This is a genomic window from Pseudomonas sp. Irchel 3E13 (assembly GCF_900187455.1).
In the GTDB taxonomy this organism is placed as follows: domain Bacteria; phylum Pseudomonadota; class Gammaproteobacteria; order Pseudomonadales; family Pseudomonadaceae; genus Aquipseudomonas.
In genome coordinates this window covers 111,524-169,194 of the sequence record NZ_FYDX01000009.1, presented here as the reverse complement: position 1 = coordinate 169,194, position 57,671 = coordinate 111,524, and the positions used below count along the sequence as shown (strand labels likewise).

General features: G+C 63.8%; 52 protein-coding genes (2 of these 52 running past the window's edge). 14 read left to right on the top strand and 38 right to left on the bottom strand.

The genetic code is table 11. The annotated features are described in order from the left end of the window. From CKW37_RS17365 to flgB, 20 genes are all read right to left on the bottom strand, one after another. Nucleotides 1–303: the beginning of a cephalosporin hydroxylase family protein gene (locus CKW37_RS17365; RefSeq protein WP_095156941.1), read on the bottom strand. It extends 429 nt beyond the left edge of the window; only the first 303 of its 732 coding nucleotides appear in the window; it begins with the start codon at nt 301–303; the stop codon falls past the left edge of the window. A gap of 20 nt (nt 304–323) precedes the next feature. Next, nucleotides 324–1,397, bottom strand: coding sequence for a class I SAM-dependent methyltransferase (locus CKW37_RS17360; RefSeq protein WP_095156940.1), 1,074 nt, complete (start codon nt 1,395–1,397; stop codon nt 324–326). After that, entirely contained in the window at nt 1,387–2,253 is an 867-nt protein-coding gene (locus CKW37_RS17355; RefSeq protein WP_095156939.1) for an NAD(P)-dependent oxidoreductase, read from the bottom strand. Before CKW37_RS17355 ends, CKW37_RS17360 begins: the two co-directional genes overlap by 11 nt. Continuing rightward, entirely contained in the window at nt 2,250–3,473 is a 1,224-nt protein-coding gene (locus CKW37_RS17350; RefSeq protein ID WP_095156938.1) for a class I SAM-dependent methyltransferase, read from the bottom strand. The genes CKW37_RS17355 and CKW37_RS17350 overlap by 4 nt, the downstream gene beginning before the upstream one ends. Then, nucleotides 3,470–4,030, bottom strand: a complete 561-nt coding sequence (locus tag CKW37_RS17345; RefSeq protein WP_095156937.1) for a dTDP-4-dehydrorhamnose 3,5-epimerase family protein — start codon at nt 4,028–4,030, stop codon at nt 3,470–3,472. Before CKW37_RS17345 ends, CKW37_RS17350 begins: the two co-directional genes overlap by 4 nt. Next, complete coding sequence (gene rfbG / locus CKW37_RS17340) at nt 4,027–5,109, bottom strand: CDP-glucose 4,6-dehydratase (RefSeq protein ID WP_095156936.1); 1,083 nt, start codon at nt 5,107–5,109, stop codon at nt 4,027–4,029. Before rfbG ends, CKW37_RS17345 begins: the two co-directional genes overlap by 4 nt. Beyond that, entirely contained in the window at nt 5,091–5,864 is a 774-nt protein-coding gene (rfbF, locus tag CKW37_RS17335; protein WP_095156935.1) for a glucose-1-phosphate cytidylyltransferase, read from the bottom strand. Before rfbF ends, rfbG begins: the two co-directional genes overlap by 19 nt. 277 nt (nt 5,865–6,141) lie before the next feature. Beyond that, complete coding sequence (locus CKW37_RS17330; RefSeq protein WP_095156934.1) at nt 6,142–9,729, bottom strand: glycosyltransferase; 3,588 nt, start codon at nt 9,727–9,729, stop codon at nt 6,142–6,144. A gap of 115 nt (nt 9,730–9,844) precedes the next feature. After that, nucleotides 9,845–11,413, bottom strand: coding sequence for a flagellar hook-associated protein 3 (locus CKW37_RS17325; protein ID WP_095156933.1), 1,569 nt, complete (start codon nt 11,411–11,413; stop codon nt 9,845–9,847). Nucleotides 11,414–11,426: 13 nt separating this feature from the next. After that, a complete protein-coding gene (gene flgK / locus CKW37_RS17320; protein ID WP_095156932.1) occupies nt 11,427–13,484 on the bottom strand; it encodes a flagellar hook-associated protein FlgK in 2,058 nt (685 codons plus the stop codon). A 10-nt stretch (nt 13,485–13,494) separates the two neighbouring features. Next, the gene (flgJ, locus tag CKW37_RS17315; RefSeq protein WP_095156931.1) at nt 13,495–14,697 is read right to left on the bottom strand and encodes a flagellar assembly peptidoglycan hydrolase FlgJ; all 1,203 of its coding nucleotides are present in this window, start codon (nt 14,695–14,697) and stop codon (nt 13,495–13,497) included. A 12-nt stretch (nt 14,698–14,709) separates the two neighbouring features. After that, nucleotides 14,710–15,819: a flagellar basal body P-ring protein FlgI gene (locus tag CKW37_RS17310; protein ID WP_095156930.1), complete on the bottom strand. Its 1,110-nt coding sequence runs from the start codon at nt 15,817–15,819 to the stop codon at nt 14,710–14,712. A 12-nt stretch (nt 15,820–15,831) separates the two neighbouring features. Continuing rightward, nucleotides 15,832–16,527 carry a flagellar basal body L-ring protein FlgH gene (flgH, locus tag CKW37_RS17305; protein ID WP_095156929.1) on the bottom strand — a complete coding sequence of 232 codons (696 nt, stop codon included), beginning with the start codon at nt 16,525–16,527 and terminating at the stop codon, nt 15,832–15,834. Nucleotides 16,528–16,560: 33 nt separating this feature from the next. After that, complete coding sequence (gene flgG / locus CKW37_RS17300) at nt 16,561–17,346, bottom strand: flagellar basal-body rod protein FlgG (RefSeq protein WP_095156928.1); 786 nt, start codon at nt 17,344–17,346, stop codon at nt 16,561–16,563. Between the two features lie 45 nt (nt 17,347–17,391). Further along, complete coding sequence (locus tag CKW37_RS17295) at nt 17,392–18,132, bottom strand: flagellar basal body rod protein FlgF (RefSeq protein ID WP_095156927.1); 741 nt, start codon at nt 18,130–18,132, stop codon at nt 17,392–17,394. 204 nt (nt 18,133–18,336) lie between these two features. After that, nucleotides 18,337–18,516 carry a hypothetical protein gene (locus tag CKW37_RS33265; RefSeq protein WP_095156926.1) on the bottom strand — a complete coding sequence of 60 codons (180 nt, stop codon included), beginning with the start codon at nt 18,514–18,516 and terminating at the stop codon, nt 18,337–18,339. Nucleotides 18,517–18,606: 90 nt separating this feature from the next. Next, nucleotides 18,607–19,938: a flagellar hook protein FlgE gene (gene flgE / locus CKW37_RS17285; RefSeq protein WP_095156925.1), complete on the bottom strand. Its 1,332-nt coding sequence runs from the start codon at nt 19,936–19,938 to the stop codon at nt 18,607–18,609. A gap of 30 nt (nt 19,939–19,968) precedes the next feature. Beyond that, nucleotides 19,969–20,691 (bottom strand): flagellar hook assembly protein FlgD, encoded by a 723-nt coding sequence (gene flgD, locus CKW37_RS17280; protein WP_095156924.1) that lies wholly within the window; start codon nt 20,689–20,691, stop codon nt 19,969–19,971. Nucleotides 20,692–20,706: 15 nt separating this feature from the next. Beyond that, nucleotides 20,707–21,147: a flagellar basal body rod protein FlgC gene (flgC, locus tag CKW37_RS17275; protein ID WP_009402938.1), complete on the bottom strand. Its 441-nt coding sequence runs from the start codon at nt 21,145–21,147 to the stop codon at nt 20,707–20,709. A 3-nt stretch (nt 21,148–21,150) separates the two neighbouring features. Next, entirely contained in the window at nt 21,151–21,558 is a 408-nt protein-coding gene (gene flgB / locus CKW37_RS17270) for a flagellar basal body rod protein FlgB (RefSeq protein WP_095156923.1), read from the bottom strand. A 382-nt stretch (nt 21,559–21,940) separates the two neighbouring features. Here flgB and CKW37_RS17265 point away from each other — a divergent pair, with 382 nt between their 5' ends. Next, on the top strand, nt 21,941–24,568 hold the full coding sequence (locus tag CKW37_RS17265) for an autotransporter outer membrane beta-barrel domain-containing protein (RefSeq protein ID WP_256587793.1): 2,628 nt from the start codon (nt 21,941–21,943) through the stop codon (nt 24,566–24,568). Nucleotides 24,569–24,663: 95 nt separating this feature from the next. Here the strand turns inward: CKW37_RS17265 and cheR are convergent, their stop codons facing one another. Next, entirely contained in the window at nt 24,664–25,491 is an 828-nt protein-coding gene (cheR, locus tag CKW37_RS17260; RefSeq protein ID WP_095156922.1) for a protein-glutamate O-methyltransferase CheR, read from the bottom strand. 55 nt (nt 25,492–25,546) lie between these two features. Then, complete coding sequence (locus CKW37_RS17255; protein WP_095156921.1) at nt 25,547–26,476, bottom strand: chemotaxis protein CheV; 930 nt, start codon at nt 26,474–26,476, stop codon at nt 25,547–25,549. A 67-nt stretch (nt 26,477–26,543) separates the two neighbouring features. On the opposite strand from CKW37_RS17255, the gene flgA reads away from it, so the two are divergent. The 4 genes from flgA (at nt 26,544) to CKW37_RS17235 (ending at nt 29,129) form a co-directional block, all read left to right on the top strand. Then, nucleotides 26,544–27,296 carry a flagellar basal body P-ring formation chaperone FlgA gene (gene flgA / locus CKW37_RS17250; protein WP_095156920.1) on the top strand — a complete coding sequence of 251 codons (753 nt, stop codon included), beginning with the start codon at nt 26,544–26,546 and terminating at the stop codon, nt 27,294–27,296. Between the two features lie 180 nt (nt 27,297–27,476). Continuing rightward, nucleotides 27,477–27,794, top strand: coding sequence for a flagellar biosynthesis anti-sigma factor FlgM (flgM, locus tag CKW37_RS17245; RefSeq protein ID WP_095156919.1), 318 nt, complete (start codon nt 27,477–27,479; stop codon nt 27,792–27,794). A gap of 48 nt (nt 27,795–27,842) precedes the next feature. Beyond that, nucleotides 27,843–28,310, top strand: coding sequence for a flagella synthesis protein FlgN (locus CKW37_RS17240; protein WP_095156918.1), 468 nt, complete (start codon nt 27,843–27,845; stop codon nt 28,308–28,310). Between the two features lie 75 nt (nt 28,311–28,385). Then, nucleotides 28,386–29,129, top strand: coding sequence for a flagellar brake protein (locus CKW37_RS17235; protein WP_095156917.1), 744 nt, complete (start codon nt 28,386–28,388; stop codon nt 29,127–29,129). Nucleotides 29,130–29,169: 40 nt separating this feature from the next. On the opposite strand, the gene CKW37_RS17230 is transcribed toward CKW37_RS17235, so the two are convergent. The 3 genes from CKW37_RS17230 to bkdR all read right to left on the bottom strand — a co-directional run bounded on the left by CKW37_RS17230 (nt 29,170) and on the right by bkdR (nt 32,644). Next, nucleotides 29,170–30,498 carry an MFS transporter gene (locus tag CKW37_RS17230; protein WP_095156916.1) on the bottom strand — a complete coding sequence of 443 codons (1,329 nt, stop codon included), beginning with the start codon at nt 30,496–30,498 and terminating at the stop codon, nt 29,170–29,172. 160 nt (nt 30,499–30,658) lie between these two features. Then, on the bottom strand, nt 30,659–31,900 hold the full coding sequence (locus CKW37_RS17225) for a glutamine synthetase family protein (protein WP_177454444.1): 1,242 nt from the start codon (nt 31,898–31,900) through the stop codon (nt 30,659–30,661). A gap of 252 nt (nt 31,901–32,152) precedes the next feature. After that, complete coding sequence (gene bkdR, locus CKW37_RS17220) at nt 32,153–32,644, bottom strand: Bkd operon transcriptional regulator BkdR (protein WP_095156914.1); 492 nt, start codon at nt 32,642–32,644, stop codon at nt 32,153–32,155. 199 nt (nt 32,645–32,843) lie between these two features. Between bkdR and CKW37_RS17215 the strand changes: the two genes are divergently transcribed. From CKW37_RS17215 to lpdA, 4 genes are read left to right on the top strand one after another with little or no spacing between them, the layout of a single operon-like run. Further along, nucleotides 32,844–34,076 (top strand): 3-methyl-2-oxobutanoate dehydrogenase (2-methylpropanoyl-transferring) subunit alpha, encoded by a 1,233-nt coding sequence (locus CKW37_RS17215; RefSeq protein ID WP_095156913.1) that lies wholly within the window; start codon nt 32,844–32,846, stop codon nt 34,074–34,076. 1 nt (nt 34,077) lies between these two features. Next, nucleotides 34,078–35,136 carry an alpha-ketoacid dehydrogenase subunit beta gene (locus tag CKW37_RS17210; RefSeq protein WP_095156912.1) on the top strand — a complete coding sequence of 353 codons (1,059 nt, stop codon included), beginning with the start codon at nt 34,078–34,080 and terminating at the stop codon, nt 35,134–35,136. Then, a complete protein-coding gene (locus CKW37_RS17205; protein WP_095156911.1) occupies nt 35,137–36,420 on the top strand; it encodes a dihydrolipoamide acetyltransferase family protein in 1,284 nt (427 codons plus the stop codon). A gap of 2 nt (nt 36,421–36,422) precedes the next feature. Continuing rightward, nucleotides 36,423–37,811 carry a dihydrolipoyl dehydrogenase gene (gene lpdA, locus CKW37_RS17200; protein ID WP_095156910.1) on the top strand — a complete coding sequence of 463 codons (1,389 nt, stop codon included), beginning with the start codon at nt 36,423–36,425 and terminating at the stop codon, nt 37,809–37,811. Nucleotides 37,812–37,945: 134 nt separating this feature from the next. Here the strand turns inward: lpdA and CKW37_RS17195 are convergent, their stop codons facing one another. Next, a complete protein-coding gene (locus CKW37_RS17195) occupies nt 37,946–38,668 on the bottom strand; it encodes a TylF/MycF/NovP-related O-methyltransferase (RefSeq protein WP_095156909.1) in 723 nt (240 codons plus the stop codon). Continuing rightward, on the bottom strand, nt 38,665–39,531 hold the full coding sequence (locus CKW37_RS17190; protein ID WP_095156908.1) for a hypothetical protein: 867 nt from the start codon (nt 39,529–39,531) through the stop codon (nt 38,665–38,667). Before CKW37_RS17190 ends, CKW37_RS17195 begins: the two co-directional genes overlap by 4 nt. 334 nt (nt 39,532–39,865) lie before the next feature. On the opposite strand from CKW37_RS17190, the gene CKW37_RS17185 reads away from it, so the two are divergent. Continuing rightward, nucleotides 39,866–40,489 carry a hypothetical protein gene (locus tag CKW37_RS17185; RefSeq protein ID WP_095156907.1) on the top strand — a complete coding sequence of 208 codons (624 nt, stop codon included), beginning with the start codon at nt 39,866–39,868 and terminating at the stop codon, nt 40,487–40,489. 49 nt (nt 40,490–40,538) lie between these two features. Here the strand turns inward: CKW37_RS17185 and CKW37_RS17180 are convergent, their stop codons facing one another. Beyond that, complete coding sequence (locus CKW37_RS17180) at nt 40,539–41,741, bottom strand: NAD(P)/FAD-dependent oxidoreductase (RefSeq protein ID WP_095156906.1); 1,203 nt, start codon at nt 41,739–41,741, stop codon at nt 40,539–40,541. Between the two features lie 246 nt (nt 41,742–41,987). Between CKW37_RS17180 and CKW37_RS17175 the strand changes: the two genes are divergently transcribed. The 4 genes from CKW37_RS17175 (at nt 41,988) to CKW37_RS17160 (ending at nt 47,055) form a co-directional block, all read left to right on the top strand. Further along, a complete protein-coding gene (locus CKW37_RS17175; protein ID WP_095156905.1) occupies nt 41,988–42,542 on the top strand; it encodes an Rrf2 family transcriptional regulator in 555 nt (184 codons plus the stop codon). 296 nt (nt 42,543–42,838) lie between these two features. Continuing rightward, a complete protein-coding gene (kdgD, locus tag CKW37_RS17170) occupies nt 42,839–43,750 on the top strand; it encodes a 5-dehydro-4-deoxyglucarate dehydratase (protein ID WP_095156904.1) in 912 nt (303 codons plus the stop codon). A 131-nt stretch (nt 43,751–43,881) separates the two neighbouring features. Next, the gene (garD, locus tag CKW37_RS17165) at nt 43,882–45,435 is read left to right on the top strand and encodes a galactarate dehydratase (RefSeq protein WP_095156903.1); all 1,554 of its coding nucleotides are present in this window, start codon (nt 43,882–43,884) and stop codon (nt 45,433–45,435) included. Nucleotides 45,436–45,471: 36 nt separating this feature from the next. After that, a complete protein-coding gene (locus CKW37_RS17160) occupies nt 45,472–47,055 on the top strand; it encodes an aldehyde dehydrogenase (NADP(+)) (RefSeq protein WP_095156902.1) in 1,584 nt (527 codons plus the stop codon). Nucleotides 47,056–47,287: 232 nt separating this feature from the next. On the opposite strand, the gene CKW37_RS17155 is transcribed toward CKW37_RS17160, so the two are convergent. The 10 genes from CKW37_RS17155 to CKW37_RS17110 all read right to left on the bottom strand — a co-directional run. Further along, complete coding sequence (locus tag CKW37_RS17155) at nt 47,288–48,025, bottom strand: FadR/GntR family transcriptional regulator (protein WP_177454438.1); 738 nt, start codon at nt 48,023–48,025, stop codon at nt 47,288–47,290. A gap of 185 nt (nt 48,026–48,210) precedes the next feature. Next, entirely contained in the window at nt 48,211–50,010 is a 1,800-nt protein-coding gene (locus CKW37_RS17150) for a glycosyl hydrolase family 28 protein (RefSeq protein WP_095156901.1), read from the bottom strand. 35 nt (nt 50,011–50,045) lie between these two features. Continuing rightward, nucleotides 50,046–50,414 carry a 5-carboxymethyl-2-hydroxymuconate Delta-isomerase gene (locus CKW37_RS17145; RefSeq protein WP_095156900.1) on the bottom strand — a complete coding sequence of 123 codons (369 nt, stop codon included), beginning with the start codon at nt 50,412–50,414 and terminating at the stop codon, nt 50,046–50,048. Between the two features lie 24 nt (nt 50,415–50,438). Continuing rightward, a complete protein-coding gene (locus CKW37_RS17140) occupies nt 50,439–51,215 on the bottom strand; it encodes an ABC transporter ATP-binding protein (RefSeq protein WP_095156899.1) in 777 nt (258 codons plus the stop codon). 10 nt (nt 51,216–51,225) lie between these two features. Then, complete coding sequence (locus tag CKW37_RS17135) at nt 51,226–52,065, bottom strand: ABC transporter ATP-binding protein (protein ID WP_095156898.1); 840 nt, start codon at nt 52,063–52,065, stop codon at nt 51,226–51,228. Nucleotides 52,066–52,077: 12 nt separating this feature from the next. Then, nucleotides 52,078–52,992, bottom strand: coding sequence for an ABC transporter permease (locus CKW37_RS17130; RefSeq protein WP_095156897.1), 915 nt, complete (start codon nt 52,990–52,992; stop codon nt 52,078–52,080). 34 nt (nt 52,993–53,026) lie between these two features. After that, the gene (locus CKW37_RS17125; RefSeq protein ID WP_095156896.1) at nt 53,027–54,637 is read right to left on the bottom strand and encodes an ABC transporter substrate-binding protein; all 1,611 of its coding nucleotides are present in this window, start codon (nt 54,635–54,637) and stop codon (nt 53,027–53,029) included. 44 nt (nt 54,638–54,681) lie between these two features. Next, complete coding sequence (locus tag CKW37_RS17120) at nt 54,682–55,719, bottom strand: ABC transporter permease (RefSeq protein ID WP_095156895.1); 1,038 nt, start codon at nt 55,717–55,719, stop codon at nt 54,682–54,684. Nucleotides 55,720–55,778: 59 nt separating this feature from the next. Beyond that, nucleotides 55,779–57,389 carry an ABC transporter substrate-binding protein gene (locus CKW37_RS17115; RefSeq protein ID WP_095156894.1) on the bottom strand — a complete coding sequence of 537 codons (1,611 nt, stop codon included), beginning with the start codon at nt 57,387–57,389 and terminating at the stop codon, nt 55,779–55,781. Between the two features lie 71 nt (nt 57,390–57,460). Continuing rightward, nucleotides 57,461–57,671, bottom strand: the end of a protein-coding gene (locus CKW37_RS17110; protein WP_095156893.1) for a mandelate racemase family protein. 944 nt of this gene lie beyond the right edge of the window; 211 of the gene's 1,155 nt are visible here — the last part of the coding sequence; its start codon lies beyond the right edge, outside the window — the gene reads right to left on this strand; its stop codon occupies nt 57,461–57,463.

Below are 57,671 nucleotides of genomic sequence, written 5' to 3'. Positions count from 1 at the left end.
CAGCACTTCGCCGTGGCCCTGCAGTTCCAGCAGCGAGGCGTAGTAAATGATCGAGCCGCCGTGGGCGATGCCGCACTCGACGATCAGGTCCGGCTTGACCCGCCAGATGATCTCCTGCATCGCCAGCATGTCCTGCGGCAACTGGATGATCGGGCGGCCCATCCACGAGAAGTGGTAGCTGTACTTGTGCTTTGCCGACTCGTTGAAGAAGTCGCGGGCCAGGCCCTTGAGGTTTTCATCCTGGCCCTGGGCGGCGATTTCGGCCTGGCACTCGGCTTCGAAGGCTTTGTTAACGTCGGTCATGGTGCTGTCTCTTCGGATAGTCATTGAAATGCGGCGCTGTCGACGGCGTGATAGACAAAACGGCCATCGGTCATGCGGCGGATTTCCTCGAGGTAGTTGGAATTCATCACGAACAGGTGGGCGCCGTCGGGCAAGGCGGCCATGGCCTCTTGCGGCGAGGACACCCGCGCGCCGCTGAGCGGCAGGTAGCGGCCCTGCTTGGCCGGGTTGATATCGACCACTTGATCGACCGCAACCCCGGCACGCTGAAGGAACAGCGAATAAATAACGCCCTTGGAGGATGCGCCCCAGATCGCCGAGCCGCGCTCGCCGTCACGGCGCACGATGTCCACCGCGCGGGCCAGGCTGGCGCTGAAATCGTCCGGCAGGCGCAGCGGCTCGACGCTGCTGGCGTCCAGCTCACGCAAGCTGGCGAGGTCGGCGACGATGTACAGGTACTGCCCGCCGAACAGCCGCCCGGCTTCCAGCACACGGCCGAAGGCACGCTGCAGGTCGGCGAGACGGAAGTAATTGACGTGCTCGTAGAACAGGTCGAACCAGGCCTTGTGCTCGATGATCCAGTCCAGGCAGGGCACTTCGATGTAGATCAGGCCGCTGCCACCGTTGGCCTTGGCGATCTCGCCGAGGAAGCTCATCGGATCCTCGATGTGCTCCAGCACATGGCGCAGCACGATGGCTTCGGCGCGCAGGTCCAGTTCAGCGGTGAACGGCGCCTTGATCACATCCGGGTTGGCGCCTTCGTAGGCCGGGTCGATGCCGGTCACCGCATAGCCGCGCTCGCGCAGCAATTCGAGGAACCAGCCCTTGCCGCAACCCACTTCGATCAGGCTGCGCCCGCTGAAGTGACGGGCGACCACCGCCTCGACGTCGTCGAGATGGCGCTGGAACTGCCCGGAATGGGCCTGTTCGTTCTGGTAGTCGCTGTCGTAGCTGAGCTTGTCGGCATCGAAGGCGTCATTGAAGACCAGGCCGGTGCGGCTGTCCTGCACCAGGCGCATGTCGGCGCCGGCACTGGCGCGGGCGCTGGCGGCATCGGCGAAGGTGCGGTTCTGCAACACCGGCAGGTCGGTGGCGCGGTACAACTCATGCTTCATGTTCTGCTCCCAACAGGTCGCGCAGGCGTCGGGCATCACCCCAGAACGCCATCGGCTCGTGCGCCGGATAAGGGTAGTGACCGAGGTTCAGGGCGATGCGCGCCCCGCGTGCGGCGCAGTGGCGTTCCACCAGGTTGCGCACGGAGACGGGCTGGCCGCTGCACACATTGACCACACCGCTGAAATCGCGCCGTTGCAACAGCGCCGCCAGATGGGCAGCGACGGTTTCGATGGGCAGGAAATCGCGCAATTGCTCGCCACCGGACATGTCGAAACGCTCGGCACCGCCGTCGATGGCGCGGTCGAGCGCCGCCAACAGGCTGTTGGGGTTCTGCCCCGGCCCGTACAGGTAGAACAGCCGCGCCCACTGCAAGGTGAACGGCACCTGCTGGCGCAAGGTGTCCAGGAACAAGCGCAAGCTGTGCTTGGCCAGGCCGTAGGCATTGGCAGGCCGGCATTCCACGGTTTCGTCCAGCGGCCCGCTTTGCAGGCCGTATTCGAAGCAGGTGCCGGTGACCTGCACCTGCCCTACCCCGCTCTCAACCGCACGCTTGATGAAGGCGTAGTCGGCCATCAGGTTGTGCTCGAGGTGGAACAGCCCTTGGTAGTTGGGCAACCCCGGCCAGGCCAGGTGGACCAGCGCGTCGACACCCTCGCACAGCGCGGCGACGTCCAGCAGCGGATCATGGATATCGGCGGCGACGAATTCGACCTGGTCGAACCACGCCAGGCGCTTCGCCGGCTCCACCTGTCGCGCCACCGCCCGCACCTGGAAACCCCGCGCCAGCAGCGCCGCAACCAGGTGCTGGCCAACGAAGCCGCTGGCACCGGTCACCAGTACCGTCGGCGCACTCACAGGACCGTCAACTCCGGCACGGCAATCACGAAGCGGCCGCCCCACTCGCGCACCAGCGCTTGTTGCTCGCTGACTTCGCTGAGCAGGTTCCACGGCAGCACCAGCACGTAGTCAGGTTGCTCGATGGCCAGGCGCTCCGGTGCGACCACCGGAATGCGGCTGCCCGGCAGGAACTTGCCCTGCTTGTGCGGGTTGGCATCGGCCACCCAGGCCAGCAGATCAGCACGCACGCCGGCGTAGTTGAGCAGCGTGTTGCCCTTGGCCGCAGCGCCGTAACCGACCACCCGCTTGCCCTCGGCGCGGGCCTGCAGCAGGAAGCGCAGCAACTGGTGCTTGATGCGTTCGGCGGCCGGGGCGAGGGTCGCGTAGAAGTCCGCGGTGGTCACGCCGACCTTGTCTTCGATTTCCAGCAAGCGCTGCACCGCTGGCAGAGTCGCCTGGGGTCCACCGGCACGCTGGACGAAGACCCGCAGCGAGCCGCCATGGGTCGGCAATTCCTGCACGTCGAAGATCGCCAGGCCGTTGCGTGCGCAAAGGGTCTGCACGGCGGTCAGCGACAGGTAGGAATAGTGCTCGTGGTAGAGCGTGTCGAACTGGTGCTCGGCCATCAGGCTGAGCAGGTGCGGGAATTCGAAGGTGGCGACGCCGGCCGGCTTGAGCAAGGTGGCGAAGCCGCGCAGGAAGTCGTTGATGTCCGGGACATGCGCCAGCACGTTGTTGGCCGCCATCAGGTCGGCTGCCCAACCCTCCTCCAGCAGTTGCCGGGCGCTGTCCTCACCGAAGAACAGCTCGCGGATTTCCAGACCCTTTTCCCGCGCCGCCTGGGCGGTGCTGCGGGTCGGCTCGACGCCGAGGCAGGCAATCCCGCGAGCGGCGACGTATTGCAACAGGTAACCGTCGTTGGCGGCAATCTCCACCACCCGGCTGTCCGCGCCGAGGGCGAAGCGCGCGGCCATGTCCTCGACGTACTGCCGGGCATGGGCCAGCCACGAACTGGAGTAGGAACTGAAATACGCGTAGTCGGCATCGAACAGGGTGTCGGCGCGGGTGTAGTCCTCGGTCTGTACCAGCCAGCACTGCTGGCACACACCGACTTTCAACGGCACCCAGGCCTCGGCCTGCGCCAGTTGCTCGGCGCGCAGGTAGGCGTTGGACGGCGGCGCGGTGCCCAGGTCGATCAACGGCAGGCTCAGCGCTGTGCCACAGCCACGGCAGTTCATGCATGCACTCCGGTGAAATGGTGATCCAGCCAGGGATGGGCGGCATCCCGGGCCGACAGATTCTTGACAGGTAGCGGCCAGTCGATCGCCAGCCGCGGGTCATGCACCGACAGCCCGCCTTCGCGGCCCGGCGCGTAGTCGGCGCTGTGCAGGTAGAGCAACTCGGCTTCCTCACTGAGCACCTGGAAGCCGTGGGCGAAACCGGCCGGGATCAGCAGGCTGCGGCCGTCGCCGGCGCTCAGGTATTCGGCATGCCAGTGCAGGAAGGTCGGCGAGCCGCTGCGCAGGTCCACCGCCACGTCCCACACCTCGCCGCGCAGGCAGGTAATGAGCTTGGCTTCCGGGGTGTCGCCCTGCTGGTAATGCAGGCCGCGCACGGAGCCGGCGCCGAGGGTCTGCGAATGGTTGATCTGGCGCACATGGAACGGCGCGCCCAATTCGCTCAGACCGCCTTCGCAGAACAGCCGGGCGAACTGGCCACGGGCATCGCCGTGGCGCTTGTGCTGCACGCTGAACAGCCCCGCCAGTGGCAGGGATTGCAACAGCAGGTCGCTCACGACAGCTCCGCGTACAGGTTCAGTTGGTCGAGGGTGACGGCCCTCAAGTCATCGCCGCGCTTCCACGCCAGGTGCCACTCCAGGGTGTGCTCCAGGCATTCGCGCAGCGACCAGCGGGTGCGCCAGCCGAGCAGTTGCCGGGCACGGCCACTGTCCAGGCGCAGGACGCCGGCTTCGTGCAGCTCGCTCGGCTCGACCCGCATACCCGGCGCGTCCGGCCATTGCCGGGACAAGTGGGTGACGACATCGCCGACGCTGCACATATCGCCTTCGTTCGGGCCGAAGTTCCAGGCGCCGGAAAACTCCGGGCCGTTGCTGTACAGCCGGTGCGCCAGTAGCAGGTAGCCGGCCAGCGGCTCCAGGGCGTGCTGCCACGGACGGACCGCCTGTGGATAACGCAGGATCACCGGCTCGCCGGCAGACCACGCCTTGAGCACATCGGGAATCAGCCGCTCGGCGGCGAAGTCGCCGCCACCGAGCACGTTGCCGGCCCGCGCCGTGGCCAGGGCCAGGCCGTGCTCGGCGTGGCTTGCCGGCGGGAAGAAGGACGCGGTGTACGACTGCGCCAACAGTTCGCAACAGGCCTTGCTGCTGCTGTAGGGATCATGCCCGCCCAGCGCTTCGTTCTCGCGGTACGGCCACGGCCATTCCTGGTTGGCGTAGACCTTGTCGGTAGTGACCAGCACCACCGAGCGCACGCCGCCGATCTGGCGGATCGCTTCGAGCAGGTTGAGGGTGCCGATGACGTTGCTGGAATAGGTGCCCAGCGGATCGCGGTACGCCTCGCGCACCAGCGGTTGTGCGGCCAGGTGCAGGACGATTTCCGGCTTGGCCTCGGCCACCACTTCCAGCAGCGCGCCGAGGTCACGCAGGTCACCGCGGACGTCCTTGATGTCGCGGCCGACGTTGGCCAGTTCGAACAGGCTAGGCTCGGTGGCGGGGTCGAGGGCGAAGCCGGTGACCTCCGCCCCCAGCTCACGCAGCCACAGCGCCAGCCAACTGCCCTTGAAGCCGGTGTGGCCAGTCAGCAGGACGCGCTTGCCTTCCCAGAATTCACGACTCACGCCCACTGTTTCCATGGTGCCTCCCCGCTCTGCCAGAGTTGTTCCAAGTGATTCTTGTCGCGCAGGGTGTCCATCGGATGCCAGAAGCCGTCGTGCTGGAACGCCTGCAACTGGTCTTCTGCGGCCAGTTGGATCAGCGGCTCGGATTCCCAGGAGGTCTGGTCGTCGGCGATATACGGCAGCACCTTCGGCGAAAGCACGAAGAAGCCGCCGTTGATCCAGCCGCCATCACCGCGTGGTTTTTCGATGAAGCCGCTGACCTTGTCGCCGTCACGCTCCAGCGCGCCGTAGCGTCCGGGCGGTTGCACCGCGGTGACGGTGGCGAGCTTGCCGTGCTCCAGATGGAAATCCACCAGCGCGCCGATATTGATGTCTGATACGCCATCGCCGTAGGTGAAGCAGAACGCCTGTTCGCCTTCCAGGTAACGCGAGGCGCGGCGCAGACGGCCGCCGGTCATGGTTTCCTCGCCGGTATCGACCAGGGTGACGCGCCAGGGCTCGCTGTAGTTCTGATGGACGTCCATGCGGTTGTTGCACATGTCGAACGTGACGTCGGAGGTATGCAGGAAGTAGTTGGCGAAGAAGTCCTTGATCGCGTAACCCTTGTAGCCGAGGCAGATCACGAAGTCGTGGATCCCGTGGGCCGAGTACTGCTTCATGATGTGCCAGAGAATTGGCTTCCCGCCGATCTCGATCATCGGCTTGGGTTTGAGGTGCGACTCTTCGCTGATGCGCGTGCCCAGTCCACCGGCCAGTATTACCGCCTTCATGTCATCCCCTCTCGTTCGTCACCGGCCCGCGCGCGGCGGGCCGTCCTTATAAATCCCGCATGGCGTGGCAGCGCGGGATTTATGGCGATATCAGAGGGGACTTGCAGGAAACGCGCCAGCTTGGATGGCTGACTTGGCGCGGCAAGGGTGGTGCGTTTGGGGCATGCCTGGGGATTTTTGGCGCTGCTGAGATTGAGCGCCGCCCGCGCGGCGCTCGATCGCAAGACCCCAACCGAGCCATCGGCGAACCTATGTCAGCCCTGACTGATCCGCCCCCTCAGCTCGGCATCCACCCGTCATACCAGACCTGAATATTCTCCGGCCGCAACACGTAGTTGCGCATTACCTCGTCATGCAACTGGTCGCCCATCCGGTAGCTGGCATCGGGGTCGGCCAGGTGCATGCGGATCGCCTCCAGCCATTCCTCGGTGGAGTTGCTCTTGACCCGGGTGCACGGCAGATAACCGCGATAGGCCGCCGTGTCGGTGACGATCACCGGGTAACCGCAGGCGCCGTACTCAAGCAGGCGCAGGTTGCTCTTGCAGTCGTTGAAGATGTGGAATTCCAGCGGTGCCAGCGCCAGGTCGAGGTTGAGGCTGGTCAGCTTGGCCGGATAGGCCGACAGGCCCACCGGTGGATGGAACTCATGGATGTACGGCCGCAGATCCGGCGGGCACATGCCGAAGAATACCCACTCGACCTCGTTGGCCAGGGTCTTGACCACGTCGGCGATGACTTCCAGGTCGCCGGTGTGGCTGGTGCCGCCACCCCAGCCAACCCGCGGCTTTTTCGAGGTGCGGCGCTGGCCACGGCGACCGACCCACAGTTCTTCGGCGAGCAGGTTGGGCAGCACGCGAATGTCGTGGTGGGTGTCGCGCAGGGCATCGGCCAGCGGTTCGGTGGAAACCACCAGGCGGTCGCAGCGGGCGATGCCACGGCGCAGCGAGCCTTCGAGGTCGCGCGGGGTGTGTTTCAGGTGACCGTTCTTCTTCGGCACCTTGATCACGTAGTCATCCAGTTCGTAGATGACGAAGCCCTTGGAGTAGGTCTTCAGCCGCTCGATTTCCTTGATGAAACCTTCGGTGTAGCGCCCCTGGAGAATCACCACATCCGGCGAACTGCGCTCCAGCTCGACGCTGGTGGGAATCTCGAAATACTGCTGCTGGGTGACCCAGCCCGCCGCTTCCAGTTCGGTCAGCGGCTTGGTCACCCGGTAATGGCCGACCGCGGTCTTGTTCATCGGCAAGGCCAGCACGTGAGGCAGCGAGCGACCGAGGAACGGCAGCCAGCCTTCCTTGAGCCCGGGCTCCAGGCGGAAGGCCGAGCCCTTGAGGGTCAGGTTGATGTTGTAGGCCGGGTCGCGGGCGATGATCGGCATCCAGTCGCGCTGGAACGCCTCATGCTGTTCAGCCAGGACCACCTGCCGCGCCGCTTCTTTCTGCGGATCCGGTGCCGGCCCCGGCGGGGTGTCCAGCACCAGCCGCGCACGCGGCGTCCAGACACTGAGGTAACCGGCCTGGCGCATGCGCAGGCTGAGGTCGACATCGCTGAACGCGGCGTTGAAGCGGGCATCGTTCAAGCCGCCCAGCTCCAGGAACAGGTGCTTGCGCAGCAGCACGCACTCGGCGCTGAGCACCGTGTAGTTCTGCGCCACTTGCAGGCGCTGCATGTAGCCGCCCGCCTGAACCATTTCACCCACGAACGGCGAATACACCGAGCCACGCAGGCCCAGTACGCCACCCGCGTTGACCACCAGGCCCTCGGCGTTGCACAGCTCGGCGCCGACCATCCCCACTTCCGGCCGCTGGCCGTGGGCGAGCAACACGTCGAGCCAGTCGCCGTCGGTGACAACGGTGAACGGGTTGAGCATCAGCAAATAATCGCCACGGGCATGCTGCGCAGCCAGGTTCTGCTGCGCGGCGAACGAGGTTTCCTCGTCCAGCGACAACACCCGCAGGCGCTCGCCGCCCATCTGCGCCATGGCTGCCAGCCAGACGCGGGAGTCTTCGCGCTCACTGGCGTTGTCCAGCACCAGCACTTCGTAGTGAGGGTACGTGGTCTTGCCCAGCACGCTTTCAAGGCAGCGCTCGAGCGCGGCCACCTGGTCGCGGAAGCTGATGATCAGGGTCACCAGTGGCTGCGCGGCGTGCAGGTAGCGAATCTGGTTGATCGCACCGCCCGCTTCGTTTTCCAGGCGGTAGTCCAGGCCCAGGCGCTGCAGGTGAGCCTGTAGCACGCGCGGGTTTTCCGCGACCACCGGCGCCGAGGACAGCCACGCGGCGTAGCCGAACGCGCACTCCACCAGCACTTCGGGAATGTGCTCGATGGTTTGCGGGCCGTGGTTTTCGACCAGACGCCACAGCAGGTCATGGGGCGCCAGTTCGCGATAGCCCGCGGCAAAGCCGCCGGCCGCGAGGAATTGCGTGCGGGAGAACGCCAGCACTCGCCCGGTGAAGGGATAGGCACGCTGCAGGTCGAGGTTGAAGTCAGGCTTGAACACCGGATCCTGCGACTCGCCCTCCAGCAGCCCGCCCTCGTCGCCATAGCAACAGGCGATCTGCGGCAAGCGCACCGCGCGCTCGGCCAGCAGCATCAGGCTGAATTCGCTCAGGCGGTCACCCGCGCGCAGCAGATAGAACCAATCGACGCCTTCCAGCTCGGGCAGCAGCTCATTGAGTTGCTGCCCCCAGGCCGCTTGCAGCGGGCGGCCGATCAGGGTGTCGTCGAGGCTGGACGCCACGCGAGCGCTGGACAGCACCAGCGTGCTGGCGGCGCCGTAGCATTGACGGTTGATGCTCTCCACGGTGCGCTGCAGCGCCGGGCTGTCGCCTTCGGCATCGATCACCACCACGGCGATGCGAGGGCGCCAGTCCCAGTGTTCGCTCAGGCGCATCAACCGGCGCAGGACCAGGGGATCCTGGCGGCAGCCCAGCCACTTGCCATAGAGGTCGGCAAAGGTGTCGCTGTCGAAACCCACCTGCGATTCCTGGATCGCCTGCAAGCCGCGCAGTACGTGAACCAGGAACAGGTTTTCCCATGTCCGCGGCACCACCCGGCCATCCACCGGCAACACATGAATCCGCGCCCAGCCAGTAAAGCTCTCGGTGGCCGGCGGACGGGCAGCGAGCATGCTGCGCAGCCACTGCAGCTCGGCGACGCGTGCCGCCACCATCTGCGGTTGCTGGCGCAACTGGTCGGGGTGGATGCGCTCGATGCAGTGCATCTGCGCCGTCACCACCAGATTGCCCCGACGCAGCAGGCAGATGAACAGCGCGAAGTCGAGCAGCGCGACGAAGCCCGCCTGCACCAGTGCCGGCAGCAGTTCATTGAGGTCGCTGGTGCGCATCAGGGTATTGCTGAAGCCGCCGATGAAGTTCAGCGGATTGCTGTCGAAGAAATCCAGCAGGTCGTCGCCGTTGTAAACCGTGGCACCCCAACTGAACCAGCTGTTTTCCAGGCGCTGGGACAGCGCGAAGTCTTGACCGTCGGCGAGGTTGCGGCGAGTGGTGACCAGGCTGACGTCATCGTTGGCGAGGAACAGGCGCATCTCGCTGCTGATGCAATCGGCCATCAGCCGATCGTCGTCACAGAGGAACTGCACGTACTCGCCCCGCGCCAGTTCCAACCCGGCCAGCAAGTTAGCGCCCAAGCCTAGCGGCTGCGGGTTGCGCTGGTAGTAAAGTGGGCAGCGGGCGAGCGGGTCCAGTTCATCGACCAGCGCCTTGATTTCGTCGCCGTGGCTATCGTCGCAGACGATGACTTCGAGGTTTTCGTAGTTCTGGGCCAGGGCACTGACCAGCGCCGCACGGAAGAAACGGGGATTGCAGGCGGGAATGACGAGACTGACAAGAGGCGCTGGGTTCACGACGAAGACTCTCGACCGGTGACTGCCCTCGGAGGAAATTCAGAACAGTCTGGACCGTGGGGATAAGGGAAGCGACCCGCCGCCCCGAACGAACGGGACGGCGGGCATGCAGCAGTTACAGAACCTTGAACAGGCTCAACTGGCTAACGCGGCTGAAGGCCATTTGCGAGGCTTCAAGCATAGTCTTTTGCAGGGTCAGGCGGGTCATCACTTCGGCCGGATCGGAATCACGAATCGACGACTGGGTGCTGGAGTTGGCGATGCTCAGGCTCTCGTTGGCCAGCTCCTGCAGGTCCAGCGCCTTGCCCCGTGCACCGATCGAGGTGACGGTGTAGGCCAACTGGTTCTGTCCGCTACTGACGTTGGCGATGGCCGAGTCGAGTGCGGCGCGCAGTTGTTGCGAGGCCTTTTCGCTGCCGTCGATGGGTTTTTCCAGCGCTTGGCGCAACTGGCTGACGGTGTCGAGAATGTTCTGCGTATGGTGCTTGTTGACCGTCACGCTGTACTGCTCACCGTCGACCGGCGTAGCGCTAAAATCGAACTTGACCCCGGCAGCGGTGATGGAGGTAGCACCCGCCGCCACCGTACCGTTGGCGACCGGACGGCTGCCGGCGGACAGCGGCTGGGCATAAAGCTCATAGTTGCCGCCAGTGGTGAACTTGATCACCGCGCCTTCCGGGAAGGACTTGGCATAGAGGTCCGCGTCGACCACCGAGGTACCGGTCATCTGTACGCCGGAGCCGTTGCCTGGGCTTGCGGTGCCGGTGATGGTATCCGGCTTGGACTGCAGGGTGAACTGGTGACCCGTGATCAACGCATCGCTCTCGCCGCTCTGCAGGTTGAAGTTCAACTTCAGGTCAACACCGCGGAAGCTCACCGCGACCCCGCCGGGGGTGGTCGAGTCGAACACGCCGTTGCCGCTGGCCTCGGAGGTGTAGTCGTTGCCCGCCTGGTCCTTGATCGAGAATTGGGTCGGGCTGACCATGGTGATGACGTAAGGTTCGTTGGCACGGAACGCATCGTTGTAGTTGATATCAGCGGACACCTGGCCATTGGACAGCGCCACCCGTACATCCGCAGGGTTGGTCGGCGAGGTGACGGTGGTCTGCGTGCGGCTGGTGTTCAGCGCCTGCTGGAAAGTCGCCCAGCCGCTGTCGTTGCCGGCCATGGTCAGCATGTCGCCGACCTGCAGTTGCAGTTGAGTCTGGTCGCCCTGATAGGTATAGGTGCCATCGGCGTTGCGCACGAACGGCTGGGTATCACCCTTGGAACCGGAGAACAGGTACTGACCGTTCTCATCGCGGGTGTTCATCAGGCTCAGCAGCTGGTCTTCGAGCTTGCCCAGTTCGGTGGCCGTGGCTTTACGCTCGGTGTCAGTGAAGCCTGCGTTACCCGCGCCCAGCGCCAGTTCATTGACCCGCTGCAGGATGGTGTTGATCGAGTTGAGCGTGGTCTCGGACTGACTCAAGCTGTTGCGAATCATGCCGGTGTTGGTGTCGTACTGGGCCAGCATCGAACTCTGGTGATCGAGTTGCAGCAGACGGGCCGCGCCCACCGGATCATCGGCGGCGGTACGCACGCGGATCAGGTCGCTGGCCTCTTCGCCGGTCTTCACCACGTTGGAGTAGTTCCGCTGATAGTTGGAAGCGCTGGTTTCGTAATACTGGGAAGTAGAGATACGCACGGTCTACGACTCCTTAAAGAGCACTGATCAGCGTGGAGAACATTTCCTGCGCCGCTTTGATGATCTGCGACGAGGCGGTGTAGTACTGCTGGTACTTGACCAGGTTGCCGGCTTCTTCATCCAGTTGCACGCCAGACAGCGAGTCGCGGGAAGCCTTGGCCTGGGTCAGGATGGCGGTGGTCGCCGAACTGTCCATCTGCGCCTGCTTGGTCTTGGCGCCAACGCTCTCCACCAGCTTGCCGTAGGCATCGGTCAGGCTCACGCCCTTGGTGGCGCTGCCGACATCGACGGTCTGGGCTTTTTGCAGTTCGAGCAGCGACAGGCCGTTACGGTTGTCCGAGGAACCTGCGCCGGTCAGGGCAACGCTGTAGCTGTCGTTTTTCTTCGGCGAGCCGGCGACATCGATCTGGAAGCTGAAGGTCTTCTGAACGTTGTTGCCATCGACGATTGCCGCGCCGTTGGCATCGACCATCGGTACGTTGATCTGCAGGGTGTTGTTCTGGCCAGGCACGAACGTGCCGCTGCCAATCGGGTCGCCCTTGGAGTCGACCACCGAGTAGGTCTGCGGGCTGACGGATTCATCACCGAACACCAGGCGCACCGGCGTCGAGTACTTGATGCCGTTCTGCAATTCCAGGCGCTGGGCCGGGTCGGCGATATCCAGCACCGATTTCAGCACCGGCTGGGTGATCACGCCGGTACCAGTGTTGCTGCCACCGGTCGTCGCCGTCAGCGGCGCGGCCACGGCCAGGCGCTTGGAGTCGGTCATCACCACTTCGAGGGACGCGGCAGCGTTGCGGGTCGGGGTGATCTTGAAGCTGTCGCCGGCTTTGACCGTACCGCCGTTCAGGTCGAGGCTGAAGCCGTCGATCACTGCGGGCGGATCGTCATTGATGTTGAAGGTGCCCATGTTGGTGTTATCGGGCAGCTTGCGAACGATGAAACTGCCCGCGGTCGGCTGGTCGGTGATGGTCACCTGGTAGTCGCTGGTGGTCAGCCGGCCAGTGTCCTTGATCACCACGTTGAGGTTGGTCGAGGTGGCATCGTTGCCGGTCATGGCAATGCTGCGCCCGACCATCGCCGCCGCGCTGTTGATGTCGCTGAACAAGGCCGCGCCGAACTCGCCGTTCTTGTCGATGCCCTGGGCCAGCTGCGAGTTCATCTTCTCGGCCATGACCAGCGCGATACGACCAATCTCGTTCTGCGCAGGCACCAGGGTCTCGGTGCGATAGCGCAGCAGACCGCCGATTTCGCCACCGGTCAGGGAGTTGGTCACATCGACGAAGGAGTTGTTGTAGCTGAGCTTGATCGACACCTGGCTCGGGTCGGTGGTGCTGGTCACGGTGCTGAGGGTGTTGACTGAAGTGCCCAGTACCAGCGACTGGCCGTTGGCCAGGGTGATGTCGATATTGCCGTTGCGCTGGCTGGTCTGCACGCCTACCAGCTCGGACAGTTGGCGAACGGTCTCGTCGCGCTGGTCCATCAGGTCGTTGGGCTGGCCATTGAGGGCCGCCACCTTGGCGATCTGGTCGTTGAGCGAAGCAACGGTCTTGGCCAGGTTGTTGACCTGTTCGGTCATCGACTTCAGGTTGCCGTTGATGTTGCTGTTCTGTTCCTTGAACTGCGCGGCGATGGTGTTGAAGCGGTTGGTCAGGTTCTGCGCGTTGGTCAGCAGCAACTGCCGCGAAGCATCGTCGTTGGGCTTGGCGGAAAGGCCCTGCAGCGACGTGAAGAAGTTAGTCAACGCGCCGGTGACACCGGTGTTGGCGTCGGACAGCAGGTTGTCCACCGAGGTGATCTGGCTCAGGTACGACGCGGCATCGCTGTTGAGCGAGGTGCTGGTCTGCAACTGGTTGTCGAGGAAGGCGTTGTACACCCGGCGCACGTCAGCCAGGGTGGTACCGGTACCGATGAACACCTGGCCATAGCGGACCGAGCCGTTAGTGGTCTGGACGTTCTGCTGGCGCGAATAGCCCGCCACATCGGCATTGGCGATGTTGTTACCCGTGGTATGCAGCCCCGATTGAGCGGCCCCAAGCCCCGACATCCCGATACTGATCAAACTCGCCATGGTTCAAACCTTATAGTTTCGTAGTTGCGCCAATCGCCGCGTAGCTATCGTACGACTTCATCTGTTTTGCGATCTGCGAGATCTTGCTGGCGTAGGCCGGGTCGGTTGCATACCCGGCTTTTTGCAGCTCTCGCACAAACTGTTCTGGGTTATCGGCCGACTTCACCGCTTCTTGATAGCGGCTGTTGTTCTGCAACAGGCTGACCAGATCGTGGAAGCTGTCCTGATAGGAATCGTAGGAACGGAACGCCGCCGTTTCCTTGACGAACTGGCCGTCGCGGAATTCGCTGGTGATCGCCCGCGCCGAATCGCCCTGCCAGTTACCGGTGGCCTTGATGCCGAACAGGTTGTGGCTGCTGCTGCCATCGGAGGAGCGCATGACCGACTTGCCCCAGCCGGTTTCCAGCGCAGCCTGAGCCACCAGGTAACGCGGATCGATACCGATGCGCTTGGCGGCCTGCTCGGCCATCGGCAGCATGGTGCTGACGAATTCGTCGCTGGACGAGAACGCTTTCTGCGCCGGCGCCAGCGGTGGCTGGGCCACGGCACGGCCATAGATGCGCATCGCGCCGGGTGCGGCGAACGTCTGCGCCGGCTCCCAGTCGCCCTTGATCACGGCATCGGTCATCGCCGTGGTGCGCTGCGGCAATGCCGCGGTATTGGTGGTTGCCGCGGCGGCATCGGCCGACGGCACGATACCGGCCAGCAGGCGGTCGGTAAGCTTGCCCGGCAACGCCAGGCGCCGGGAGTTGAGCGCGGCCACATCGTTGCGGGTGGTGCCGGTTTCTTCGGCATTGCGCACCGGCTCGGCCACTTTGCTCGCCCACAGCGCACGCTGCTGCACATCGACCCGCGGGAACGGGCTGGTGTTGACGCTCACACCCTTCTGCTTGGACAACTGGCGCATCAGCACATCCTGCAGACCAATGCCGCCGCCCTCGCGGGACAGGCTGACCGACAGTTGCTGGTCGTACATCTGCTGGTACTGCTTGGTGGTCTCGGTGTTGAGCGGGTTGTCCTTGGCCAGCACATCGGTGGCCGAACGCACGGACTTGAGCATTTCGTTGAGGAACAACGACTCGAATTCCTGCGCCACCTTGCGCAGGTTGCCTTCGCTGTCGCGGTCGCCGACCTTCATCGAGTTGAGGCGATTGAGGTCGGTGTAGGCACCGCTGTCGGTGGCGCTGTAGTTGGTGCTTTTTGGCATGTCCATACGCGCGAGGCCTCAGATCACGATCAGGTCGGCCTGCAAGGCGCCGGCCTGTTTCAGGGCTTCGAGGATTGCCATCAGGTCGCTCGGCGCGGCGCCGACCTGGTTGACGGCACGGACGATCTCGTCAAGCGTGGTGCCCGGACCGAACTTGAACATCGGCTTGGCTTCCTGCTCGGCATTGACCCGCGAGCGCGGCACCACGGCAGTCTGGCCGTTGGAGAACGCGCCCGGTTGGCTGACGATCGGGTCTTCGGTGATGGTCACGGTCAGGCTGCCGTGGGTCACTGCGGCCGGCGACACCTTGACGTTCTGCCCGATGACGATGGTGCCGGTACGCGAGTTGATGATGACCTTGGCCACCGCCTGACCCGGATCGATCTCCAGGTTCTCAAGGATCGACAGGTAATCGACCCGCTGCCCCGGATCCAGCGGCGCGGTGACCCGCACCGAACCGCCATCCACCGCCTGGGCAACACCCGGGCCGAGCAGCTCGTTGACCTTGTCGACGATACGCTTGGCCGTGGTGAAGTCCGGACGGTTGAGGTTCAGGGTCAGGCTGTTGCCCTGGTTGAAACCGCTCGGCACGGCCCGCTCCACCGAGGCACCGCCGGGAATGCGACCGGCCGACGGCACGTTGACGGTGATCTTCGAGCCGTCGCGACCTTCGGCGTCAAAACCGCCCACCACCAGGTTGCCCTGGGCGATGGCGTAGACGTTGCCGTCGATACCCTTGAGCGGCGTCATCAGCAGGCTGCCGCCGCGCAGGCTCTTGGAGTTACCGATGGAGGACACGGTGATGTCGACCACCTGACCGGGCTTGGCGAAGGGCGGCAGGTCGGCATGAATCGACACCGCAGCGACGTTTTTCAACTGCACGTTGCCCGAGCCGGCCGGCACCTTGATGCCGAACTGCGAGAGCATGTTGTTGAAGGTCTGCAGGGTGAACGGGGTCTGAGTGGTCTGGTCACCCGTACCGTTCAGGCCCACGACCAGGCCGTAACCAATCAACTGGTTGGAGCGCACGCCGGAAATGCTGGCGATGTCCTTCAGGCGCTCGGCGTGGGCGCTGAACGCCGCACTGAGCAGAAGGGTCGCGGCAAGCAGTTGCTTGAAGTTGAACATGGGCATCCGGACCTAGAACGGGAAAAGCGGGCTGAGGAAGAAGCGGTCGAACCATCCCGGCTGGCTGGCGTCGGCGAAGGAACCGGTTCCCGAATAGGTGATGCGCGCATCGGCGACCCGGGTCGACGGCACGGTGTTGTCAGTGGCGATGTCGTCGGCGCGAACCATGCCGGCGATGCGTACCAGTTCGTCACCGGTATTGAGCGTCATCCACTTCTCGCCGCGCACGGCAATGATGCCGTTGGGCAGCACGTCGGCCACGGTGACAGTGATCGAGCCGGTCAGGGTGTTGCCCTGGGCCGCCTTGCTGTCGCCCTTGGTGGTGCGGTCGCCGCTGTAGCCGGCGCTGAGGCTCAGGTCGTTGCTGCCGATCGGGTTGTTGGTGGTCAGGCTCGAACCGAACAGCGAGGTCAGGCCCAGCTCGGCATTGCTGTTCTTGGCGATCTGCGAGTTGGCGTTCTTGCTGGCCTGGGTGCGCTCGTTCAGGGTGATGGTGATGATGTCACCGACCCGGAACGCCTTGCGGTCGCTGTACAGGTTCTGCTCGAAACCGGCCTGGTAGATCGAACCGTTGTTGGCCGCCGCCGGCAGGGGCGTACGCGGCAATACCGGCGCGTAGTACGGATCGTTGGGCTTGGGCGTCGGCGCGACGCAACCAGCCAGCAACACCGCCCCCCCCAGGGCGAATACGGATAGCAAACGGCTCATGACTCTGACCTCACGGTGTAACAGCTACTTCAATTACAGGTTCTGGGTAACGTACGAGAGCATCTGGTCAGCGGTGGAAATGACCTTGGAGTTCATCTCGTAGGCACGCTGGGTGGTGATCATGTTGACCAACTCTTCCACAGTGCTGACGTTGGAGTTTTCCAGGGTCTGCTGCAGGGTGGTGCCGAAGCCGTTGAGGCCCGGGGTACCGATCTGCGGCGCGCCGCTGGCGGCGGTTTCCAGGAACAGGTTGCCACCCATGGCCTGCAGGCCGGCCGGGTTGATGAAGTCGGCGGTCTGGATGTTGCCAATGACCTGTGCGGCAGGGCTGCCGGCGGTGGTGATCGACACAGTGCCGTCCTGGCCAACGGTGAAGGTCTGCGCATCTGGCGGCACGACAACAGCCGGCTCCAGGGCGAAGCCGTTGGCAGTAACGACCTGACCATCGGAGTTCAGGTGGAAGGTGCCGTCACGGGTGTAGGAAACGGTGCCATCCGGCTGCAGAACCTGGAAGAAACCACGGCCGTTGACCGCGAGGTCCAGCGGGTTCTCGGTGGTTTGCAGGCTGCCGGTCATGAAGTTTTTCTGGGTGCCGACGATGCGCACACCGGTACCGACCTGCAGACCCGACGGCAGTTCGCTGTCTTGGGTCGACTGGGCACCTGGCTGGCGCTTGACCTGATAGAGCAGGTCCTGGAACTCGGCGCGATCACGTTTGAAACCGGTGGTCGAGACGTTCGCCAGGTTGTTGGAGATGACGGTGAGGTTGGTGTCCTGAGCGGACAGACCGGTTTTACTGACCCAAAGAGCCGGAAGCATGCTGTTCTCCTCGTACGCCTGTTTTACGGCGCTACGCCTGTGTAATTAGCTGATTTGCAAAACCCGAGCCATGGCTTCGTCGCCTTCCTTGGCCGTGTTCATCATCTTGACGTGCAGTTCGAACTGCCGGGCCAGGGCGAGGACCGAGGTCATCTCTTCCACGGCATTGACGTTGCTCGCTTCCAGGAAGCCGGACACCACCTGCACATTGGCATCGGCGTCGGCGGGCTGGCCGCTCTTGGTATGGATCAGGCCATCGAGGCCCTTGGTCATGGTCTTCAGGTCCGGGTTGACCAGCTTGATCCGGTCGACCTCGGCCATCACCCGCGGGCCTTCGCCCATGGCGCGGATGCTGATGGTGCCGTCCTGGCCGATCTCGACCTTCTGCTCTGGCGGCACGGCGATCGGACCACCGTTGCCCATCACCGGCATGCCGTTGCCGGCGCGCAGGACGCCAACGGCGTCAATGTTCAGGCTCGCGGTACGCACATAGGCTTCGCTGCCGTCGGGCGCCTGCACGGCAATGAAGCCGTCGCCGCCGATGGCAACGTCCAGGTCACGGCCGGTTTCCTGCAACGCACCGGGGCTGAAATCGGTCGCCGGACGCTCGGTCATGGCATAGGCCCGCGCCGGAAAGCTGTCACCGAATACCGGCATCGAACGCGCCTGCTCCAGGTCACGCTGAAAACCGCTGGTGGAAATGTTCGCCAGGTTGTTGGCGTGGGCCCGCTGGGCCAGCGCGTTCTGGCTGGCGCCGGTCATGGCCACGTATAGCATCTTGTCCACAGTCATCCTCCGCTGCGCTGGCGAACACTTGCCGTTCACCGCTGCTCTGGCACGGTGAAGCAATTTTCGAACCAATTAATGCAGTGAGTGCAAAAGCCCAGTGTTTTCGGGGTTTTGTCGATTGAGGGTCATTTCAGGGAGAGAGAGAAAGACAAATTATCGGCGGCAGGCTGCCGCTGGCGGCAAGATCCCGCCCCCGGACATTCAGGGACGGCACCCGGCATTGTTAAAGGGCCCGGCAAATTGCCTCCAACCCTCGCCCGGCGAATGCTGCGAACACACCAGACGCCCATCGGCCTGGCTTTCCCAGCGGTACCAGGGCGCCATTGCCGCCCAGGACTGGGCCGCCAACAGTACCAGCACAAGACACAGGGATCGCTTCATCACATACCTCCGAAAACAACGAACCCCCGCCCGGACCGGGAAGGGGCTCGCGTAACACTCAGGGCACCGGATGAACCGGCGCCACCGTCATCAGGTCATCTGGATGATGGTCTGCATGATGGAGCTCTGAGTGGAGATGGTCTTGGCGTTGGCCTGGTAGTTGGACTGCGCCTTCACCAGCTCGACCAGTTCCTGGGTCAGGTTGACGTTGGACTCTTCCAGGGAGTTGGACTGAATCGAACCCAGGGTGCCGGTCTTCGGCGTGTCGACGCCAGGAATGCCCGACGCGTAGGTCTCTTTCCAGCGCGTACCGCCCTGCTGCTGCAGACCCTGCTCGTTGGCGAAGCTGGCGATTGCCACCTGGCCAATGGCGCGAGACTGCTGGTTGCTGAAGCTTGCGAACATGACGCCGGTGGAGTCGATGCTCAGACTCGACAGGATACCGGTGGCATAGCCGTCCTGGGACTGCGACAGGCGCGCGGTCTCGGTGTTGTAGGACGACGTCGAGTTCATGTCCACGCGGATGCCGCCGGCATTGCCGACGGAACCGTTCGGGCTCCAGGTACCGGTAGTAGCGTTGTACGCCGACGGAATCCAGCCCTTCAGGGTGAAGACGTTGTTGACCACCGCGAAGCTGTCATCCGGCGCGACCGTACCGGTCATGGTGTTGATGGTGCCGTCGGACTTGAAGGTCATGCTGCCCACCAGCGGCGTGGTGCTCGCCGGGTTCTGCGGGTTGCGACCGTCGACCAGGGTGTACATGGTCCAGGTGTTCTGGTCGGTCTTGCGATAGTACTGCTCCATGGTGTGTTTATTACCCTGGCTATCGTAGATCTCGGTCGAGAACTTCTTGTTGTACGTGGTCTCGTCGGTTGGCACGAAGGTCGGGCCGGCCGGCGTTGCGGTCGGCAGCGGAATGCTGTCGGCCGAGGAGTTCAGGTTGATGCCCTGGTCGATCAGGCTGGTGGCCTTCGGTGCCAGTGCCGAGGTATCGATCTTCAGGTCGGTCAGACCGGACTTGAGGATGGTGCCGTTTTCGTCCGCGGCATAACCCTGCAGGCGTACGCCGTCGTTGGTGACGACGTAGTTGTCCTTGTTGGTCTGGAAGGCGCCGGAACGGGTGTAGCTCAGCGAACCGTTGTCGCTGAGGATGAAGTAACCCTGCCCCTGGATACCCATGTCCAGCACGTTGCCGGTGTTGTTGATGTCACCCTGGCCGAACTGTTGCGAGACCGCAGCCAGACGCACGCCGTTACCGACGGTCTTGCTGCCGACGCCCAGCTTGCTGGCCGAGTAAACGTCTTCGAACTCCGCGCGGGAGGATTTGAAACCGGTGGTCGCGACGTTGGCAATGTTGTTGCCGGTAACGTCGAGCTGCTTGCTGGCTGCATAGAGACCGCTAAGGCCGATATTGAAAGACATCTTTCCACTCCTGTGCCGCGTTAGCCGGCTCTATATACCGATGGTTTGGACTTTGGACAGCGCGACGCTGCCCTGACCGGCGAGGTTCAACATCATCTCGCCCCCTGTCTGACTGATGGTGACGCTGCTGACCGTGGCCGGCAGCAAGGTGTACATTTCCATGGCCTTGCCATCGACGGTGGTGGAGGCCTTGAAGTTGTAGGTCCCCGGCGAAACCACTTCACCACTTTCGTTCTTGCCGTCCCAGACGAATGCGGCGTTGCCGGCCGCTTGTGCACCCATGTCGATGGTACGCACAGCGTTGCCGTCCTTGTCGGTGATGGAGAGCGTGACACTGCTCACCGACTGCGGCACCACGACCGAACCGCTCAGGCTCTTGGTGGTATCGACCACTGCCTTGTCGGTCTGGGCGATCACCGAGCGACCCACCAGCGACGACGCCTGCAGCGCCTGCGACGATTTGTAGTTGCCGGAAATCGCGGTCACCGACTCGTTCAGCGAGGTGATGCCTTCCAGGCTGCTGAACTGCGCCAACTGAGCGACGAACTCGCTGTTGTCCTGCGGATCGAGCGGGTTCTGGTGCTGCATCTGGGTAACCAGCAACTGCAGGAACGCATCCTTGCCCAGCGTCTTGCCGCCGGTCGAGCTGTTGGTAGCGGAGGCGACACCCGTTTGAGTGGTCGTGGTCTTCGCCGACGCCTTGATGACGTCGTTCAGGTTAACCCCTGAGGTTGTATCGTTGACGCTGGCCATTGGCGTGGTCCTTTATCACTGACCCAGGGTCAGAACTTTCTGCATCATGGTCTTGGCCGTGTTCATCAACTCGGCGTTGGTCTGGAAGGAACGACTGGCCGAAATCATGTCGGCCATTTCCTCGACGACATTGACGTTCGGGTAGTAGACGTAGCCGTCCTTGTTCGCCGCCGGATGGTTCGGCTCGTAGCGGGCTTCGAGATTGCTCTGATCCTCGACCACGCCAAGCACCTGCACGCCCTGCCCTGCCGCATCCTGGTCCTGGAACAGCGACTGACTGCCGTTCTGGGCCTGCTGGAAGGTGGTGGCGAACACCGGGTGGCGGGCGCGGTAGGTCTGGTCGATGCTCGACGAGACGGTCTCGGCGTTGGCGATGTTCGAAGCGACGGTGTTCAGACGGGTGGTCTGGGCGCTCATGCCGCTACCGGCGATGTTGAAAACACTGGCGAGGGACATGGATTACTCTCCGCGCAGGGCCGAAACCAGCCCTTTGAATTTACTGTTGAGCAGCGTGAAGCTGGCCTGGAAGCCGACCGAGTTCTCGGCGTAGCTCGATTGCTCAAGCTGCGCATCGACGGTGTTCTGGTCGATCGACGGCTGCATCGGCGTACGGTATTGCAGCGCTTCGTCGCTGAGGGTCACGCCTTCGGCTTCGATGTGCTTGGAATTGGTCCGGTCCAGGGCGAAGTGGCCGTTCTTGACCTTGTCGGTCTCAGCCTGCAGAACGGACGAGAAGTCCATGTCCCGCGCCTTGAAGTTCGGCGTATCGGCGTTGGCGATGTTGTTGGCCAGCACTTCGGCGCGCTGGGCGCGGAAGCCGAGGGCCTTTTCATGGATGCCAAGTGCTTTGTCGAAACTGATGCTCATGTCGGGGAAACCTTCAAAGGTTGGCCGGATGGTTCGTTGCCGATGAAAGAGCAAGTCCCATGCCAAAAAAGGAAACCCCAGTAAAACCGGGGCTTTTGCTGAAATGCCGCACGCGGCAATGCCAGAAAAGCGGCAATGGATTTCCGCCTGCCGCCAGCAAAGCGGCAATGCCGCGAGTTGCCGCTTGCCGATAGACACCTCTGAGATGGCCCTTCTGTGGCAACCGAATGCACGGAACGCTGGCGTCAAAAGGATGTCATTTGAATGGCAGGTTCGTTACCATCTGCCGCGCTCGTTGCGTGGCTCTAGCGCCGCCATTACCAGCCAGGCCTGTACCACGCAAGGACGCACCGTGACTCCCAAGACGTTTAAGGAATGAACTGTGGCCTCCCCGATTTTCCGCAAGACCCTGCTCGCCCTGGCGGTAACCGCCACCACCCTGCCCGCCTGGGCACAGACCGTGCAGTTGACCAATGCCGGCTTCCTCAGCGAACGCCAGACTTACAGCGAAAACCTCGAAATCACCGGCACCTACACCGGCGGTAGCGACGAGGACGCCATCGAATTCAATGGCAGCCACCTGCAGAAAGACCTGATCCTCAACGCCACTATCAATAGCACCGGCGACTTCGCCGGCGGCGTGGACATGGATGTCTACGAAGACGGCAATACCTGGATCAACAACCGCATCGACGGCAGCGTCATCAACAAAGGCAGCATCAGCGCGATCGGCGGCGGCGCCAACGCCCTGATGATCGACCCGGCCATCATCGGCGGCAGCGTGATCAACGAAGGCCTGCTGCTGGCCAAGGGTGAACCCCTGACCGACGATGGCGGCACCGACGTGGCACGCGCCATCGACATGAGTGGCTCGACCACCATCAAGGGTGACCTGGTGAACGCCGCCACCGGCCGCATCATCGCCGAAGGCCGTGACGCCAAGGGCATCAACCTGGAAGGCGGCGAAATTGTTGGCAAGGTCATCAACCGCGGCCTGATCCAGGTCACCGGTGCTGGTGCCACCGCCATCGACGTCACCTCGAACGAGCGCTGGCCGCAGGTCGACATGACCGACCTGGCCGGCATCGAGAACCACGGCACCATCATCGCCAGCGGCGACGACGCTGAAGGCATCCGCATCGATGGCGCCAGCTTCACCAGCGAAGAAAATCATCTGATCAACACCGGCACGATCCAGGCTACCGACGCCGCTATCGTTATCGGCGGGTTTGACGTTGACCTGGAAAACGACCCCACCGGTCAACTCGGTCAATACGCTCCGCTGCGGATCATCAACAGCGGCAAACTGATCTCCGAAGATGAAGCCGTCGACGCCAGCGAAAGCCGCGGCCGCGTTACTCTGGAGCTGCAGAACGGCAGCCAGGTCGTCGGCAACCTGATCGACCTGTCCAACGTAGGTGTGACCGGCAACGTCGACTTCACCGGCACCAGCGCCGAAGCAGATGGCTACAACATCCGCATGAAAGACACCAACAGCTGGTTCGAAGTGGGCGATGTGCCAGGCAACGCGCCATCGCAACTGAACCTGCTCGGCACGCACACCAGCCTCTACGGCAACCTGTACATGGCCACCAACTCTACACTGGGCCTGAACCTGAGCAGCGCCACCAACCCGGATGTCGCGGTGTTGAGCGTCACCGGCATCGCCGAGTTCGACAAGAATGTGAAGGTCCTGCTGGCCGCCCAAGGCGAAGACTTCTCCGCCAATGGCAGCACCTACAAGTTGATCGAAGCCGGCCGGATCGACTTGCTGGACGAAAACGACAAGATCGACCCGAACGCCAAGTTCAACCTCGTCAGCTCCTCGGCCCTGCTGAAAATCGACAGCTACAGCGTCGAGAACAACACCCTGGTGGCCACTGTCACCGGCAAGGGCAAAGAGGAAGTCGAGCAGATCATCGTCGGCAACGGCGGCTCGGCCAACAGCCAGAAAGCCATTGGCAGCCTGGTCAACGATGGCGTGATCAACCGCATCCGCGAGCAGAACCCGAACGACCCGCTGCTGCAGGCCCTGCTCAACACCGACGAAGCGCAACTGACCCAACTGGCCGAGCAACTGTCGCCAGAAGTGAACGGCGGCGCCACTCAGGCTGCAACCACCAGCCAGAGCCTGGTCAGCAACGTCACCGGCAGCCGCACCAGCAGCCTGCGCGGCGCGTCGTCCGGCGAAGGCTTCAAGGAAGCCGGTGTCTGGGTCCAGAGCCTGTACAGCGACGCCTCGCAAGACCTGCGTGACGGCGTGGCCGGCTACAACGCCTACAGCCGCGGTATCGCCGTAGGTGCCGACGGCAAGCTGAACGACCAGGTGACCCTCGGTCTGGCCTACAGCTTCATCAACACCGACGTGAACGGCAAAAGCGGCAACAAGACTGAAGTCGACAGCCACGCCTTCACCCTGTACGGCGGCTACGAGCTGGGCAACTACTTCGTCGATGCCAGCCTGACCTACGGCGTCAACGACAACGACAGCAAGCGCAGCATCGCCGGCACCCAGGCCAAGGCCAGCTATGACAGCGACCTGCTGGGCCTGAACCTGGTCGGCGGTTACACCTGGAAGATCAACCCGCAACTGCTGGTCGAACCACGCCTGGCGGCGCGTTACAGCCAGGTCAACATCGACGGCTACCGCGAGAAGGGTTCTTCGGCCGCGCTGAAAGTCGAAGACCAGCGCTACGAAGCCATCGAACTGGGTGCGGGCGTCCGGGTTGCCGGCAGCTATGCACTGGGCGCCGGCACGCTGGAGCCGCAGGTCAAGCTGATGGCCTACCACGACTTCGCCGCCGACCAGTCCAGCAGCACCTCGACCTTCCTGCTGGGCAACACGCCGTTCGTGACCACCGGCGCCAAGGCCGTACGCAACAGCTACGAAGCCGGTATCGGTACCGACTACAAGCTGGGTGCAGTGACCCTGGGCGTGAACTACGACTACGTCGGCAAGTCGGGCTTCGATGCTGACGTGTTCAGTGCCAAGGTTCGTTACGACTTCTGATGCCGGTTGCGGTCAGTTGAAATGAAAAAGCCCCCGGTCGCGAGACCGGGGGCTTTTCATTTGGTGTGGCTCAGAACAGCAACCGCCAATCCCGCTTACTTGGCCTGGTAGATGATCCCCGGGCTGCACTGGACCATCTGGTAATGGTCCGGCAGGCCGTTCAGCGCCTCGGAGGCGCCGAGGAACAGGTAGCCACCCGGCTTCAGCGTTGCGTGGATGCGGGTCAGGATGTCTTTCTTGACCTGGGCCGAGAAGTAGATCAGCACGTTGCGGCAGAACACCACGTCGAACTTGCCCAGCGCAGCGTAGCTGTCGAGCAGGTTGAAGGAGCGGAACTCCACGCGGCTGCGGATCGGCGCCTTGATCGCAAAGCGGCCTGCGCCCTTGGGATCGAAATAGCGTTGCAGGCGTTCCTGAGACAGGCCGCGCGCGATCGCCAGGCTGTCGTACTCGCCGGTCTTGCAGTTGGCCAGCATCGCACCGGAAAGATCGGTCGCCACAATCTGCGCGCCCGCTTTCATTTGGCCGAGGTTGCCGCGCTCGAACTCGTCGAGGGTCATGGAAATCGAATACGGCTCCTGACCGGACGAGCAGGCCGCCGACCAGATGCGCAGGCGCTGGCCCGGATTGTTGCGGACCAACTCCGGCAACACCTTGTTCTTCAGCACTTCAAAGGGATAGGTATCGCGAAACCAGAGCGTTTCGTTGGTGGTCATGGCATCAACCACCTGCTCGCGCAAACCGCTGCGCGGCTGGTTCTGAATACGCTGGACCAGTTCGGTCAGCGTCTTGATGCCCTGCTGTTCCATCAGCTTGTTGAGACGGCTGGAAACCAGGTACTGCTTATTTTCGCCCAGCAGGATGCCACAGGCTTTTTCCAGGAAGACCCGGAACTGCTCGAAATCCAAATTACCCGTAGACAATGGTGCCGCCTCTTAAATCATGTGCAACACCAGGGGCCGCGACCCCTGGCCGTTATTAGTGTGTGGCCTTGATCCGGTCAACCACGCGCTGAGCCAGGTCGTCGGGCCTGAACTTGGCGAGGAAGTCGTCTGCACCGACCTTCTTGACCATCGCCTGGTTGAAAACACCAGACAGCGAAGTATGCAGGATGATGTGCAGTTTTTGCATGCGCGGGTCGTTGCGGATTTCCGCGGTCAGCGTGTAACCGTCCATCTCCGGCATCTCGATGTCGGAAATCATCATCAGGAATTCTTCTTCCGGACGCTTGCCCTCGTCGACCATCTTGCGCAGGTAGTCCAGCGCCTGACGCCCGTCATTGAGCGCGACCACCTCGACGCCGACGGTCTGCAGGCAGCGACTCACCTGCTTGCGCGCCACCGACGAGTCGTCGACGGTGAGCACCCGCAGCGACACCGCCTTGCTCTGTACATCGGCATCGACCACCCCGGAAGACACCGATTCGGAACTTGGCGCCACTTCGGCAAGGATCTTCTCGACGTCGATGATCTCGACCATCTTGTTGTCGACCCGGGTCACCGCCGTGAGGTAGTGATCGCGGCCGGTTCCCTTGGGTGGCGGATGGATCTCTTCCCAGTTCATGTTGACGATGCGTTCGACCGAATGCACCAGGAACCCTTGGGTCTTGGTGTTGTACTCGGTAATGATGACGAAACTCTTGCTCGAATCTTCATTCAGACCGGGCAAGCCGGTCGCCATCGCCAGATCCAGGATCGGGATGGTCGCCCCACGAATATTCGCAACACCGCGCACAACCCGGCTGGATTTGGGCAGAAGCGTCAGGCTCGGGCATTGCAGCACTTCCCGGACCTTGAAGACGTTGATCCCGTACAACTGATTGCCATTAAGGCGAAACAGCAGCAGTTCAAGACGATTCTGACCAACCAGTTGCGTGCGCTGGTTCACCGAATCCATAACACCAGCCATGCCAGACTCCTCAACCGAAGCTCGGGGCAGCGCACCGGATCGGCACGCGCCTTGCTTTTTTAACTGTATGAAAACGAAAACGACATTTTTCCGACGCCTGCACCGCCATCTGCCCGGCTTCCTTGCTGCGCTGTGCTTGTTGACTCCCGGCGCTCGAACTCTGGCTGACGCCTTCACCTTGCCTGAACAGCTTATCGGTGTCACCCAGGGGTTTCTTGAATTCACTGTTGAAGACTATTTGGAAAAGAGCCAGACCGAGGGCCGCTACGAGATCCAGGTCAACAACCTCGACCCGCGCCTGCGCATGCCGTTGTGCAGTGAACAACTGGGCGCCAACCTGGAAAGTCCGGCGCAGCCGCTGGGCCGGGTAACCGTGCGGGTGCGCTGTGATGGCAGCTCGCCATGGACGGTGTTCGTTCCCGCCCAGGTCAAGCTGTACCGCGACGTGGTGGTGGTCACCCGCCCGCTCAAGCGCGAAGCCGTGGTCAGCGAAGAGGACATCGCCCTGCGTGAGCGCGACGTCGGCCTGCTTGGCCAGGGTTTCCTCGCCAGCCTCGACCAGGCACTGGGACAGAAAGTTATCCGACCAATGGTCATCGACCAGGTCATCACCCCGGTTCACCTGGAACAGGCCGAGGTGATCCGCAAGGGTGACCATGTCGTGATCACCGCCCGCAGCGGCACGTTGAGCGTGCGCATGCCCGGCGAAGCCTTGACCAAAGGCGGCATAAGCGAGCAAATTCGCGTGCGCAACCTCAACTCCAAGCGCGTGGTGAAGGCCAGGGTAACCGGTCCCGGCCAGGTGGAGGTTGCCATGTGACCTTGTGCCGCATCGCACGCACGGCTGATGAAAGCTGGCGATCAGGGACTGCATTTCCTAAACTGTGTCCCAGTACGGGCTGATGGACCTGCCGCGAAGGATCATTCATTCGCGCCTAAAGTTTTTTTCGGGTCGGCCGAAAAAAGGGCAAGCGTCCAAATTCCCAGAGGTTTTCTGATCATGGTCATCGACTTCAGTCGTTTGAATAATTCCCCGTCAGTGACGGGCGGCCTGCGCACCGGCAATAGCCAGGAAAGCGCCGCCAGCAACCGCGCAGGCCAGTCCGAAGCAGTTGCCAGCACCGCCCAGAGCGGGGAAACGGTACACCTCAGCCACGAGGCACAGCAGTTGCAACAGGTCAGCGACAAGCTGCGCGACCAGCCTATCGTCAACAGCGACCGTGTGGCCGCGTTGAAACAGGCGATCGCCGACGGTAGCTACCAGGTCGACGCCAACCGTGTCGCCAGCAAACTGCTTAATTTCGAAGCTCAGCGCTAGCCCTCTGGCGCGCTGACTTCAAGGACGCTACGACTCCAAGAGCCAGCCATGCACGACACTACCCTGCTGCAACTGATCGAAGACGATATCGGCCCGGCACAACAACTGCTCCAGCTCCTGCAGGACGAATACGTCGCCCTGCACGGCCGGGACATGCCGGTGCTGGAAAATATCCTGGCCTACAAGCAATCGCTGGTAGTGCTACTTGATCAGCAGGGACGTCGGCGCAGTGAACTGCTCACCAGTCTGGGCCTGCCCCCAGACCGCACCGGCGTCGAGAAACTGGCCAGCCAATCGCACCTGGGTGCGCAATTGCTGCAGCAACTCGATGTGCTGGGCAATCTGCTCAACGAATGCAAGACCATCAACGAACGTAACGGTCAATCCATCGTTTTGCAGCAGGCCACCACGGCCAACCAGATCAGAATCCTCATGGGCGGTGAAGCCCCTTCGCTCTACGACAGCCGGGGCTCTACCTCGCCACTTGCCAAGCCTCGTGCGCTCAGCCAGGCGTGACCCTCTATCAAGGCACAACACATGCTGGCAGAATGCTGGCTGCGTGTGTCGTTTTTGCCTGGAGATTCATCAACCGTGTTCAATGACGTAGAAGCTCCGCAGCCTCCGAAGGTCTTCACCACGCCTTTGGAAATTGCCGCCAACTTGCGGATGCTGCAAGAGAGCCATGATCCGCTGATCATTACCTTCCATGAGCGCAGTCAGCGTTTCCAGAGTTACGTGGTCGACGTCGACCGCGACAACAACGTCCTGTCCCTGGACGAAATGATTCCTCGCGACGGCGAGCGTTTCCTGGAAAACGGCGAACCCTTCCGGGTCGAAGGTTTCCATGACGGCGTACGGATCGCCTGGGAATGCAACGAGCCACTGACGGTCGTGACTGCCGATAATGCCCGTTTCTACCGCGGCTCCCTGCCTGCCGAAGTGACCTATCACCAGCGCCGCAACGCCTTCCGCGCCGCGTTGAAGCTGTCGCAACTGGTGGACGTTGTTCTCGACGGCGAGAAGCTCAAAGGCGCTGGCGCCATTCGCGGCAAGCTGCTGGACGTTTCCGCCACCGGCTGCAAGCTGCGCTTCGAAGGCAACATCGAAGAGCGTCTGCAATTGGGTCAGGTCTACGAGAAATTCGCTGCGGGTAGCCCGCTGGGCCTGAGCAACATGTCGGTCGAACTGCGCCACCTACATTTCGAAGAGCGCCTGGGCGCCACCTTCGCCGGTATCCGCTTCCACAACGTCACCGGCCAGATGCAACGCAAGATCGAAAGTTTCGTCTATCAACTGCAGCGCGAAGCTCGCCGTTTCGACAAAGACGACTACTGAGTACCCCTTGGGACCGCGATGCGGTCCCAGCCTTCCTGGATCACACCGGCTTCTGTTCTTGCCCTTCCTTGCCGGCCTCTCCCTCTTCTTCCTCGGTATCCTCGGCCGCGACGGGCGTCTGCATCTGATCCTGCACCACCTGCTCGGTCACGCGCGGGTCCAAGGCCGCGGCAAGCGGTGAGCTGGCGGCTGGCATGGCCACGTGGGACAGCGGCGCATCATCGACCTGATGCAGCCCGGTAACCGCCTTGGGCCGAATCCGCCAGACCAGCACCAGCGCAAAGAAGGTGAAGAAGGCATAGAGCATCTGCTCGCCGAAGGTCTTCATCAACACACCCGCAGCCAGCGGCCCGATGCTCGCCCCGACGCCATAGGTGACCAGCAGCATGGCGGTCAGCGACACGCGCCGCTCGCTCTCCACATGGTCGTTGGAGAACGCCACGGCCAGCGGGTACAGGCAAAACTGCAACAGCGACACCACGAACCCGGCGACGAACAGCACCACCATCGGCACCTCGGGCAACACGGCAAGCGGCAACGAAGCCACCGCCAGGCCCACCGCGACACTGCGGATCAGCACCGCCCGATCATAGCGGTCGGACAGCCAGCCCAACGGCCACTGCACCAGCAGGCCGGCGAAGATGCAGCAGCCCATGAACAGACCCACCTGCTCGGTGCTCAGGCCCTGCCGCGAGGCGTACAACGGCGCCAGACCATAAAAGGACCCGACGATCAGCCCCGAACCCAGCACCGTGCTCAAAGACTGCGGTACGCGCTTGATGAAGAACCGCGGCTCCATGGCCGCCGGCCGCAATGGCGCCGGGTGGATGCGCCGAGTCAACGCCACCGGCACCAGGCACAGGGCGAAGCACATGGCGACCAGCATCAGCAGTTCGAGGCCCAGTTGCGGGTGCGCCACCAGGATCAACTGGCCCAGCACCAGGCCGAGATAGGAGGCGATCATATAGCCGCTGAACACCGCGCCGCGCTGCTTGGCGTCGGCCTGCTCGTTCAGCCAGCTCTCGATGACCATGTACTGGCACATCATGCCGAGGCCGACGATGACCCGTAAAAACAGCCAGGCCGGCAGCCAGCTGACCAGGCCATGACCGAGCACCGCCGCGCCGACGATCCCCGCACAGGTGGCGTAGGCGCGGATATGGCCGACCCGGGCGATCAGCCGGTGGCCGATCTTGCCGCCAAGGGCCAGGCCGAAATAGTTGGCCGCCATCAGCGCACCGACCCAAAGACTGTCCACATGGTCGGCACTCAGGCGCAGGGCCAGGTACGTACTCAACAGACCGGAACCGATCAACATCATCAAAGCGGCGAAGTACAACGCGCGAAAAGACTTCCAGATAGTGCGCATCAGCGTCCCGAACGGCCTCTTGAGCAGATGGAAAAACTGCGTGAAAGCATAAGTGATTATTCCCGCCACAGGCTCGGGCTCGGAGAAAAAAACAAGAGGCCGATCACGTTACCGGGATCGGCCTCTTCTAGTGGGTGGCTCTAGCGCAGCCTGCGTTCGGTCAGGCCTGGGCGGCCAGCACACGACGCTCCCACGGGGTGATTTCATCGAAGAAGCTGGTCAGCTCCAGGGTCTTGGTGGCGTGGTAGCCCTCGATGAATTCCTTGCCGAACAGCTCGCGCGCCAGATCGCTGCGCTTGAGCCGGTCGAGCGCCGCATGCAGGGTGCACGGCAGCGACAGGTTGTCCGGCACCTCGAACTCGCCCTGGATCGCCGGCGCCGGTTGCAGACGCTGCTCGATACCGTGCAGGCCGGCGGCGAGGCTGGCGGCGATCGCCAGGTACGGGTTGGCATCGGCACCAGGCAGGCGATTCTCGACCCGCCGCGCCACCGGCGAACTGGCCGGAATCCGCAGACCTGCAGCACGGTTGTCCTCGGACCAGCAGGCGTTGTTCGGCGACGCATACGGGTGGCACAGGCGCTGGTAGGAGTTGACGTTGGGCGCGAACAGCGCGGTGAAGTCCGCCAGACAGGCCTGCTGGCCGCCGATGAAGTGGTAGAACGCATCGGTCGGCTTGCCGTCGGCATCGCTGAAGGCATTTTTGCCGCTGTCGATGTGCACCACGCTCTGGTGGATGTGCATCGAGCTGCCCGGGGTTTTCGCCAGCGGCTTGGCCATGCACACCACCGTCAGCCCGTGCTTGAGCGCGACTTCCTTGAGCAGGTGCTTGAACAGGAAGGTCTGGTCAGCCAGCAACAACGGATCACCGTGCAGCAGGTTGATCTCGAACTGGCTCACGCCCATTTCGTGCATGAAGGTATCGCGCGGCAGCCCGAGCGCCGCCATGCAGCGGTAGACCTCCTGGAAGAACGGCCGCAGGCCGTTGTTGGAACTGACGCTGAAGGCCGAGTGACCGTCCTCGCGGCGTCGGTCCAGGCCAACAGGTGGCTGGAATGGCTGAGTGGGGTCGGCGTTGGGCGCGAAGACGAAAAACTCCAGTTCGGTGGCCACCACCGGCGCCAGGCCGAGGGCGGCGTAGCGGGCGATCACCGCCTTGAGCTGGCAGCGGGTCGACAGGCCGGAACCTTCGCCAGTCAGTTCGCTGGCGTCGCAGATGGCCAGGGCGCGGGGTTGATCGCTCCAGGGCAACAGATGGATCTGCGTCGGATCGGCGACCAGCGCCAGGTCACCGTCATCACTGCCGTAGAAGCGGGCCGGCGGGTAGCCGCCCATGATGCATTGCAACAACACGCCGCGGGCTAGTTGCAGGCGTCGGCCTTCGAGGAAACCCTCGGCGGTCATCACCTTGCCGCGCGGTACGCCATTGAGGTCTGGCGTGACGCATTCGATTTCATCAATGCCCGTCAAACGCTCGGCCAGGGAGCGCTGGTCATTGGTCGTCATGACTCTATCCTTGTTGTTTTCGCATGCCGGAAACGGCGACCCCCACAACATACTCAGCCACTGTTAAAAATATCAAGCATATAAGTGGCCAATTGATCGTGATTTTCTACACTCCCCAGAGACTGATCGCTGCTGGCTCCCGTCAGAAACCTAGCGAGCCTCGCGCAACGTCAACCCATTCGCCGGCAACGGCAGCGCCGTCTTGTAGCGCACCTGCTTGAGGGCAAAGCTTGAACGGATATTGGCCACGCCCGGCAGCCGGGTCAGGTAATCGAGAAACCGCTCCAGCGCCTGAATGCTCGGCAGCAATACCCGCAACAGGTAGTCCGGGTCGCCGGTCATCAGGTAGCACTCCATCACTTCCGGGCGCTCGGCGATTTCTTCCTCGAAGCGGTGCAGCGACTGCTCCACCTGTTTTTCCAGGCTGACATGGATAAACACGTTCACATCCAGCCCCAGCACTTCCGGGGCCAGGAGGGTCACTTGCTGGCGAATCACCCCCGACTCCTCCAGCGCCTTGACCCGGTTGAAACACGGCGTGGGCGAGAGGTTCACCGAGCGCGCCAGCTCGGCGTTGGTGATGCGGGCATTTTCCTGAAGGCTGTTGAGAATGCCGATGTCGGTCCGATCCAGTTTCCGCATGAGAATAATTACCCTGCTGATTGTTGTTTTGCAGAATATTTATCCGCGCGCCGTGGCAAAGGCAACCAACATCAGAAAAATATTCTTCCGGGGGCGGAATATCATGTAGCCAAGACTGACTCTCTGGTCACAAGCCGGAATCAGTAGCGACCGCTTCAAAGCTCAACAAAAACACAAGACAGAGCGAGCGTAAAAAAGCATGAACGAGTACGCCCCCCTGCGTCTGCATGTGCCCGAGCCTACAGGCCGGCCAGGCTGCCAGACCGACTTTTCCTACCTGCGCCTGGCCGATGCCGGCCTGGTCCGTAAACCCGCTATCGACGTCGAACCTGCCGACACCGCCGACCTGGCCTACAGCCTGATCCGCGTGCTCGATGACAAAGGCAATGCCCTCGGCCCGTGGGCCGAAGACATCGACCCGCAGGTGCTGCGCCGCGGCATGCGCACCATGATGAAAACCCGGCTGTTCGACAGCCGCATGGTGGTTGCCCAGCGTCAGAAAAAGATGTCCTTCTATATGCAGAGCCTCGGCGAGGAAGCCATCGGCAGTGCCCAGGCGGCAGCGCTGAACCGCACTGACATGTGCTTCCCGACCTACCGCCAGCAAAGCATCCTGATGGCCCGCGACGTGTCGCTGGTGGAAATGATCTGCCAGTTGCTGTCCAACGAGCGCGACCCGCTCAAGGGTCGCCAGTTGCCGATCATGTATTCGGTGCGCGAAGCCGGCTTCTTCACCATCAGCGGCAACCTCGCCACCCAGTTCGTCCAGGCCGTCGGCTGGGCAATGGCCTCGGCCATCAAGGGCGATACCAAGATCGCCTCGGCCTGGATCGGCGACGGCGCCACCGCCGAATCCGACTTCCACACCGCCCTCACCTTCGCCCACGTCTACCGGGCACCGGTGATCCTCAACGTGGTCAACAACCAGTGGGCGATCTCCACCTTCCAGGCCATCGCTGGCGGTGAGGCGACCACCTTCGCCGGTCGCGGCGTCGGTTGCGGCATCGCTTCGCTGCGGGTCGACGGCAACGACTTCATCGCGGTCTACGCCGCCTCGCGCTGGGCCGCCGAACGCGCCCGCCGTGGCCATGGCCCAACCTTGATCGAGTGGGTCACCTATCGCGCCGGCCCGCACTCCACCTCGGACGATCCGTCCAAGTACCGTCCGGCCGACGACTGGAGCCACTTCCCGCTGGGCGACCCGATCGCCCGTCTCAAGCAGCACCTGATTGCCGCCGGCCAGTGGTCCGAAGAGGAACACCAGGCGGTCACCGCCGAACTGGAAGCCGAGATCATCAAAGCGCAGAAGGAAGCCGAGCAGTACGGCACCCTCGCCGGTGGGCAGATGCCGAGCCCCGCCTCGATGTTCGAGGACGTCTACAAGGAAATGCCGGAGCACCTGCGCCGGCAGCGCCAGGAACTGGGGATCTGAGATGAACGATCACAACACTTCAATCCAGTTGGAAACCGCCATGGCGACTACCACCATGACCATGATCCAGGCCCTGCGCTCGGCGATGGACATCATGCTCGAGCGCGACGACAACGTGGTCATCTACGGCCAGGACGTCGGCTACTTCGGCGGGGTATTCCGCTGCACCGAAGGCCTGCAGACCAAGTACGGCAAGTCGCGGGTATTCGATGCGCCGATCTCGGAAAGCGGCATCGTCGGCACCGCCGTGGGCATGGGCGCCTATGGCCTGCGTCCGGTGGTGGAAATCCAGTTCGCCGACTATTTCTACCCCGCCTCCGACCAGATCGTCTCGGAGATGGCCCGCCTGCGTTATCGCTCGGCCGGCGAGTTCGTGTCTCCGCTGACCCTGCGCATGCCTTGCGGCGGCGGCATCTATGGCGGCCAGACCCACAGCCAGAGCCCGGAAGCGATGTTCACCCAGGTCTGCGGCCTGCGCACGGTGATGCCATCCAACCCCTACGACGCCAAGGGGCTGTTGATCGCCTCGATCGAGAACGACGACCCGGTGATCTTCCTCGAACCCAAGCGCCTGTATAACGGCCCGTTCGACGGCCACCACGACCGCCCGGTAACGCCGTGGTCGAAACACCCCGCCAGCGCCGTACCGGACGGCTACTACAGCGTGCCGCTGGACAAGGCGGCGATCACCCGCCCCGGCAACGACGTCACCGTGCTGACCTATGGCACCACCGTCTATGTGTCCCAGGTTGCCGCCGAGGAAACCGGTGTCGATGCCGAAGTCATCGACCTGCGCAGCCTGTGGCCGCTGGACCTGGAGACCATCGTCGAGTCGGTGAAGAAGACCGGCCGCTGCGTGGTCGTCCATGAAGCCACCCGCACCTGCGGCTTTGGCGCCGAACTGGTGGCGCTGGTGCAGGAACATTGCTTCCACCACCTGGAGGCGCCGATCGAGCGCGTCACCGGCTGGGACACCCCCTACCCGCATGCACAGGAGTGGGCGTACTTCCCCGGTCCTTCGCGGGTTGGCGCGGCATTGAAACGGGTCATGGAGGTCTGAATGGGCACGCACGTCATCAAGATGCCGGACATTGGCGAAGGCATCGCACAGGTTGAGTTGGTGGAATGGTTCGTCAAGGTCGGCGATACCGTCACCGAAGACCAGATCGTCGCCGATGTCATGACTGACAAGGCCACGGTCGAAATCCCTTCGCCGGTCACCGGCAAGGTCCTGGCCCTCGGCGGCCAGCCCGGCGAAGTCATGGCGGTGGGCAGCGAGCTGATCCGCATTGAAGTGGAAGGCGCCGGCAATCATCAGGAAAGCGCCGGCAAACCGGCGGCAGTCGCGGCCCCCGAGGCGAAACCCGTCGCGCCGGTTGAGACGCCGGCAGCCGTGACCGCCGCGCCTGTCGCAGCCGCCAGCCCGGCCCGCAGCAGCGCGCCCGAAGCGGCGATCGTGCCGCGTGCGGCCAATGAACGTCCGCTGGCTTCCCCGGCCGTGCGCAAGCGCGCCTGGGACGCCGGCATCGAATTGCGTTATGTGCACGGCAGCGGCCCGGCCGGGCGCATCCTCCACGAAGACCTCGACGCCTTCCTCACCCAGCCGACCCGCGGCCAGGCGGCACCGGGCGGCTACGCCAAGCGCGAGGACAGCGAGCAGATTCCGGTGATCGGCCTGCGCCGCAAGATTGCCCAGCGCATGCAGGACGCCAAGCGTCGCGTCGCGCATTTCAGCTATGTCGAGGAAATCGACGTCACCGCGCTCGAAGAGCTGCGCGTGCACCTGAACAAGAAATGGGGCGACAGCCGCGGCAAGCTGACCCTGCTGCCGTTCCTGGTCCGGGCCATGGTGGTGGCCCTGCGCGAGTTCCCGCAGATCAACGCGACCTACGACGATGAAGGCCAGGTCATCACCCGTCACGGCGCGGTGCATGTGGGCATCGCCACCCAGGGCGACAACGGCCTGATGGTGCCGGTGGTGCGCCATGCCGAAGCCGGCAGCCTGTGGGACAACGCCAGCGAGATCGTCCGCCTGGCCAACGCGGCCCGCAACAACAAGGCCAGCCGTGAAGAACTGAGCGGCTCGACCATCACCCTGACCAGCCTCGGCGCCTTGGGCGGGATTGTCAGCACGCCGGTGGTCAACACCCCGGAAGTGGCGATCGTCGGCGTCAACCGCATCGTCGAGCGACCAATGGTGGTCAACGGCCAGATCGTGATCCGCAAGATGATGAACCTCTCCAGCTCGTTCGATCACCGGGTGGTCGACGGCATGGACGCCGCGCTCTTCATCCAGGCCATCCGCGGCCTGCTCGAACAACCCGCCAGCCTGTTTGTGGAGTGACCATGCAGACCCTCAATACCACGCTGCTGATCATTGGCGGCGGCCCCGGCGGCTACATCGCGGCGATTCGCGCCGGGCAACTGGGCATTCCCACGGTACTGGTGGAAGGCCAGGCGCTGGGCGGCACCTGCCTGAACATCGGCTGCATCCCGTCCAAGGCGCTGATCCATGTGGCTGAGCAGTTTCACCAGACCCAACAGCACAGCGAGCGCTCGAGCCTGGGCATCAAGGTCCAGCCGCCGACGCTGGACATCGGCCAGAGCGTCGCCTGGAAAAACGGCATCGTCGACCGGCTGACCAGCGGCGTCGCCGCGCTGCTGAAAAAGAACGACGTGAAGGTGATCCACGGCTGGGCCAAGATCATCGATGGCAAGCAGGTCGAGATCGACGGCCAGGACCTGCGCATCCAGTGCGAACACCTGCTGCTGGCGACCGGCTCCAGCAGCGTCGAGCTGCCGATGTTGCCGCTGGGCGGCGCGGTGATTTCGTCCACCGAAGCCCTGTCGCCGAGCCAGTTGCCCAAGCGCCTGGCGGTGGTGGGCGGCGGTTATATCGGCCTGGAGCTGGGTATCGTCTACCGCAAGCTCGGGGTCGAGGTCAGCGTGGTGGAGGCGCGCGAGCGCGTCCTGCCGACCTATGACGCCGAACTGACCCAGCCGGTGGCCGAGTCGCTGAAAAAGCTCGGCGTGAAGCTGTACTTGGGGCACAGCGTCGAAGGCTTCGACGCCGCCGAGAAACGCCTGCGGGTGCGCACGCCGGACGGCGCCGAACTGGCGCTGGAAACCGATCAGGTGCTGGTCGCGGTGGGCCGTCGTCCACGCAGCCAGGGTTTCAACCTCGAAGCCCTGGCGCTGAAGATGAACGGTGCCGCCATCGCCATCGACAGCCGCTGCCAGACCAGCATGCGCAACGTCTGGGCCATCGGCGACCTGACCGGCGAGCCGATGCTGGCGCACCGCGCCATGGCCCAGGGCGAGATGGTTGCCGAGCTGATCGCCGGCAAGCAACGCGCCTTCACCCCGACCGCGATTGCCGCGGTGTGCTTCACCGATCCGGAGCTGGTGGTGGCCGGCAAGACCCCGGACGCGGCGAAGGACGAAGGGCTCGACTGTCTGGTGGCGCAATTCCCGTTCGCCGCCAATGGCCGGGCCATGACCCTGGAGTCGAAGAGCGGCTTCGTGCGCGTGGTGGCGCGCCGCGACAATCACTTGATCGTCGGTTGGCAGGCGGTGGGGGTTGGCGTGTCGGAGCTGTCCACGGCGTTCGCCCAGTCGCTGGAGATGGGCGCGCGACTGGAAGATGTGGCGGGGACCATTCATGCGCATCCGACGCTGGGTGAGGCGGTGCAGGAAGCGGCGTTGCGGGCGTTGGGGCACGCGTTGCATATCTGATCGGCGTTTGCTTGAAAAAGCCGGGGCCGCTGTGCGGCCCTTCGCGAGCAAGCTCGCTTCCACAGGTCTCTGTAGGAGCGGGTTTACCCGCGAAGGGCCGCGCAGCGGCCCCGACTTATTTGATCTGGAATAGATCAGACGCGGAAGTAACCCACCGAGGAATCGAACGGCAGGCGCTTCAGCTCGACCTTGTTCAGGTCCAGCACATCGCGCAGTGCGGCGGTTTCCCCAGGGAAGTTGCGGTAGGCAACTTCGTCCAGCACCACGATGGCGCCTTTCGGCATGTACGGCAGGAAGGTTTCCAGCGCGACCTTGGTCGACGAATACAGGTCAGTGTCGAGGATCAGCATCGCCACCACCAGGTCCGGGCGGGTCTTGACGAAGGCCGGCACGGTTTCAAGGATGTCGCCCTTGACGATCTCGCAACGCGGGATGCGGTTGACCGGGCGAACCAGGTCGTTGGCGTCGATCATGTCCTGGATCAGGGTCTCGTCGGTATCGGAGAACATGCTCTCGTTGATATCCGCCGGGTCTTCCTTCTGGTCGATGCTGGCAAAGCCCTGGAAGGTGTCGAAGCCGATGATCGAACGGTTGATCGCGTAGGGCTCCAGAATCATCGACAACTGCATGTACAGCATCAACGAATTGCCCTTGTAGACGCCGCACTCGACGATGGCGCCAGGAATGTCCTGGACCATCTTGAACAGCTCGATGCGTGACAGGGCCGCGGTCACCGCGATGCGGTTGGCGAACACGAAGGGGGCGTCAGCCACGTATTGGGCATCGACGCGGCTCAGCACGCTGGCGCGCTTTTCGTTGTACTCGACCTCGGCAGCAGTCAGGCGACGCTTGGTCATGGGTTAACTCCCTGGAATTGCGAAAAGTCGCTGGCATGGAAAAGGTCTTTGAAGCCGGCCTCGACGTCGAAACAGCCGTTGTCGACGTTCGGCGCGCCGCGCTTCTGAATCAGGTCTTGCAGGTGGATCAGGCGGAAGTCCACGCTGAAGCGGATCCTGTCGGTGTGGTTGGCCACGGTGCCGTGCAGGTGCGAGCCGGAGAACATCAGCATCTCGCCGCTGTTGGCGGCGACGCGGATTTCCGCGCTGTTGTCGATTTCTTCCAGCGGCACCGGGTGCACCCGGGCTTCCTCGGTGATGTTGTCCTTGGCCTTCAGGCGCTGGTTGTTGATCCAGTCGGTCAGGCTCCAGGTGTGCGAGGAGTTTTGCACCGGCTTGGTGAAATAGGCCGGGTTGATCATCATGGTCTGCTCGGGCTCGATCGAGTAGATCGGCATCCAGGTATTCAGTTGGCAATCGACGCTACCGTACCAGGTGTCGCGGTGCGCCTTGTAGGCGTAGCTGACGCCGGCGTGCAGGTAGTCGTAGTTCGGCACCACGCGCACCCGTGGCACGTCGAAGATGTAGTCGCTCGGGTCGGCACCGATTTCAAGGATGTAGTCGCGGATCAGCGCCTTGGCCTGCGGGCCATTGGTGAATTTGCGCTTGAGCCGGGTGACGTGCTCGACGAAGGTTTCCACCGACATCTTCTTGTGCAACGACAGGTGATCGAGCTCGCCGTCGAAGGCTTCAGTGATGCTGTGCCGGGCCAGCGCACACAGTTCGTGGGCGCTGCGCAGGTTGGTATCGAGGAAGATGTCGCCCGCGTAGACGCGCTCGCGGAATGCCGGCTTCTTCTGCAACTGGTTGATGTAAAGATTCATACGCCTCTTCCTCATAAAGACCAATGCCCGCCACTCAGGACGGACCATGAATTGAAGTGGACGCAAGGCGACGTCACTCTGCCTGTCCGGCAGGGAACTTCAACCCCATGGGGGTCCGGGTCGTGGCCCGGATGTAGTGCTCTTTGGATCGGCACCGGGTGCGCAAACTTTAATGCCGCCCGGCGGTACAAGACTTGCCGCAAGCGGCAAACGTCTTCCGCCGTACCACCGGGCCGGGCGGCTGAAAGCCCCGTGTTGCGGGGATCCGCCGGGCTGGCACAGCAATTGCGATATCGCGCCTGATCCAGTGTCCCACTCCAAGGAGAATGATCCCGTGAGCATCATCAATGGCCATGGCTGGCAGAACATCGCGGTGAGCCAGCACCGCACCCTCGCTGCCGTCCCCGGCGCCGACGCGCAAGCTTACCAGTCGGAAACGGCCACCGCGTCGGCGGTTTCCACGGTCAGCAGCGCGACCGCCTCCGGCAGCGCTTCGAACTCGACGTACCAGGACGCTCAGGATGCCCAGGACGAGGCCTTCGCCAAACTCAAGGTAGTCCTGCAGAACTCGGGGTCCAGCGAGTCTGATGAATCCACGGGCGTGACGGCGTCCGGCGCCAGCACCACGAGCAGCAGCGCCGCCCAGGAGTTTCGCGATTACATGGCCCTGTCGCCGGCAGAGAAGATCCGCCTGAAGATGCTCAACGAGCTGGGCCTGACCGAGGAAGACTACGAGGCGCTGCCGCCGGAGAAGAAAGAGAAGATCGACCTGGCGATCGCCCAGCGCATCAAGGATGAGGCCGAGCTGAAGTCCATGGGCCAGGCAGAACCGCAGATGCAGGCGGCGATGGCGGCGCAGAACCTGAGCGCGTCACTGAGCGAACGACCGCAGGACGCGGCGGATCCGGCGCAGGCGCGCAAGGAGAAGGAGGATCGGGAGGATCCGTTGAATAGGTGACAGTTCCATCGCTGGCGAGCGGAACGCCGCTTGCCAGCGATGGCCCCTCTCAAGCAATCGGAATCAACGGATCCGCCGCCGCCAATGCCACCGCCCGCTCCGCCACCGGCGGATAGATCCACACGGTGTTGATCTGGGTCTTGAGCTGCTTGCCCTCCTCCTTCACCAGTTTCACTTCGCGCTCCCAGCCTTCGGTGAACACCGCGCCCCAGGCGCCGAGGTCCAGGCAGGTGACGTACTTGGGCTGGCTGTAGGTGACCGGCGCTACACCCAGCAGGTCAGCCGCGACGTTGTTGCCGGCATGGCGACCCAGTGGAATGGCGTGCTGGCAGGTCATCAGCGCATGGTTGCCTAGGTCATCGCTGGCCGCATAAGCGGTATCGCCGGCGGCATAGATATCGGCCTGTCCCACCACCTTCAAGGTGCCATCCACATGCAGCCGGCCTTGGCGATCACGCTCGCCGGGAATCTGCGCGGTCAGGTCACTGGCCCGGACGCCGGTGGTCCAGATCACGGTGCTGGCCTCGATGCGCTGGCCGTCCGACAAGGTCACGCCCTCGGCATCCACAGCCTCCACCGACGACTTCAAGCGCCACTGCACACCCAACTCGGCACTGGCCTCGGCGATCGAGCCGGCGATTTCGTTGCCCATCGAAGCGCCAATGGCCTCGCCACGGTCAACGATGATCACGTTCACCTCGGCGTCCTCGCCCAGCACCGCACGCAGGCGGGCCGGCATTTCGGCCGCGGTCTCGATACCGGTGAAGCCGCCACCGGCGACCACCACGGTATTGCGCGCCGCCGAAGCCGGGCGTTGCGCCAGTGACTTCAGGTGCGTTTCCAGGCGCAGCGCTTCTTCGAGTTGATCGACATCGAACGCATGCTCGGCCACACCCGCCAGGTCCGGTCGGGCCAGGACGCTACCGGTGGCCAATACCAGCTTGTCGTAGTGACTGACCGCCGTATTGCCGTGGGCATCCCGGTACTCGACGCGCTTGCCGGCCACATCGATGCGCTGCGCGGCGCCCTGAATGAAACGCACACCCACCGCGTCGAACAACGCGCCCAGCGGCGCCACGGTGCGGGCGACATCCGCTTCATAGAAACGCGGGCGGATACGCAGTTCGGCCTGGGGTGCGAGGACACTCACGGCAACGTTCGTGCAGCCATGGATGTCCAGCAGGCGCGTGGCGCTCAGGGCGCTCCACAGTCCACCAAAGCCGGCACCGAGAATCAGGATGTGCTGTTGCATTGTTCTGCTCCGCTTGTAGAAGGGTTCGAATTCACAACTACGACTTTATTGGTCGTAGTTAATAAAAACAAGTCGCCGCTCGTCGCCAGCCGCCAGGTTGCGCCATGGAAACCGTCTTTAAGCCACATAATCAGCGGCTATAGGCGCTCTGAAAAATTTTCGGGCAGACGGAAGGTGACCGCCGGCTTTGCTCGGCAGCCACAGAGGCTGGTAACATTTGCGACCAGTTCCGTCGGAGATAACGTGATGTCGCTTTACAGCGCGGGTGTCGAATACGGCATTCACTGCCTGATATTCCTAGTCGGTGACGGCGGCGAGAGCCGCGAGGCCAGCGTGCGTGATCTCGCCGAACTGCAAGGCGTGCCGCTGGACTACCTGGCGAAGATTTTCACCAAGCTGGCCAAGGGCAAGCTGGTGGCGGCCACCGAAGGCGTGCGCGGTGGTTTCCGCCTGGCCCGCCCCGCCGACGAAATCACCCTGCTGGACATCGTCAATGCGATCGACGGGCGCAAGCTGATCTTCGATTGCCGCGAGATCCGTGGCCGCTGCGCGCTGTTCGACGGCGACCCGCCTGAGTGGGCGACCGAGGGGCCCTGCGCAGTTCATGCGGCGATGATCACCGCGCAGAAACGCATGGAAGAAGCGCTGGCCCAGCAGACCGTACTCGACCTCGCGCGCAAGGTCGGACGCAAGGCCCCTGCCGGGTTCGGTGCGCAGGTCGGTGACTGGATGAGCGGGCGGCGGGAGAAAAAGGCGGCGCCGGAAGGCGGGCAGATTCCGCTGGTGGATGTATCACCATGAAGTAGTCGCGGCGCGTTCTCGCGAGCAAGCTCGCTCCTACATTGTCCAGAGCCGTCGCGAAGGCCTGCCAAGCAGGCCACCCTCTCGAAACGTCATTTGTCATACGACAACATCACCCCGTTTAAAATCGCCTAAAGCCTTATCCTGCCTAGCTTTCACCGCTAAAACCCCCTCCCTTCCCCGTCACTCCCCGACAAAAATTCCTCATTCCGCCCTAGTCATCGGACAAGTTGTACGATAACGTAAGACAACTGTTCAGCCACACAACCACTCACCCGACCCAAGGTTTTCAAACAATGACTCCACAAGAACTGAAATCCATCCTGTCCCACGGACTGCTGTCTTTCCCGGTTACCGACTTCGACGCCCAGGGCGACTTCCACCGCGCCGGCTATATCAAGCGTCTGGAATGGCTGGCCCCGTACGGCGCCAGCGCGCTGTTCGCCGCCGGCGGCACCGGTGAGTTCTTCTCCCTCGCCGCCAGCGAATACAGCGAAGTGATCAAGACTGCGGTAGACACCTGCGCTGGCTCGGTGCCGATCCTCGCTGGTGTCGGCGGCTCGACCCGCCAGGCCATCGAATACGCACAGGAAGCCGAGCGCCTCGGCGCCAAGGGCCTGCTGCTGCTGCCGCACTACCTGACCGAAGCCAGCCAGGACGGCGTCGCCGACCATGTCGAAGCGGTGTGCAAGTCGGTGAACATCGGCGTGGTGGTCTACAACCGCAACGTCTGCCGCCTCAACGCCAGCCACCTGGAACGCCTGGCCGAGCGCTGCCCGAACCTGATCGGCTACAAGGATGGCCTGGGCGATATCGAGCTGATGGTGTCGATCCGTCGCCGCCTGGGCGATCGTTTCAGCTACCTCGGCGGCCTGCCGACCGCTGAAGTCTATGCCGCGGCCTACAAAGCCCTGGGCGTGCCGGTGTATTCCTCGGCGGTGTTCAACTTTGTGCCGAAGACGGCGATGGACTTCTACCACGCCGTCGCCCGTGACGATCACGCCGCCGTCGGCAAGCTGATCGACGACTTCTTCCTGCCGTACCTGGACATCCGTAACCGCAAGTCCGGCTACGCGGTGAGCATCGTCAAGGCCGGCGCGCGCATCGCCGGCTACGACGCAGGCCCGGTGCGCACGCCACTGACCGACCTGACCGGCGAAGAGTACGAAATGCTCGCCGCGCTGATGCACAAGCAAGGCGCTCAGTAAGGGTTTGCCGCCCGGCCGCGCCTGCGTGCGCGAGCTGGCGGCACAGGCATTGTCCGCGGGCTGCCGCGCGTCACGTCAGGACGCGCCGCGGCCCGAACCCGCCGGCTGACAATAACGACAAGGGCCAACCCATGCAGTTGATCGAACATTCCGACTCACCGCGCTATGTCCGCCTGCACGCCGACGACAATGTCGTGGTGGTGGTCAACGACCAGGGCCTCGCGACCGGCAGCCGTTTCAGCGACGGCCTGACCCTGGTGGAGAACGTGCCGCAAAGCCACAAGGTCGCGCTCACCGATATCGCCCGCGGTGAACCGGTCAGGCGCTACGGCCAGGTCATCGGCTACGCACTGGAAGATCTGCACCGTGGCAGTTGGGTGCGGGAAACCCAGTTGTCCATGCCCGAGGCACCGCCGCTGGACAGCCTGCCGATGGCCGACGCCACGCCCGCGCCGCTGCCGCCCCTCGACGGCTACAGCTTCGAGGGCTACCGCAACGCCGACGGCACCGTGGGCACGCGCAATATCCTCGGCATCACCACCACCGTGCAGTGCGTGGCCGGGGTGCTGGAACACGCGGTGGCGCGCATTCGCGCCGAGCTGCTGCCGCGCTATCCGAATGTCGACGACGTGGTCGCCCTGACCCACAGCTATGGCTGCGGCGTGGCGATCAACGCCCGCGATGCCTATATCCCGATCCGCACCGTGCGCAATCTGGCGCGCAACCCCAACCTCGGCGGCGAAGCACTGGTCATCAGCCTCGGCTGTGAAAAGCTCCAGGCCGATCAGGTGATGCACGAGAACGACGCCTCGGTGGACCTGCGCGAACCCTGGCTATATCGCTTGCAGGACGCACAACTGGGCTTCGTCGAGATGATCGAACAGATCATGGCCCTGGCCGAAGCCCGCCTGGCGAAACTCGACCGGCGCCGACGCGAAACCGTCCCCGCCAGCGAGCTGATCCTCGGCATGCAGTGCGGTGGCAGCGATGCCTTTTCCGGCATCACCGCCAACCCGGTGCTGGGCTTTGCCAGCGACCTGCTGATCCGCGCCGGCGCCACGGTGATGTTCTCGGAAGTGACCGAAGTACGCGACGCCATCTACATGCTCACCTCTCGCGCAAGCACTCCGGCGGTGGCCGAAGCGCTGGTGCGGGAGATGGACTGGTACGACCACTACCTGCAACGCGGCGCCGCCGACCGCAGCGCCAACACCACGCCGGGCAACAAGAAAGGCGGGCTGTCGAATATCGTCGAGAAGTCCCTGGGCTCCATCGTCAAATCCGGCAGCAGCGCCATCAGCGGCGTCATCGGCCCCGGCGAGCGGGTCACGGGCAAGGGCCTGGTGTTCTGCGCCACGCCGGCCAGCGACTTCATCTGCGGCACCCTGCAACTGGCCGCCGGCATGAACCTGCACGTGTTCACCACCGGCCGCGGCACGCCCTATGGCCTGGCCATGGCGCCGGTGGTGAAAGTCTCGACCCGCAGCGAACTGGCGCAGCGCTGGCCGGACCTGATCGACCTCGACGCCGGGCGTATCGCCAGTGGCCAGGCGAGCATCGAGTCGCTGGGCTGGGAACTGTTCCGCTACTACCTCGATGTCGCCAGCGGCCACCAGCGCACCTGGGCCGAACAACACCGCTTGCACAACCACATCACCCTGTTCAACCCGGCACCGGTCACCTGAATCGGTGCCTGTCCTCATCCTTCCTGGAGATCCATGATGCCCAGCGTTCTCGGTCACAACTTCATCGGCGGCAGCCGCAGCGCCGCCGGCAACGTCACCTTGCACAGCGTCGATGCCACCACAGGCGAAGCCCTCCCCTACAGCTTCCACCAGGCCACCCCGGCAGAAGTGGATGCCGCGGTCGAAGCCGCTGAAGCGGCCTTCGCCGAATTCCGCCAGTTGAGCCCGGAGCGGCGTGCGCTGTTCCTCGACGCCATCGCCGAAGAACTGGACCAACTGGATGACGATTTCGTCGCCCTGGTCTGCCGCGAAACCGCCCTGCCCGCCGGTCGTATCCAGGGCGAGCGTGGCCGCACCAGCGGCCAGATGCGCCTGTTCGCCCAAGTGCTGCGCCGCGGCGATTTCCTCGGTGCGCGCATCGACCTGCCGCTGCCGCAACGCACGCCGCTGCCGCGTGTGGATATTCGCCAGATGCGCATCGGCGTCGGCCCGGTGGCGGTGTTCGGCGCGAGCAACTTCCCGCTGGCCTTCTCCACCGCCGGTGGCGATACCGCCGCCGCCCTCGCCGCCGGTTGCCCGGTGGTGTTCAAGGCCCACAGCGGCCACATGGCCACCGCCGACCTGGTGGGCTGCGCCATCGTCCGCGCCGCCGAGCGCAGCGGCATGCCCAAGGGCGTGTTCAACATGATTTTCGGTGCTGGCGTGGGCGAGCAACTGGTGCGTCATCCGGGCATCCAGGCGGTCGGCTTCACCGGCTCGCTGTCGGGCGGCAACGCCCTGTGCAAGATGGCCGCCGAGCGCCCGCAACCGATCCCGGTGTTCGCCGAGATGAGCAGCATCAACCCGGTGATCGTCCTGCCCGAAGCGCTGGCGGTGCGTGGCGAAACCATCGCCCGCGAATTGAGCGCGTCGGTGGTGCTGGGCGGTGGCCAGTTCTGCACAAACCCGGGGCTGGTGATCGGTGTCAGCTCGCTGGCGTTCAGTGCCTTCGTCGAACAGTTGCAGGAACAGATGGCCGCCCAAGGGCCGCAGACCCTGCTCAATGCCGGCGGCCTGCGCAGCTACGCCAAGGGCCTCGAGCACCTGCACGGACACCCGCGTGTCACCCACCTGGCCGGCCAGCCGCAACACGGCAACCAGGCCCGGCCGCAATTGTTCAAGGCGGACGTGTCGCTGTTGCTCGAAGGCGATGAGTTGCTGCAGGAAGAAGTGTTCGGCCCGACCACCATTGTCGTCGAGGCGGCGGATGATGCGCAGTTGATCGAGGCGTTGCGTGGGTTGCGTGGACAGTTGACCGCGACGCTGATCGGCGAGCCGGAGGACCTGCAGGCGCATCAGCACCTGGTGCCGCTGCTGGAGCAGAAGGTTGGGCGGATTCTGGTGAACGGTTATCCGACCGGGGTCGAGGTGTGCGATGCCATGGTGCATGGCGGGCCTTATCCGGCGACGTCGGACGCCCGTGGCACTTCGGTGGGGACGTTGGCCATCGACCGTTTCTTGCGTCCGGTGTGCTACCAGAATTATCCACAGGCCCTGCTGCCGGCGGCGCTGCGGGACAGCAATCCGCTGGGGATTCGGCGGTTGGTGAATGGGGAGTGGTCTGAGGGGGGGATTGGCTGAAGCTCCGGCTTTAGCTTTTTTCAAAATCGAAGATGGCATCGATCCTGTGGGAGTTGGCTTGCCAGCGATGAAGACAAGCCAGTCAAACGCGCTGTAGCTACCGGTCTGATCGCCGGCAAGACCGGCTCCCACAAGGTTTGCGGTGCGCAGCCCTTGTGGGTCACCGATTTGCTGTTGAGCTTCATACTCGCCAGTTCAGATGCCACAACCCGAAATGCAGCTTGGGACCGACTCAGGCCCCCTGCGCTTCCGCCTCTTCATGCGCCCGTCGCAACCGCTCGCGGCTGTTGGTCAAGTGCAAGCGCATCGCCGCCCGCGCGCCTTCCGCATCCTGCCGGGCGATCGCTTCGTAGATCGCCTCGTGCTCATGACTCAATCGGCTCAGGTAATGCGACTGCTCGTCATGGGCCAGCCGCGCCGAGTTCAGCCGCGTGCGCGGGATGATGCGGGTGCCCAGGTGGGTGAGGATGTCGGTGAAGTAGCGGTTGCCGGTGGCCTGGGCAATCTGCAGGTGGAACTGGAAGTCCGCCCCCACCGCGTCGCTGGACTGCGCCACGCTGGCGGCGATCGCATCCAGGGCCTCGCGCATGCCGCGCAATTGCTCATCGCTGCGCCGGCCCGCGGCCAGGCCGGCGGATTCGGTTTCCAGGCTGATCCGCAATTCCAGTACCGACAACACTTCACGCAGGGTGACGATGGTCGCCGGGTCGATGCGAAAGCCGCTCGGGCTCGGTGTGTCGAGAACGAAGGTGCCGATGCCATGGCGGGTTTCCACCTGGCCGGCCGCCTGCAGGCGGGAGATGGCCTCGCGCACCACGGTGCGGCTGATGCCCTGCTCCTCCATGATTTCCGATTCGGTGGGCAGCTTGTCGCCGCGCTTGAGCTGGCCCTGGCGAATCCGCTCGGTGAGCACCAGCACCAGTTCCTCGGCCAGATTGCGACGCTTGCGCGCGCGAGGAGGTGTTTGCATAGGGAAGAGTGATCTCGAAAAATCCATGAGGCGCATCATAGCCCATGAGGTTGTACGATAACAGGCATTATACCGGCCAGACTCTGTGCCATAAGGTCGCACAAGGTGTGACAACTACGGGCGACGCTGACGAAAAACGGCCGTGCGAGGTCAATCGCACGGCCTGTACTTGAGACTGTTGACGCTCAGCGCGGTTCAGGCGCCGGCTCGACCTGGCTGAATTCCAGCCCTTCGGCCTTGCCCAGTTGCCAAGGGTTGCCACTGCCATGACCGATGAAGCTCACGCTGTCGAAACGCGAGTCCTTGAGGCCGTCGACCTTCGCCACCGCGGGGCCACTGAAGCGCACGCGCTCGAAGCTCAGGCCCTGGTGCCAGGCGTTCAAGTTGCCGTCACCCTTGACCTCGATCGCCGCGGCGCCGGCGTTTTCCACTGTCACATCGCTGATCCGCACGTCGCGGAATTGCCCTGGCACCGTCGAGCGACGGTAGTCGAGCTTGGCGTTGGGGTCGTTGTAGTCGAGGGTGAAGATAAAGCCCTGCTTGACGCTGTTGCGGATCGCCGAGTCGCGGAACACCACGTTGCGCGCGCCGCCGCCCATGAAGTTGGTGCTCTTCATGCGCAGGCCGACATCGGTGCCGTCGGAGACGTTGTCCTCGGCGAGGATGTTCTGGATCCAGGCGCCGGTATGGCTGCCGGCGACCACCATGCCGTGACCGCGACGGAAGTAGTTGTTGAAGATCCACGCATCTTCCTGAGGCTTCTGCTTCACCGCGTCGGCGCCGGTGCCGGCGGCGAAGTTCACGCAGTCGTCGCCGGTGTCGAAGAAGTTGTTGAAGACCATGGCACCGCGGCTGTTGGCGAACTCGATGCCGTCGCCGTTGTTGGCGTCGTAGGTCAGGTGGCGGGTGTTGGCCAGCACCACGTTCTCGGTTTCCAGATTCATGATGCCGTGGAACGCCGGGTTGCGAACGGTGAAGCCGCCGTAGAAGACGTTCTTCACATTGCGCAGGGTGATCAGCGACGAGCGCATCTGTCCGTAGGCGTCCTTGACCGGCATGCCGCGGGCCACCGCCTGTTCCACCTGGGTCTTGGCGAGGATGCCGTCGGTCATGTAGCGGGTGTTGTCGCTGGCCTGGTAGTTGGGCAGCGCCTGCCCGCGTTGGTCGAGGGTGTCGGCCTGGCGTTTCCAGCCGTTGCCGTCGAGGGTGCCCTTGCCGGTAATGCGGATGTTCTCGAATGCCTGGTGCTGGTTCGGGTCGCGGGGCAAGGCGTTGAGCAAGGACGCCGGGCGCACAGTGCTGGAATACGGGTACTGGATGTAGCCGGCCAGCGGATAGTCCTCGGCCCGCTCGGAGCCGAGCAAGGTCGCGCCTTCGGCCAGCTCCAGGGTCATGTTGCTCTTCAGGTACAGCGCGCCGCTCTTGTAGGTGCCGGCCGGCAGCAGCACCTTGCAGCCCGTGGTGCAGGCGTCGATGGCGCGTTGCAGGGCCTGGGTGTCGACGCTCTGGCCATCGCCCTTGGCGCCGTAGCGGCGCACATCGAAGACCGCCGGCAGCGGCGTGGTGCGCTGCACCAGCACCGGGCTGTCCGCCGACTCCTTGCCGTCGCTGCCCACGGCACGCACGGTGAAGCGGTATTCGCTGTCCGCGGTCAGGTCGTCGGCGGTGAAGCTGTGGATGCCAATGCGGTGATGGAAGCCCGCAGTGTCCTGCTCGTAGAAGCGGTCGATGTACGGCTTGGCCGGCGACACCCGGTCGTTGTTGGCGTTGGCGCTGCCGAGCAGCTTGCCGTTGGCGTAGACGTGGTAGTCGACGATGTCGCGGTACTCCGCCGGCTTCTCCCAGACCAGGATGATCTGGCGCTCGTCGTAGGCCAGGGTCGGCACCTGGACCTTGCCCGGCGGTTGCAGGGCCCAGGCCGGCAGACTCGCGGCAACGGCGACCAGGGCGGCGAGGGAGCGTTTCAGTGCGTGGTGTCTTGGCATGTTCTTGTCCTTGTATTTGCCAGGGGTGCGCCAGTTCAGGCCGGCGCGCGTTGCTGTTCGAGATACTGGCGCCGGTTGACGAAGGTCTCGCGGCGCATTTCCTGTACATCCACCGACAGCGCCGCCACGTCCGGCAGCAGCGCCACCAGCACACCGACGCAGGCCGAAGCCAGGGCGCGGCGCTGCTGCTCGTTACGCCCGCTGAGCAGGTACAGGGTGACGTGAACGAACTCCTCGCGGCCCTCGCCACAGCGGTAATGCGCGTGGGCGTTGAGCCGTAGTTTGATATCGCCGGGGGCGAACAGCCCATCGGCGTCCACGGCGTCGTGCAGGGCGTCCAGCAGGCGCTGTTCGCCGACCCGCAGGGCCACGCCCGGCGAGCAATCGATCTGACAATGAGGCATGGCGTTTCCTTGAAAGGCGCGGGCTCAGCCGGCCAGCGCGGGGGCGGTGTCCTGACTGAAATCGCGGCTGGCCTGGACCAGCATGCGGGTGTACTCGTGGCTGGCGAGGTCCTGGCTAAGGGCCTGGCTGTCGAGGCGTTCGACGATGCGTCCCTGCTGCATCACCGCGACCTTGTCGCACAGGTGGCTGACCACGCCGAGGTCGTGGGTGACCATCAGGTAGGTGAGCTTCTCGCGCTGGCGCAGGTCGGCCAGCAGGTTGAGGATCTCCGCCTGCACCGAGACATCCAGCGCCGAGGTCGGCTCGTCCAGCAGCAGCACGCGAGGTTCGAGGATCAGCGCCCGGGCGATGGCGACGCGCTGGCGCTGGCCGCCGGAAAGCTGGTGCGGGTAGCGGTAGCGGAAGCTATCGTTGAGACCGACCTTGAGCAGGATGTCGTTGATCCGATCGTCACGGTCGCCGATGCCGTGGATCACCAGCGGCTCGCGCAGCGCCGAGTCGATGGTGTGGCGCGGGTGCAGCGAACCGTAGGGGTCCTGGAAGACCATCTGCACCAGCCGGTAATGTTCCTTGGGAATCTTGTGCTGCAAGGCCACGCCGGCGATGCTCAGTTCGCCGCTCCAGTGCCGGTACTGGCCGGCCAGGCAGCGCAGGACGGTGGTCTTGCCCGAACCGGACTCGCCCACCAGGCCGAAGGATTCGCCGTCGGCAACGCTCAGTTCGACGTCGTGCAGCACCTGGTTGAGGCTCGGGCCGCTGCCGAAGCTCAGGTTCAGCGCGTGTGCTTGGATCATGGACATGACGGGTTCCTCAGCAGGTCAGCCAGCGGGGGTCGCGTTGCAGCACGGGCAGCCGCTCGCGGCGGTTGTCCATGCTCGGCAGCGCCGCCAGCAGGCCACGGGTATAGGGATGTTCGGCGCGGTGCAGGTCACAGGCGGCCAGGGACTCCACTACCCGCCCGGCATACATCACCAGCACCCGGTCGCAGTAGTTGCGCACTAGGTTGAGGTCGTGGCTGACGAAGATCAGCCCCAGTTCCTGCTGCTCCACCAGTTCTTCCAGCACGCTGAGCACCTGCTGGCGTACCGAGACGTCGAGGGCCGAGGTCGGCTCGTCGGCGATCAGCACTTCGGGCCGGGTGATGACCATCATGGCGATCATGATGCGCTGGCCCATGCCGCCGGAGACTTCGTGCGGGTACAGGTTGTAGACCCGCTTGGGGTCGCGGATATGGACCTTTTCGAGCATTTCCATGACCCGCTCGCGGGCTTCCGCGCGGCTGGCCTTGTGGTGCGCGAGGTAGGCTTCGGCGATCTGCTCGCCGACTTTCACCACCGGGTTCAGCGAGTATTTCGGGTCCTGCATGATCATCGACATGCGCTGCCCGCGGACTTGCTGCATGGCTTTTTCACTGGCCGAGAGCAGGTCAAGATCGCCGAACTGCAGGGTCTTCGCGGTGATCTTCGCGCTGGCCGGATGCAGCTTCAGCAGGCTGCGCCCGACTGTCGATTTGCCCGAGCCGGACTCACCGACGATGGCCAGTTTTTCCCGCCCCAGGGTGAACGACACATCGCGCACCGCGTGGGTTTCTTTCTTGCCGTTGACGAAGCGGACATTGAGCCCGTCCACCTTGAGTTTGATATCAGACATAGCGGCCTCCGGTTACTCGCTGCGCGGATCGAGAATGTCCCGCAGGCCGTCGCCCAGCAGGTTGAACGCCAGGCTGACGAGCATGATCGCCGCGCCCGGTACTGCCACCAGCCACCAGCACTCGAGCATGTAGCGCCGGCCGGTGGAAATCATCGCGCCCCACTCCGGCAACGGTGCCTGCGCACCCAGGCCGAGGAAGCCGAGGGCGGCGGCGGTGAGGATGATCCCGGCCATGTTCATGGTCAGGCGGATAATCACCGAGGACAGGCACATCGGCACGATGTGCTTGAGGATGATGCGGCTGGCCGAGGCGCCTTGCAGTTGCACCGCGACGACGAAGTCGGCCTTGCGTAGCGACAGGGTTTCCGCCCGCGCCAGGCGGGCGATCGGCGGCCACGAGGTCAGCGCGATGGCGACCACCGCATGCTCCAGGCCAGGGCCGAGGGCGGCGATGAAGGCCAGGGCGAGCACCAGGCTGGGGAAGGAAATGAAGATGTCGGTGAGGCGCATGAACACCGTGTCCACCACGCCGCCGAAGTAGCCGGAGACGGTGCCGATGAACAGGCCGATCGGGCCGACGATCACCGTCACCAGACCGATGATGTACAGGGTGATGCGCGAGCCGTAGACCAGCCGGCTGAAGATGTCGCGGCCGTATTCGTCGGTGCCGAACCAGTGCTCCGCACTCGGTGCTTTGAGGGCGTTGGCGAGGTTCTGCACCACCGGGTCGTGGGTGGCGATCAGCGGCGCGAACAACGCCACGACCACCAGCAACAGCGCGACCATCAGGCCGATCAGGGTCATGGGGTTGCGCAGCAGATGGCGCAGCACCCGCAGGCTGCTCTTGTAGAAGGCATCGAGGCTCGAGCCGGGGCTGTCCGGCTGCGCTTTGACGCGGGTTTCGGAAGAAGACATGTTGGCAATCATCGGCATGTTCTCGATTGAAAAAACGGACGCGCGATCAGCGCTGCTTGTAGACGCCCAGGTAACGGGTCGCTTCGGCGTCATCGCCGCTGAAACCCTTGATCTCGGCGCTGCTGACCACGGTGTCGGTCATCTGCGAAATCATCATGATCGGCCCCACCTGCTGGTCGTACAGCGACTGCGCCTGGTGATATAGCGCCACGCGCTTGCCGCTGTCGCGCTCGACGCCGGCCTGGTCGATCAGGGTGTTGAGTTGCGGGCTGAAGAACGAGGCGCGCCAGCCCTGGAAGTTGGGCAGGCCGGCGTCGTCGCTGTTGTTCGGGTTGTAGGCGAAGGTGCGCAGGCTGAAGTACGGGTGCGGGTAACGCTCGGCGCCGCGGGCGACGATGATGTCGAAGTTGCGCGCACGCATGGCGCCGTACACCTGGTTGCCGGTGCCGCTGACGATGCTGGCCTTGATCCCGCCTTCGGCGAGGGTCGCCTGCAGGCGCGCGGCGATGTCGGTGAACGGCGGCTCGGACAGGGTGCGGATGGTGGTGCTGAAACCCTGCGGGTAACCGGCTTCGGCGAGCAGTGTCTTGGCCTTGGCCACGTTCATCGCGTAGCCCGGGTCCGGCAGGCGCGCGGCCAGGCCCAGTTGCATCGGTTGCTGGTTGAGCTTGCCGTAGTACGGCATCACCTGGCGGTCGAGGCCCTGGTAGTCGATCAGGTTGCGCACCGCTTCGCGCACTTTCGGGTCGGCGAATTGCGGCTGTTTCATGCTCAGCGCGACGTAGTACATGGTGCCGCGTTGCAGCGACTGCACTTGCAGGGTGTCGCGGCCGTCGATGGCCTTGATGTCCGGCGCGGCCATGCCGTAGGCCAGGTCGAGGTCGCCGCGTTCGAGCATCAGGCGCAGCGATTGCGATTCGGTCATGTGCCGCACCACTACGCGCTTGAGCTTGGCCGGGCCGCCCCAGTAGCCGTCGAAGCGGGTCATCAGCAGCGAGTCGTTGGCGTTCCAGCGGGTCAGGGTGAACGGGCCGCTGCCGGCTTCGTTGGTCACCAGCCAGTTGGCGCCGAGGTCGCCGTTTTTCTCGTGCTTGAGCGCGGTCTGGCGGTCCACCACCACGGCGCTCGGCGAGGTCGCCAGCGAGTCGATCAGCAGCAGCGGATCGGTGGGCTGCGGCAGGTCGATGACCAGGGTGTGGGCATCACTGGCGCGGATCAGCGACTGGATGTTGTCGACGCTGTAGCCGTAGGCCTTCCAGGTGGTGGCCAGGCCGTAGTTGAGCTTCATCACCCGGTACAGCGACCAGGCCACGTCGTCGGCGGTCAGCGGATTGCCGGAGTGGAACCTGACGTCGTCGCGCAAGGTGAAGGTGATCTGCTTGCCGTCTTCGCTGACGCTCCAGCTTTTCGCCAGTTGCGGCAGGTGCTGTTCGGGGTTGCCGTTGTCGCGCTTGACCAGGGTATCGTAGAGGTTGGCATTGACCCCGGAAGCGTCCAGGCCGGGGGCGTTGGCCGGGTCGATGGAGAACAGGTTGACCAGGCTCATGCCGACGATCAGTTGGTCGGCCGGGGTCTTGGCCTGCGCGGCGGTGACTGGCGCCAGGGCAAGAATGGCGCCGAACAGGCTGAGGCGCAGTGCGGTGGTGATCGGGTTCATGTGGGCGTCCTTTTTCTTGTAGTTGTTGACAGGGCTGCGGGTATTCACCGGGTCCGTGGATCGAAGACCTTGTACAGCCCGTCGCTGATCAGGTTCAGGGCGACGAAGATCAGGCCGATGATCAGCACGCACCCCATCACCGCGTTCATGTCGCCGAGCATCAGGCTGCTGGTCAGGTACTGGCCGAAGCCGGGCCAGGCGAACACCGTCTCGATCAGCACCGCGCCTTCCAGCAGCGAGCCGTAGGCCAGTGCCACGACGGTCAGCAGTTGCACGAGGATGTTGCGGAAGGCGTGGTTCCACACCACCTGGCGGCGCGACAGGCCCTTGACCCGGGCGGTGATGATGTATTCCTGCGAGAGCTGTTCGAGCATGAAGCTGCGGGTCATGCGGCTGATGTAGGCCACCGAGTTCAGGCCGAGGATCAGCGCCGGCAGGACGATGTGCCGCAGCGCGCTGCTGAAGGCTTCCCAGTCGCCGGCCAGGGCGCTGTCGATCAACAACAAGCCGGTGGTTTCCGGGACCAGGCCGTCGTAGGCGAGGTCGATGCGCCCTGCCCCGCCGGCCCAGCCGAGCATGGCGTAGAACACCAGCAGGCCCATCATGCCGAGCCAGAAGATCGGCGTTGAGTAACCGAACAAGGTGATCATCCGCGCCACATGGTCGCCCCAGCGACCCTGGTTGCTGGCGGCGAAAACACCCAGCGGCAGGCCGATCACCACGCCAAACAGAATCGCCAGGGTGGCCAGCTCGATGGTCGCCGGGAACACCCGGCGAATGTCGTCCAGCACCGGGTGGCCGGTCAGCAACGCGTTGCCGAAATCGCCGTGCAGCAGGTCATTGAGGTACAGGCCGAACTGGGTCCAGATCGGCTTGTCCAGGCCCATCGCGCGGTACACCTGTTCGTAGGTGGAGCTGTCGGCGTCCGGGCCGACGACCGCCAGCACGGGGTCCAGCGGCATTACCCGGCCAATGAAGAAAGTCATGGCCAGCAGGCCCAGCAAAGTCACGAGGACCGTACTGGCCCGGCGGGCGGTGCCGGACACGCGGGTGCCCAGCACGGAGGCAGTCGAAACGAACATAACGGGCTCCAGAAGAGTGATCGCTCAGGCGCTGGCGCGGGCCTCGCGGCCCGGCCGGCTCAGCGCGCCTTGTAGACGTCTTTGTATCGGGTGGTGGCGGCGGTATGACCCTGGTAGTTCTGCACGTCGTGGTACAGGACTACCGTGTCGGTCATCTGCGACACCGGCAAGATCGCGCCGACCTGCTCGTCCAGGCGCTGCTGGATCTGCTGGTACTGGGCCAGTTGCTTGGCGTGGTCCGGCTCGACTTCGGCGGTCTCGATCAGGCTGTTCAGCTCGGGGCTGAAGAACGAGGTGCGCCAACCCTGGAAGTTGCTCAGGCGGGCTTCGTCGCGGTTGTCCGGGTTGTACACCAGGGTGCGCAGGCTCGAATGCGGATGACGCTCGGCCCCGCCGCCACCACGCCCGACGAGGATGTCGAAGCTGCGTTCACGCATGGCGCCGTAGATCTGGTTGCCGGTGCCGGTGATGATGCTGGCCTGGATGCCGGCCTGGGCCAGGGTCGCCTGCAGGCTGGAAGCGATGTTGATGAAGGGCGGCTCGGTGAGCACGCGGATGGTGGTTTTGAAGCCGTTGGGGTAGCCGGCCTCGGCGAGCAGTTTTTTCGCCTCGGCGACGTTCAGGGTGTAGCCCGGATCGTCCAGGCGCGCTTCCAGACCCAGCGGCAACGGACGCTGGTTGAGCTGGCCGTAGTGCGGCATGACGGTCTGGTTGATGCCTTGATAGTCGATCAACGAACGCACCGCCTTGCGCACCCGGGCGTCTTCGAACGGCTTGGATTTCACGCTCAGCGCAACGTAGTAGAGGGTGCCGCGCTGCACGGTCTGGGCGCGGACCTTGTCGTCATGGGACAGCGCTTCGATGTCTGGCGCGGCCATGCCTTTGGCCAGGTCGAGGTCACCGCGGGCGACCATCAGGCGCAGCGACTGCGACTCGGTCATGTTGCGCATGACGATGCGCTTGAGCTTGGCCGGGCCATCCCAGTAACCGTCGAAACGGGCCATCAGGATCACGTCGTTGGCGCGCCAGTCATTGAGGATGAACGGGCCGCTGCCGGCAGCGTGGGTGGTCAGCCAGGCGGCGCCCAGGTCGCCGTTCTTCTCGTGCTTGAGCACGGCCTGGCGATCAAGGATGAAGGCGCTCGGCGAGGTGGCGAGGGTGTTGAGCACCAGTTGCGGGTCGGTGGGCCGCTGCAACTCGACGACGAAGGTATTCGGACCATCCGCGCGCAGGCTGCGCTCGGCGTTCTCGGCGCTGAAGCCGTAGGCCTTCCAGGTCGAGGCCAGGGCCAGGTTGAGCTTGAGCACACGCTGCAGCGACCAGGCGACATCGTCGGCGCTCAGCGAATTGCCGGACTGGAACTTGACCCCGTCCCGCAGCTTGAAGGTAATCGTGCGGCGGTCATCGCTGACCTGCCAGCTCTCGGCGAGGGCCGGAACCAGTTGATCGGGTTGCTTGACGTCCTGCACCAGCAGCATGTCGTAGAGGTTGGCGTTGACCTCCGAGACATCCAGCCCGGTGGCGGCGGCCGGGTCGAGGGACAGCAGGTTGATCATGCTCATGCCGACGATCAGTTGGTCGGCGGGGGTTTTCGCGTGGACGGTGGTGAGGGGCGCCAGCGTCAACGACGCAGCGAACAGCCCGGCAAACAGGAGTGGAAATCGACGCATGTGAGAAGACCTTTGTTGTAGTTATTCGCATCTCGAACGGCACGGCATCGAGGCCGTGCCGCGGGCACAGGTCAGTACTGCTGCAGGGTGTGGGTCTCGATGTAGTCGAAGTTGATGTCCTCGCCCAGGCCAGGCAGGTCGGAGAGGTGGACGAAGCCGTCGCTGTCCATCGGGTCGACCAGGCGATTGAGGTAGGCCGGCACCTCGTCGTAGTCGAGGAACGGGTGCAGCAGGCCGCGCTCGTACCAGGTGCAGTTCTTGATCGCGCCGACCACTGCCAGG

Bases quoted from the DNA above. Each gene is read 5' to 3' on its own strand.
- CKW37_RS17360 (WP_095156940.1), bottom strand. From the start codon at position 1,397: ATGAAGCATGAGTTGTACCGCGCCACCGACCTGCCGGTGTTGCAGAAC.
- CKW37_RS17350 (WP_095156938.1), bottom strand. From the start codon at position 3,473: ATGAACTGCCGTGGCTGTGGCACAGCGCTGAGCCTGCCGTTGATCGAC.
- rfbG (WP_095156936.1), bottom strand. From the start codon at position 5,109: ATGGAAACAGTGGGCGTGAGTCGTGAATTCTGGGAAGGCAAGCGCGTC.
- rfbF (WP_095156935.1), bottom strand. From the start codon at position 5,864: ATGAAGGCGGTAATACTGGCCGGTGGACTGGGCACGCGCATCAGCGAA.
- flgK (WP_095156932.1), bottom strand. From the start codon at position 13,484: ATGGCGAGTTTGATCAGTATCGGGATGTCGGGGCTTGGGGCCGCTCAA.
- flgJ (WP_095156931.1), bottom strand. From the start codon at position 14,697: ATGGACATGCCAAAAAGCACCAACTACAGCGCCACCGACAGCGGTGCC.
- CKW37_RS17310 (WP_095156930.1), bottom strand. From the start codon at position 15,819: ATGTTCAACTTCAAGCAACTGCTTGCCGCGACCCTTCTGCTCAGTGCG.
- flgH (WP_095156929.1), bottom strand. From the start codon at position 16,527: ATGAGCCGTTTGCTATCCGTATTCGCCCTGGGGGGGGCGGTGTTGCTG.
- flgG (WP_095156928.1), bottom strand. From the start codon at position 17,346: ATGCTTCCGGCTCTTTGGGTCAGTAAAACCGGTCTGTCCGCTCAGGAC.
- CKW37_RS33265 (WP_095156926.1), bottom strand. From the start codon at position 18,516: ATGAAGCGATCCCTGTGTCTTGTGCTGGTACTGTTGGCGGCCCAGTCC.
- flgE (WP_095156925.1), bottom strand. From the start codon at position 19,938: ATGTCTTTCAATATCGGCCTTAGCGGTCTCTATGCAGCCAGCAAGCAG.
- flgD (WP_095156924.1), bottom strand. From the start codon at position 20,691: ATGGCCAGCGTCAACGATACAACCTCAGGGGTTAACCTGAACGACGTC.
- flgC (WP_009402938.1), bottom strand. From the start codon at position 21,147: ATGTCCCTCGCCAGTGTTTTCAACATCGCCGGTAGCGGCATGAGCGCC.
- flgB (WP_095156923.1), bottom strand. From the start codon at position 21,558: ATGAGCATCAGTTTCGACAAAGCACTTGGCATCCATGAAAAGGCCCTC.
- CKW37_RS17255 (WP_095156921.1), bottom strand. From the start codon at position 26,476: ATGGCTGGTGTTATGGATTCGGTGAACCAGCGCACGCAACTGGTTGGT.
- flgA (WP_095156920.1), top strand. From the start codon at position 26,544: ATGAAAACGAAAACGACATTTTTCCGACGCCTGCACCGCCATCTGCCC.
- flgM (WP_095156919.1), top strand. From the start codon at position 27,477: ATGGTCATCGACTTCAGTCGTTTGAATAATTCCCCGTCAGTGACGGGC.
- CKW37_RS17240 (WP_095156918.1), top strand. From the start codon at position 27,843: ATGCACGACACTACCCTGCTGCAACTGATCGAAGACGATATCGGCCCG.
- CKW37_RS17230 (WP_095156916.1), bottom strand. From the start codon at position 30,498: ATGCGCACTATCTGGAAGTCTTTTCGCGCGTTGTACTTCGCCGCTTTG.
- CKW37_RS17225 (WP_177454444.1), bottom strand. From the start codon at position 31,900: ATGACCGCCGAGGGTTTCCTCGAAGGCCGACGCCTGCAACTAGCCCGC.
- bkdR (WP_095156914.1), bottom strand. From the start codon at position 32,644: ATGCGGAAACTGGATCGGACCGACATCGGCATTCTCAACAGCCTTCAG.
- CKW37_RS17215 (WP_095156913.1), top strand. From the start codon at position 32,844: ATGAACGAGTACGCCCCCCTGCGTCTGCATGTGCCCGAGCCTACAGGC.
- CKW37_RS17210 (WP_095156912.1), top strand. From the start codon at position 34,078: ATGAACGATCACAACACTTCAATCCAGTTGGAAACCGCCATGGCGACT.
- CKW37_RS17205 (WP_095156911.1), top strand. From the start codon at position 35,137: ATGGGCACGCACGTCATCAAGATGCCGGACATTGGCGAAGGCATCGCA.
- lpdA (WP_095156910.1), top strand. From the start codon at position 36,423: ATGCAGACCCTCAATACCACGCTGCTGATCATTGGCGGCGGCCCCGGC.
- CKW37_RS17195 (WP_095156909.1), bottom strand. From the start codon at position 38,668: ATGACCAAGCGTCGCCTGACTGCTGCCGAGGTCGAGTACAACGAAAAG.
- CKW37_RS17190 (WP_095156908.1), bottom strand. From the start codon at position 39,531: ATGAATCTTTACATCAACCAGTTGCAGAAGAAGCCGGCATTCCGCGAG.
- CKW37_RS17180 (WP_095156906.1), bottom strand. From the start codon at position 41,741: ATGCAACAGCACATCCTGATTCTCGGTGCCGGCTTTGGTGGACTGTGG.
- CKW37_RS17175 (WP_095156905.1), top strand. From the start codon at position 41,988: ATGTCGCTTTACAGCGCGGGTGTCGAATACGGCATTCACTGCCTGATA.
- kdgD (WP_095156904.1), top strand. From the start codon at position 42,839: ATGACTCCACAAGAACTGAAATCCATCCTGTCCCACGGACTGCTGTCT.
- garD (WP_095156903.1), top strand. From the start codon at position 43,882: ATGCAGTTGATCGAACATTCCGACTCACCGCGCTATGTCCGCCTGCAC.
- CKW37_RS17160 (WP_095156902.1), top strand. From the start codon at position 45,472: ATGCCCAGCGTTCTCGGTCACAACTTCATCGGCGGCAGCCGCAGCGCC.
- CKW37_RS17155 (WP_177454438.1), bottom strand. From the start codon at position 48,025: ATGCAAACACCTCCTCGCGCGCGCAAGCGTCGCAATCTGGCCGAGGAA.
- CKW37_RS17150 (WP_095156901.1), bottom strand. From the start codon at position 50,010: ATGCCAAGACACCACGCACTGAAACGCTCCCTCGCCGCCCTGGTCGCC.
- CKW37_RS17145 (WP_095156900.1), bottom strand. From the start codon at position 50,414: ATGCCTCATTGTCAGATCGATTGCTCGCCGGGCGTGGCCCTGCGGGTC.
- CKW37_RS17140 (WP_095156899.1), bottom strand. From the start codon at position 51,215: ATGTCCATGATCCAAGCACACGCGCTGAACCTGAGCTTCGGCAGCGGC.
- CKW37_RS17135 (WP_095156898.1), bottom strand. From the start codon at position 52,065: ATGTCTGATATCAAACTCAAGGTGGACGGGCTCAATGTCCGCTTCGTC.
- CKW37_RS17130 (WP_095156897.1), bottom strand. From the start codon at position 52,992: ATGATTGCCAACATGTCTTCTTCCGAAACCCGCGTCAAAGCGCAGCCG.
- CKW37_RS17125 (WP_095156896.1), bottom strand. From the start codon at position 54,637: ATGAACCCGATCACCACCGCACTGCGCCTCAGCCTGTTCGGCGCCATT.
- CKW37_RS17120 (WP_095156895.1), bottom strand. From the start codon at position 55,719: ATGTTCGTTTCGACTGCCTCCGTGCTGGGCACCCGCGTGTCCGGCACC.
- CKW37_RS17115 (WP_095156894.1), bottom strand. From the start codon at position 57,389: ATGCGTCGATTTCCACTCCTGTTTGCCGGGCTGTTCGCTGCGTCGTTG.